General features: G+C 60.7%; 41 protein-coding genes. 19 read left to right on the top strand and 22 right to left on the bottom strand.

Annotation, left to right across the window (positions count from 1 at the left end):
• Positions 1–175 precede the first annotated feature (175 nt).
• The 3 genes from DWA01_RS18025 to hrpB form a co-directional block, all read right to left on the bottom strand.
• The gene (locus DWA01_RS18025) at positions 176–1,648 is read right to left on the bottom strand and encodes an inorganic phosphate transporter (RefSeq protein WP_114287197.1); all 1,473 of its coding nucleotides are present in this window, start codon (positions 1,646–1,648) and stop codon (positions 176–178) included.
• A 133-nt stretch (positions 1,649–1,781) separates the two neighbouring features.
• Complete coding sequence (locus DWA01_RS18020) at positions 1,782–2,306, bottom strand: NUDIX hydrolase (protein WP_235008605.1); 525 nt, start codon at positions 2,304–2,306, stop codon at positions 1,782–1,784.
• Between the two features lie 339 nt (positions 2,307–2,645).
• Entirely contained in the window at positions 2,646–5,138 is a 2,493-nt protein-coding gene (gene hrpB, locus DWA01_RS18015; protein WP_419187020.1) for an ATP-dependent helicase HrpB, read from the bottom strand.
• A 459-nt stretch (positions 5,139–5,597) separates the two neighbouring features.
• On the opposite strand from hrpB, the gene meaB reads away from it, so the two are divergent.
• Positions 5,598–6,611, top strand: a complete 1,014-nt coding sequence (meaB, locus tag DWA01_RS18010; protein ID WP_114287195.1) for a methylmalonyl Co-A mutase-associated GTPase MeaB — start codon at positions 5,598–5,600, stop codon at positions 6,609–6,611.
• 124 nt (positions 6,612–6,735) lie between these two features.
• A complete protein-coding gene (gene rpmB / locus DWA01_RS18005; RefSeq protein WP_114287194.1) occupies positions 6,736–7,023 on the top strand; it encodes a 50S ribosomal protein L28 in 288 nt (95 codons plus the stop codon).
• 163 nt (positions 7,024–7,186) lie between these two features.
• Here rpmB and DWA01_RS18000 read toward each other — a convergent pair whose 3' ends face one another.
• The 3 genes from DWA01_RS18000 to DWA01_RS17990 all read right to left on the bottom strand — a co-directional run bounded on the left by DWA01_RS18000 (position 7,187) and on the right by DWA01_RS17990 (position 9,878).
• Positions 7,187–7,615 carry a RidA family protein gene (locus DWA01_RS18000; protein ID WP_114287193.1) on the bottom strand — a complete coding sequence of 143 codons (429 nt, stop codon included), beginning with the start codon at positions 7,613–7,615 and terminating at the stop codon, positions 7,187–7,189.
• A gap of 136 nt (positions 7,616–7,751) precedes the next feature.
• The gene (locus DWA01_RS17995) at positions 7,752–8,522 is read right to left on the bottom strand and encodes a hypothetical protein (protein ID WP_114287192.1); all 771 of its coding nucleotides are present in this window, start codon (positions 8,520–8,522) and stop codon (positions 7,752–7,754) included.
• Between the two features lie 177 nt (positions 8,523–8,699).
• Positions 8,700–9,878, bottom strand: coding sequence for a winged helix-turn-helix domain-containing protein (locus DWA01_RS17990; RefSeq protein WP_114287191.1), 1,179 nt, complete (start codon positions 9,876–9,878; stop codon positions 8,700–8,702).
• A 301-nt stretch (positions 9,879–10,179) separates the two neighbouring features.
• Between DWA01_RS17990 and DWA01_RS17985 the strand changes: the two genes are divergently transcribed.
• Both DWA01_RS17985 and DWA01_RS17980 read left to right on the top strand, forming a co-directional pair.
• Positions 10,180–10,572 carry a hypothetical protein gene (locus DWA01_RS17985; protein ID WP_114287190.1) on the top strand — a complete coding sequence of 131 codons (393 nt, stop codon included), beginning with the start codon at positions 10,180–10,182 and terminating at the stop codon, positions 10,570–10,572.
• 174 nt (positions 10,573–10,746) lie between these two features.
• A complete protein-coding gene (locus DWA01_RS17980; RefSeq protein WP_114287189.1) occupies positions 10,747–11,286 on the top strand; it encodes a copper chaperone PCu(A)C in 540 nt (179 codons plus the stop codon).
• A 320-nt stretch (positions 11,287–11,606) separates the two neighbouring features.
• On the opposite strand, the gene DWA01_RS17975 is transcribed toward DWA01_RS17980, so the two are convergent.
• Positions 11,607–12,299: an NAD-dependent deacylase gene (locus DWA01_RS17975; protein WP_114287188.1), complete on the bottom strand. Its 693-nt coding sequence runs from the start codon at positions 12,297–12,299 to the stop codon at positions 11,607–11,609.
• A gap of 392 nt (positions 12,300–12,691) precedes the next feature.
• Between DWA01_RS17975 and DWA01_RS17970 the strand changes: the two genes are divergently transcribed.
• Positions 12,692–13,243, top strand: a complete 552-nt coding sequence (locus DWA01_RS17970) for a low molecular weight protein-tyrosine-phosphatase (protein WP_336470015.1) — start codon at positions 12,692–12,694, stop codon at positions 13,241–13,243.
• Positions 13,244–13,601: 358 nt separating this feature from the next.
• On the opposite strand, the gene DWA01_RS23705 is transcribed toward DWA01_RS17970, so the two are convergent.
• Entirely contained in the window at positions 13,602–14,615 is a 1,014-nt protein-coding gene (locus DWA01_RS23705; RefSeq protein ID WP_235008604.1) for a hypothetical protein, read from the bottom strand.
• A gap of 39 nt (positions 14,616–14,654) precedes the next feature.
• The gene (locus DWA01_RS17955; RefSeq protein WP_114287185.1) at positions 14,655–15,701 is read right to left on the bottom strand and encodes a Glu/Leu/Phe/Val family dehydrogenase; all 1,047 of its coding nucleotides are present in this window, start codon (positions 15,699–15,701) and stop codon (positions 14,655–14,657) included.
• 140 nt (positions 15,702–15,841) lie between these two features.
• Here DWA01_RS17955 and DWA01_RS17950 point away from each other — a divergent pair, with 140 nt between their 5' ends.
• The 4 genes from DWA01_RS17950 (at position 15,842) to DWA01_RS17935 (ending at position 19,952) form a co-directional block, all read left to right on the top strand.
• A complete protein-coding gene (locus tag DWA01_RS17950; protein ID WP_114287200.1) occupies positions 15,842–16,297 on the top strand; it encodes an Lrp/AsnC family transcriptional regulator in 456 nt (151 codons plus the stop codon).
• Positions 16,298–16,507: 210 nt separating this feature from the next.
• Complete coding sequence (locus tag DWA01_RS17945) at positions 16,508–17,224, top strand: porin (RefSeq protein ID WP_114287184.1); 717 nt, start codon at positions 16,508–16,510, stop codon at positions 17,222–17,224.
• A gap of 188 nt (positions 17,225–17,412) precedes the next feature.
• Complete coding sequence (gene lepA, locus DWA01_RS17940) at positions 17,413–19,212, top strand: translation elongation factor 4 (protein ID WP_114287183.1); 1,800 nt, start codon at positions 17,413–17,415, stop codon at positions 19,210–19,212.
• Between the two features lie 362 nt (positions 19,213–19,574).
• Positions 19,575–19,952 carry a hypothetical protein gene (locus DWA01_RS17935; RefSeq protein WP_114287182.1) on the top strand — a complete coding sequence of 126 codons (378 nt, stop codon included), beginning with the start codon at positions 19,575–19,577 and terminating at the stop codon, positions 19,950–19,952.
• A 74-nt stretch (positions 19,953–20,026) separates the two neighbouring features.
• Here the strand turns inward: DWA01_RS17935 and DWA01_RS17930 are convergent, their stop codons facing one another.
• Positions 20,027–20,266 (bottom strand): type II toxin-antitoxin system Phd/YefM family antitoxin, encoded by a 240-nt coding sequence (locus DWA01_RS17930; RefSeq protein ID WP_114287181.1) that lies wholly within the window; start codon positions 20,264–20,266, stop codon positions 20,027–20,029.
• Between the two features lie 189 nt (positions 20,267–20,455).
• On the opposite strand from DWA01_RS17930, the gene DWA01_RS17925 reads away from it, so the two are divergent.
• Entirely contained in the window at positions 20,456–20,641 is a 186-nt protein-coding gene (locus tag DWA01_RS17925) for a CTP synthetase (protein ID WP_114287199.1), read from the top strand.
• A 3-nt stretch (positions 20,642–20,644) separates the two neighbouring features.
• Here DWA01_RS17925 and DWA01_RS17920 read toward each other — a convergent pair whose 3' ends face one another.
• On the bottom strand, positions 20,645–21,415 hold the full coding sequence (locus DWA01_RS17920) for an alpha/beta fold hydrolase (protein ID WP_114287180.1): 771 nt from the start codon (positions 21,413–21,415) through the stop codon (positions 20,645–20,647).
• Positions 21,416–21,555: 140 nt separating this feature from the next.
• Complete coding sequence (glyA, locus tag DWA01_RS17915; protein WP_114287179.1) at positions 21,556–22,851, bottom strand: serine hydroxymethyltransferase; 1,296 nt, start codon at positions 22,849–22,851, stop codon at positions 21,556–21,558.
• A 184-nt stretch (positions 22,852–23,035) separates the two neighbouring features.
• On the opposite strand from glyA, the gene DWA01_RS17910 reads away from it, so the two are divergent.
• Complete coding sequence (locus DWA01_RS17910; RefSeq protein ID WP_114287178.1) at positions 23,036–23,803, top strand: NAD kinase; 768 nt, start codon at positions 23,036–23,038, stop codon at positions 23,801–23,803.
• A 13-nt stretch (positions 23,804–23,816) separates the two neighbouring features.
• On the opposite strand, the gene DWA01_RS17905 is transcribed toward DWA01_RS17910, so the two are convergent.
• From DWA01_RS17905 to DWA01_RS17895, 3 genes are all read right to left on the bottom strand, one after another.
• The gene (locus DWA01_RS17905) at positions 23,817–25,226 is read right to left on the bottom strand and encodes a sigma-54-dependent transcriptional regulator (RefSeq protein ID WP_235008603.1); all 1,410 of its coding nucleotides are present in this window, start codon (positions 25,224–25,226) and stop codon (positions 23,817–23,819) included.
• Between the two features lie 475 nt (positions 25,227–25,701).
• Positions 25,702–27,594: a propionyl-CoA synthetase gene (locus DWA01_RS17900; protein ID WP_114287177.1), complete on the bottom strand. Its 1,893-nt coding sequence runs from the start codon at positions 27,592–27,594 to the stop codon at positions 25,702–25,704.
• A gap of 395 nt (positions 27,595–27,989) precedes the next feature.
• Positions 27,990–30,269, bottom strand: a complete 2,280-nt coding sequence (locus DWA01_RS17895; protein WP_114287176.1) for an NADP-dependent malic enzyme — start codon at positions 30,267–30,269, stop codon at positions 27,990–27,992.
• Positions 30,270–30,445: 176 nt separating this feature from the next.
• Between DWA01_RS17895 and DWA01_RS17890 the strand changes: the two genes are divergently transcribed.
• The 6 genes from DWA01_RS17890 (at position 30,446) to DWA01_RS17865 (ending at position 36,066) form a co-directional block, all read left to right on the top strand.
• Positions 30,446–30,835 (top strand): cytidine deaminase, encoded by a 390-nt coding sequence (locus DWA01_RS17890; RefSeq protein ID WP_114287175.1) that lies wholly within the window; start codon positions 30,446–30,448, stop codon positions 30,833–30,835.
• Positions 30,836–30,839: 4 nt separating this feature from the next.
• Positions 30,840–32,150: a thymidine phosphorylase gene (locus DWA01_RS17885; protein WP_114287174.1), complete on the top strand. Its 1,311-nt coding sequence runs from the start codon at positions 30,840–30,842 to the stop codon at positions 32,148–32,150.
• The gene (locus DWA01_RS17880; protein ID WP_114287173.1) at positions 32,147–33,346 is read left to right on the top strand and encodes a phosphopentomutase; all 1,200 of its coding nucleotides are present in this window, start codon (positions 32,147–32,149) and stop codon (positions 33,344–33,346) included. Before DWA01_RS17885 ends, DWA01_RS17880 begins: the two co-directional genes overlap by 4 nt.
• Before the next feature lie 2 nt (positions 33,347–33,348).
• Positions 33,349–34,332: an adenosine deaminase gene (locus DWA01_RS17875; RefSeq protein ID WP_114287172.1), complete on the top strand. Its 984-nt coding sequence runs from the start codon at positions 33,349–33,351 to the stop codon at positions 34,330–34,332.
• Entirely contained in the window at positions 34,329–34,961 is a 633-nt protein-coding gene (gene upp, locus DWA01_RS17870) for a uracil phosphoribosyltransferase (RefSeq protein WP_114287171.1), read from the top strand. The genes DWA01_RS17875 and upp overlap by 4 nt, the downstream gene beginning before the upstream one ends.
• A gap of 118 nt (positions 34,962–35,079) precedes the next feature.
• The gene (locus tag DWA01_RS17865) at positions 35,080–36,066 is read left to right on the top strand and encodes an SPOR domain-containing protein (protein ID WP_235008606.1); all 987 of its coding nucleotides are present in this window, start codon (positions 35,080–35,082) and stop codon (positions 36,064–36,066) included.
• A 44-nt stretch (positions 36,067–36,110) separates the two neighbouring features.
• Here DWA01_RS17865 and DWA01_RS17860 read toward each other — a convergent pair whose 3' ends face one another.
• On the bottom strand, positions 36,111–37,130 hold the full coding sequence (locus DWA01_RS17860; RefSeq protein WP_114287169.1) for a hypothetical protein: 1,020 nt from the start codon (positions 37,128–37,130) through the stop codon (positions 36,111–36,113).
• 100 nt (positions 37,131–37,230) lie between these two features.
• On the opposite strand from DWA01_RS17860, the gene DWA01_RS17855 reads away from it, so the two are divergent.
• Together DWA01_RS17855 and DWA01_RS17850 are read left to right on the top strand one after the other, a co-directional pair.
• Positions 37,231–37,878 carry a sulfotransferase family 2 domain-containing protein gene (locus tag DWA01_RS17855; RefSeq protein ID WP_114287168.1) on the top strand — a complete coding sequence of 216 codons (648 nt, stop codon included), beginning with the start codon at positions 37,231–37,233 and terminating at the stop codon, positions 37,876–37,878.
• A gap of 140 nt (positions 37,879–38,018) precedes the next feature.
• Complete coding sequence (locus DWA01_RS17850; RefSeq protein WP_114287167.1) at positions 38,019–38,564, top strand: Hint domain-containing protein; 546 nt, start codon at positions 38,019–38,021, stop codon at positions 38,562–38,564.
• 60 nt (positions 38,565–38,624) lie between these two features.
• Here DWA01_RS17850 and DWA01_RS17845 read toward each other — a convergent pair whose 3' ends face one another.
• From DWA01_RS17845 to DWA01_RS17820, 6 genes are all read right to left on the bottom strand, one after another.
• Positions 38,625–40,823, bottom strand: a complete 2,199-nt coding sequence (locus DWA01_RS17845; protein ID WP_114287166.1) for a 3-hydroxyacyl-CoA dehydrogenase NAD-binding domain-containing protein — start codon at positions 40,821–40,823, stop codon at positions 38,625–38,627.
• A gap of 12 nt (positions 40,824–40,835) precedes the next feature.
• A complete protein-coding gene (locus DWA01_RS17840; RefSeq protein WP_114287165.1) occupies positions 40,836–42,047 on the bottom strand; it encodes an acetyl-CoA C-acetyltransferase in 1,212 nt (403 codons plus the stop codon).
• Between the two features lie 12 nt (positions 42,048–42,059).
• A complete protein-coding gene (locus DWA01_RS17835) occupies positions 42,060–42,698 on the bottom strand; it encodes a glutathione S-transferase family protein (RefSeq protein ID WP_114287164.1) in 639 nt (212 codons plus the stop codon).
• 70 nt (positions 42,699–42,768) lie between these two features.
• Complete coding sequence (locus DWA01_RS17830) at positions 42,769–42,981, bottom strand: hypothetical protein (protein ID WP_114287163.1); 213 nt, start codon at positions 42,979–42,981, stop codon at positions 42,769–42,771.
• Positions 42,982–43,041: 60 nt separating this feature from the next.
• Positions 43,042–44,817, bottom strand: a complete 1,776-nt coding sequence (locus DWA01_RS17825) for an acyl-CoA dehydrogenase C-terminal domain-containing protein (RefSeq protein WP_114287162.1) — start codon at positions 44,815–44,817, stop codon at positions 43,042–43,044.
• 12 nt (positions 44,818–44,829) lie between these two features.
• The gene (locus DWA01_RS17820) at positions 44,830–45,231 is read right to left on the bottom strand and encodes a MerR family transcriptional regulator (protein WP_114287161.1); all 402 of its coding nucleotides are present in this window, start codon (positions 45,229–45,231) and stop codon (positions 44,830–44,832) included.
• Between the last annotated feature and the right edge of the window lie 26 nt (positions 45,232–45,257).

Here is a 45,257-nt window from a genome sequence, read left to right as displayed (position 1 = left end):
CGGGGGGGGGGGGGGGCCGGGGTTGCGCCGGTGCCGGGCGGGGGTGGTGCGGGCAGTGCTGGTGGGGGCGGAAACCTGACTTGAGGTCGTTCCGCCCTGCAGCCTTCCGGCCTGAGGCCGCTGTGTGCGGCCGGTCAGTCGTCGCGCAGATCAGCCAGTCAGGCCAGCGCGCCGCTTATTCAAACACCGCGTTCAGCGCGAGGAACACCAGGCCCGACATGGTCGCCGCGGCGGGTACTGTAATCACCCAGGCGGCAATGATGGTCAGGAAATGGCTGCGGCGCACCAGCTTGCGGCGGCGGCGTTCTTCCGGTGCGATCTGTGCCTTTGACTTGCCGCTCTTGGCCCGGCGCCGGCGCTCGCTTTCCCATTCCCGGTAAAAGCCGACCCCGAACACCCCCCCCACAGCGATATGGGTGGAGCTGACCGGCAGCCCGAGCCAGGAGGCCACAATCACCGTGATCGCCGCCGAGAGCGCCACACAATAGGCGCGCATCGGGTTCAGCTTGGTGATCTGAGAGCCCACCATGCGGATCAGTTTTGGCCCGAACAGGATCAGACCAAAGGAAATGCCAAAGGCCCCGATCACCATGACCCAGACCGGCAGGCTGACTTTGCCGGCAAATTCACCGACAGAATCCGCATGTACGATCGCCGCCAGCGGCCCCACCGCATTGGCCACATCATTGGCGCCATGGGCAAAGCTCAAGAGCCCCGCGGAAATGATCAGCGGCAGGGTAAACAGCGCTTTCAGCGATTTGTTGCGGTTCTCCATGCCTTCAGACTGACGCCGCACCATCGGGCGCGCCAGCGCCCAGCTGGCCACACCCATCCCCAATCCGATCAGCAGCGCGTCCTGCAGCTCGATGGTGATGATCTTTTTCAGCCCTTTGACTGCAAGATAGGCGGAAAACGCCCCAATCATAATGCCGATCAGCACCGGCACCCAACGGCGCGCAGCGGTGATTTTATCGTCCTGATAGACGATCCGCGCTTTGATGAAAGCGAGGAAAGCAGCGGCAATGAGCCCGCCCAGCACGGGCGAGATCACCCAACTGGCGGCAATTTTGCCCATGGTGGGCCAGTTCACCGCGGCAAACCCCGCCGCTGCAATACCGGCGCCCATGACGCCGCCCACCACCGAATGGGTGGTGGAGACCGGCGCCCCGACCCAGGTCGCCAGATTGACCCAGAGCGCCGAAGAGATCAGCGCCGCCATCATCGCCCAGATAAACACCTGCGTGTCGGCCAGTCCGGCGGGATCGATAATGCCCTTGGAGATGGTCGAAACCACATCGCCGCCCGCCAGCAGCGCGCCGGACGTTTCGCCAATCGCGGCAATAATGATGGCGCTGCCCATGGTCAGCGCCCGCGCGCCCACCGCAGGACCCATATTATTGGCCACGTCATTGGCGCCGATATTCACCGCCATATAGGCGCCCAGACCGGCCGCCGCAAAGATGATAATATTGCCGGAACCGTCGCCGATCAGCAGCGCCGCCGCCAGCGCCGCCACAATGATAAAGGTCAGCGCAATGCTGATGCCCACCATCGGACGCGCCACCATCTGGGTGGCGTATTCCATATTGGTGACACGCCCGAGATCTTTATCAAGGGTGGACCAGTTGCGATCAGAATTGGAAGACATGTTTTTCTCCGCGCCAGGGCCAGGGCCAGACGTGTTTTGAGCTGAACTTATGAAAGTTGCGGGCAGTTAACGACAGCTGGCGCAAAAAACAACGGTTTTAGCGAAAACAACTGGAAAATATGTTGGCCCGTGCTCAGAACGCCCGCAAGATCGCCTTTAATTCAGGCTCCCGCATGTGTTTTTCAGCTTCAGCGAGTGTGAACCAGCGCCGCTTTCGGTGCGCCGCTTCCGGGTAGCTTTCCGCCAGCCGTACCACCGGGATCGCAAAGACCAGCGCTTCGCTGGGCACCGAAAGCCCCTTGCCGAATTTCTTGAGGTAGGCGTAGCGGCCAACAGGCTGCGGCTGCAGCTTTTCTGCCGTTTCCACCCCGGCCTCTTCCCAGGCTTCGGTCAGCGCCGCCCCGGCAGCCGTTTTGCCATCAATCGGCCAGCCTTTAGGCAGGATCCAGCGCCCGCTGCGCCGTGATGTCACCAGCAGCACCTGTTTTTCGCCACCGGCTTCGCGGTAACAAAGTGCCGCCACCTGCAGATGGCGCGGCCGGCGCAACACCAGGGACAACACGTCCTGCCAGGCGCTGCGCCACGCCGTGGCCCAGGCGGTTTTATGCTTTGCAATCATCGCCCGAACCGTCCCCAAAATCCTGTCTTGTTCTTTCATGCCCTGCTCGCGGCGGGTTTGCCAGCCCCGTGTCGCGGACCGCCCGCTGCGTTGAGCCTCTGCAGCTCCGACAACGGGTCTGCAACATGGCTGGCGATACGTCCTGTGCCTGGCTCACACAATATTCTGATACCCAGCCTGGTATCCAGCCCACCACTTGTTTTCAGTCCGGACCCAAAACACGCTTGACTGAGGCGCCGGTGCGCCCGGCACTTCTGGCCAGCAGATGCAGGGAAAAGCAGAGCCGCACCCTTCAGGCCCGCACACCCGTCCTCCTGACGGTTTGATCCCCAAATTCCCGGGGACGCGGGGGTGGGCCGTTGCCCCGGTCGCCAAAACCTAACGCCGGCGCTTGGCGCGCAGGGTCGGATCGGCTGTGGTGGGGTCTTCGGGCCAGGGGTGGCGCGGGTATTGCCCGCGCATGTCTTTGCGCACATCGCCGTAAGAACTGGCCCAGAACCCGGGCAGGTCCATCGTCACCTGTACCGGGCGGCGTGCCGGTGAGAGCAGGGTGACACGCAGCGGCGTGCGCCCGACGCAGGGGTGGCGGGTCAGACCGAACATCTCCTGCAAACGCACTTCAATGCCCGGGTGTTCGCCAGCGTAATCGATCGGCGCCTTATGCCCCATCGGGGTGATGAAATGCGCCGGTGCTTCCCGGTCCAGCAGCTGTGTCTGCGCCCAGTTCAACCGGCCCCGCAGCGCCTCCAGCAGATCAAAACTGCGGATCTGGGATTCGCTGCGGATGCCGGCGAGGTATGGCAGCAGCCAGTCCTCCGCCGCCTCATAAAACACCGCATCCCCCATGTCGGGCAACTCATGGTCGTCGCGCAGCAAGGCCACCCGGGCGCGGAACCGCTCTGCTGCCGCGCTTAACCCCGGGCGCAGCTCGCGAAACCCTGCCAGCACACCCAGCGCCACCGCTTCGCGTGGTGCGTCCTTCCAGATCTGATCCGCCAGCATCACCGCACCCAGCATCTCGCGCCGCCGCGCCACCACCCTTTTGTCGCGCTTTGACCAGGCACAGCTCTCAATCCAGCTGATCTGATCCGCAAACAGCTCCCGCACCTCGGCTTCAGGGATCTCCACCGCCTGGCGGATCTTTGCTTCGCGCGGGTTGCCGTCCAGATCGGTGGCCACGATCAGCCGCGCACCGGCCATCGGATCGGTATCACTCATCACCGCGCCTTTGCCGCCCGACAAGACATAGCGCGCCGCGTCGCCCTTGCGCCGCAAACCAATACGGTCGGGATAGGCCAGCGCTGCCATCATCGCGAGACTCGTCGCGGTGTCCCGGGAGCCGCCCGCACCCGCGCCGCGCCGCAGCCGCTTCGCTTCCGTTTTGATGCGTTCGACAGCGCCACGGCTGGCCTGCCAGGGCCGCCGTTCCGCAAATCTGCGTGCGTCCTCCAGCGCCTCCATCCGCAATGACAGATCCACCGGCGCGCCGCGCAGGAAATCGCGATCGGCCAGGAACGCGGCCAGAAGCGCGGCATCCCCCCCGGCCAGTTGCAGCATATGAGCAAGCCGGGGATGCAGCGGCTGTTTTGACAAGGCGCGGCCATGGCGGCTGATGCGGCCGGCCTGATCCAACGCGCCGAGCGACTGCAACAGGGCGACCGCTTCGCCCCAGGGGGTGGCGCCAGGTTGGGTCAGAAACGGCAGATCCTTCGGTGCGGCCCCCCAGAGCGCCAGTTCCAGCGCCAGGCCGGCAAGGTCCGTCGCTTCGATCTCAGCCGGCGGGAAGGGCAACATGCCGCCCTCTTCGCCGCGGGTCCACATGCGGTAACAGTGTCCCTCCGCCACCCGCCCGGCGCGGCCGCGGCGCTGTTCGGCCTCGGCTTTTGTCACCCGCTCGGTGATCAGGCGGGACATGCCCGATCCCGGGTCAAACCGGGCCCGGCGCGACTGGCCTGCGTCCACCACCACCCGGATGTCCTGAATGGTCAGCGAAGTTTCGGCAATCGCGGTTGCCAGCACCACTTTGCGCCCCGATGCGGCAGGCGCAATCGCGGCGCGCTGGGCTTTGAACTCCATCGCGCCAAACAAAGGCCGTACCACTACGTCTTTGGGCAGGCGCCCGGCAAGTGCAGATTCCGCGCGGCGGATTTCGCCTTCGCCGGGCAGGAATACCAGCACACCGCCATCGGTCTCGGACACAGCCCGCACCACCAGGTCGGCGGCGGCTTCAGCAATGCGCACCCGTTTGTCGAGCGGCCGCTCCAGCCATGTGGTTTCCACCGCAAAGGCGCGCCCCTCGGATGTCACCAGCGGCGCATCCCTCATCAAAGCGGCGACAGGGGCGGCGTCCAGCGTCGCCGACATCACCACAATCATCAGGTCCTCGCGTAATGCGTCGCGGATCTCCAGGCACAGCGCCAGCCCCAGGTCGGCATTGAGCGAACGCTCGTGGAACTCGTCAAAGATCACCGCGCCAATGCCGGGCAGCTCCGCGTCGCCCTGGATCATCCGGGTCAGGATGCCCTCGGTGACCACTTCAATGCGGGTGGCTTTGCTGACTTTCGCCTCGCCCCGGATGCGGTAGCCGACAGTTTCGCCGACCCGCTCGCCGAGGGTGTCGGCCATGCGTTCAGCCGCCGCCCGTGCCGCCAGCCGCCTGGGCTCCAGCATCAGGATGCGCCCCTTCACCAGGCCCGCTTCAAGCATCGCCAAAGGCACCCGGGTGGTTTTGCCGGCGCCTGGCGGTGCCTGCAGCACCGCCAACCCGCCACCTGAGGCGCCACCCGCGCCGCCTGAAAGCGCACGCAGAAATTCCGGGATCACAGCATCGATGGGCAGAGAAAAATCAGTCATAGGCTTCTTATCCGGCATTGACCCGGCGCTGACCAGAGCCCGTTTGTCCATGGCCATCCCCGTGGCCATCCCCGTGGCCATCCTCATCGCCACGCCGATGGACATCCCCGTGACCACCACCAGGCTGACATTGCTGTCGCTCTGCATCTGATCGCCGGCGTTGCTGCATTTGCAGCGCTGGCCCGGCCAGGCCCCGGGCCTGGGCAGGGGCGGGAGCAGGCCAGGCAGGTGGCATTGCGCCGCAAGGGGGCAGGGACTGGGCCGCGGGCACACAGGGCCGGTAAGGGGCGGCAGGGGATCTGTACATGGCCGACACAAAGCTGGCGCAGCGGCGGCACAGGCCCATTACAGGGGCAGGCGGCTGGGAGAGGGGGCATGTCGGCGGCGGAACAGGTGCCTCCGCCTTGCGGGGGCTGGACAGGTCCGGGGCCAACGGGCAAAACAGGTTCTGAAGCATAACCCGCGCAAAGGCCCGGCATGGATATTATTGAACTCGGCGATGATGTGATCTCCGGCACCCGCCGGGCGCTGGCCCGGGCCATCACCCTGGTGGAAAGCCAGCGCGCGGATCACCGGGTACAGGCGGGGCAGCTGCTGGATTATGTGGGCCAGGCCGGACGTCAGGCGCTGCGAATCGGCTTGTCCGGCACCCCGGGGGTCGGCAAATCCACCTTCATCGAATCCTTTGGTCTGATGCTGACCGGACTGGGCTTGCGGGTGGCGGTGCTGGCGGTGGACCCCAGCTCCAGGCGCAGCGGCGGCTCTATCCTTGGCGACAAAACCCGCATGGACCGGCTCAGCCGCGACCCCAATGCCTATATCCGCCCCTCGCCCAGCCAGACAAAGCTTGGCGGTGTGGCGCAGCGCTCGCGCGACGCGGTGGCGCTGTGCGAAGCAGCCGGTTTTGACGTGGTGCTTATTGAGACCGTCGGCGTTGGCCAAAGCGAAACGATGGTGGCCGAGATGTCGGACCTGTTCCTGCTGCTGCTGGCGCCTGCCGGGGGCGACGAGCTGCAGGGCATCAAACGCGGCATCATGGAAATCGCCGACATTATCCTTGTAAACAAGGCCGACGGCGATCTGAAGCCCGCCGCCATGCGCACCTGTGCCGATTATACCGGGGCGCTGCGCCTGCTGCGCAAACGAAAGCGTGACCCCGACGGGTTTCCCCGCGCCATGACGGTCTCAGCACTGGAAGACAGCGGCCTCGACCAGGTCTGGGCGGATATTCAGGCGCTGATCAGCTGGCGGCGCGACCAGGGCTACTGGGACATGCAGCGGGCGGAACAGGCGCGCAGCTGGTTTGTCGAGGAGGTGCGTCAGGGCCTGTTGGCGCAAATTGAAACGCCTGGTCTGTTGCGCGACAGGATGCTGCAACTGGGCGATGAGGTTGCCCGGGGACAGAGCAGCGCCGCCGGTGCCGCCGCAAAGCTGCTGGAACTTGTCAAAACCCCGGATGAATCGCTTGACGCTGGCCCTGGGACGGCCTAGATACCGTCCACGGAATTCGGGGTGCCCTGTGGGGTGTCCTATTGTTATTGACGCTGTTTGAACTCTGATCGCCGGATCCGCCGGGGACATGATGCCAGACCAAAGCAACCAAAGGAGCGAAGCCATGGCGCGCCGCTGCGAATTGACCGGTAAAGGTCCTATGTCTGGCAACAATGTCAGCCACGCAAAAAACAGAACACGCCGTCGGTTTCTGCCGAATCTGAACGATGTGTCCCTGATGTCCGAAGTTCTGGACCGGACCTTCAAACTGCGGATCTCCGCGGCTGCCCTGCGCACCGTTGATCACCGCGGTGGCCTGGACGCGTTCATGGCGAAAGCCAAAGACGCTGAACTGTCCGACACAGCTCTGAAGATCAAAAAAGACATCGCTAAAGCACAAGCTGCAGCTTAAGTCTCTGATCGACGAATTCAAACGGCCCTGCGATAGCAATATCGCGGGGTCGTTTGCGTTTGAGCGGGGCTGTGTGCGTTAAGACGGGGTCGTTTGCGTTTGGGCGGGGCCGTTCGCAGCCAGGCCAGAGCCGCGCGCGTGACAGGCCGGGCTCTGCGAAGGCTCAGCCCGGTGAGCCTGGAACCCGCACCGTGCCACGGTCCGCAATCACCGCATCGGCTTCGATTTCAATCAGCCATTCGGGATTCACAAACCGCTCCACTGCCATGATGGTGTCGACCGGCCGCACATCGCGGAAATAGTCTTTGCGCACCTCTATGGCGGCTTTCCAGTCGTCAATATTGGTCAGGATTATCCGGGTGCGGACTACGTCCTCCAGCCCAGAGCCTGCCTGTTCCAGCGCCAGCCGGATAATTTCCAGGCATTGCCGGGTCTGCACCGCCACATCGCCGATACCGACGGTCTTGCCAGCGGCATCCACCGGCGCAGTGCCCCCTATGGAAATAAAGCGCCCGACCCGCACTGCACGGCTGAAGCCGACAACGGCTTCCATCGGATTGCCATTGGAAATTAATTCACGCTGCCAACTCATGCTGCCCCTCCTGGTCTGGTGACCCAAAGGGGCAAGCATAGCACAGATGCCGCTGGCTGCGCGCGGCAGGGCGGGCCTGCGTCTGAGACCTGCGCCCGCTGAGATGTACCGGGCGCAGGCGGGTCGGGAGACCTGTTCAGCGCTGGAAAATCTCGTCGCGCTGAAATTCCCGGGTCTGACGCCCGCCATCGGTAAAGTGCATCGTAATGCGCACCGTCTCGATCGATCCTTGCGGGAAGGTCAGATAGGGCGGGTTTGGTTTTGCATTGCTGGCGAAACAGGGGGTGAAGGCCTGGGTCTTCGTCTCGCCGCCATTGACCGAATATTGCAAGCGGCTGAAACCACAGGTGTAGGGCGCCACGGTGGAAAAATTAAGCATGTCGTAGGGCCAGCTTTTGGTGACCACAACCCAGGGCGTGCCGTCTTTTTTCAGCACGGCCCGATCCTGGGCCATCCGGGTCGGCGATGCAGTCGGGGTTGCGGCAGCGGCCGTTGCGCTCGTGGCGCTGGTGCCAGGCGATGCCGCTGTTACCCCGGAGGTTTTGGCGTTGTTTGCTTCCCAGGCCGCGCGGGACGGATAGGCCCCCAGGTGCCCCATTTGTTCCGGGTTTTCCCGCTGGGCTTTTTCATACATAGCCCTCGCCAAAGCATATTCGTCGCTGATGTCCACACCCGGGTATTGTTGCCGGTACTGCTCTTCAACCCGTCTTTGCGCTGCGCGGTCGACAGCGTCGTGAAGCGGGTTCGCGAGATCGGTACCCATCAGCAACGGGGCCGCCGACATCGCCGCCGCCACACAGCCGGCCTGGGTCAGTGCCAACAACAATAGCGAAGGCACACGCAAGCGTCGGGAGGCAATCGGGGTTTTGAAAGCGGCGGTCAGCCGCGTGGAAATAAAACGGGTCATAATCGTTCCTGTAACAGTAATGTTATCCGGCCAGGATTGCACAGCTGAAACAAAAAACAATCGGTTTATTTTGTGGCTCAAATAAATGTCACATATCGGGCGCAGTCGTAGAATAAGACGCTGATAAAGGCCAATTCAGCCTCCGCAGCGCCAACAGACTCTGCCGGACAGCGCCGGTCACGCCGGGACCAGGTCGCTGCATTCCCAGTGCACATCATCAACCCCAAGAAAGAGCGCCATGCGCTGCAACTCCGCGTCAAGCCTGGCGCGGCGACCGGCTCCCCAGGCCACGCCGGGTTCGGCCCAGAGTTTGCGCACTTTCAGCTGCCCTTCTGCCCGCTCCGCTTTCAGGTCAATGCGGCCGACAAAACGGTCCCCCTCCAGCAGCGGGCAAACATAATACCCCCATTGCCGTTTGGCGGCGGGCACGAACATTTCGACCCGGTAGTCAATGCCGAACAACCGTTTCAATCGCACCCGGTCGCGGATCAGCGGGTCAAACGGGTTGATGATGCGCAACCGGCCGGGCGGCGCGGGCGCTGCCGCGAGCCGGGTCTCAATATCGCCCGGCGCCAGCGCTGCGGCCCAACTGCCATCCGCCGCCTCCACCTCCACCGGCACTAGATCCGGCGCCGTCCCGATCCAGCGCCGCGCCTCCTGCGCGCTCATCGCCTCCCAGAAACGCTGCACCTCACCACAGCTGGCAAAGCCCAGCCGCTGCAGCGCGTTCCGGCACAGCCAGTCCACCTGGTCCTGATCGGCGACCTCTTGTTCCCGCAAGCCCGCCGGAAACACCCGTTCGCCCAGATTGTAGAATTTGGTGAAGTTCACCCGGTGACAGGTGGCCAGCTCGCCGCTGTACCACATGTAATCCAGCGCCAGTTTATGCGGCGGACGTGCCCACATCTCGCGGGTGCCCTCCAGTTTGGTGTCAAAGTCGCGGGTGCAAAGCGGGCCTTCGTCGCGGATGCGTGATTTAATCCGGTCCCGCCCGGCGGCGTCCAGCATGGATTTGTACCAGCCCGCGTTATCAATCCGTTGTTTTTTGCGGCGAAATTGCCGCTGCCACATCGGCAGGTATGCCATCGGGATCACCGAGGCATCATGGGTGAAATGTTCGAAAATGCCATCCGCGCCGCCCATCACCGCCTGCAGCATGTGCGGGCGGTAGTTTTGATTGCGGCTCCAGAGGATGTGGTGATGCGCCCGTTCCAGCACCCGGATCGTGTCCAGCTGCACAAAGCCCAGCTGGCGGATCATCGCCATCACATCCAGCGCGCCGGTGGGGTTGAGGCCGAGACCCTGCGCGGCAATGAAAAGCCGGCGTGCGGCGCGGTTGTCAATTTTTAGGGCCATTCTCGGGTTCCTGTTCTGTTCCTGCCAGACTACAGCGCCCTTAGGGCCGGGACGCAAGAAAAAACACACGGGTGTGATGCGGCAGCCCGGCACTGGCAGGACCATCCGCTTCGGGCCAGCCGCCAGTTTGGGGCCGTATGGCGGCGGCGTCGGGGAGTCTGACCGATGCGTGCCGACCCGGTCCGGGATAGTCCCGGTCAGAGCAGGAGGCACCGTGACAGTGGCGGCGCCGGCGGCGGCAAAGCCAGGGCGCGACAGTTTCGCACTTTTCTAATGCGCGCTGTCGCGTTAAATATTGTCCATGCGTTTTGCCTGGCATCATATCCTCCAGCTGGTGCTGGCCCTGGTCCTGCTCTTCACCAGCGCCAGCATGGCCGCGGCCCGGGATCAGATCCGCGCCGCTGTCGGGCAGATGCAGCTTTGCACCGGTCATGCGGTGGTCACCGTGTTGATGGATCACAATGGCCAGCCTTTGGGACCACCACATATTTGTCCGGACTGTGTCCTGGCAGCGGCACCGGGCCAGCCAGGCCCGCAGGGTCTGCCGGAATTGGCGCTGGCGCTGCCGGTGACCGAGTTTGCCGGACCGGAGTTTCAGCCGCGCCAGCGAAGGCTGGTGTTTGAAGGCGTTGAGCTCTGCGCCGCGAACCTGGCCCACCGGCGCGGCCAGCCCCGTGCACCGCCGCGCGCCTGATGTTGCAGCGCCTGCATTTGCCGCCGCAGTTTTTGCGGCGCTGACATGGCGCGTCTTACCTCCTGTTTTGTGGTTTCAGGGGCGGCGGGGCTCACGTGCTTTGCCCGTTACCGGCCCACCCCCCACCACCAAACAGTCATCCGCTGATATTCCGACCTGTTAAGGAGAGACCTCATGTCTTTCAGATCTTTTTCTCTGGCGGCCGCTGCCGCCACCACCCTTGCCGTCAGTTTTGCAACCACACTGCCCGCCCTCGCCGCAGACCTCACCATAAGCGACGCCTATGCCCGCTCCGCCGGCGCGTTCGCCAAAACCGGTGCGGCCTATTTTCAGGTGTCGAACCAGTCCGGCACTGCGGACCGGCTGATTGAGGTGCGCAGCGATGTGGCCAAACTGGCCCAGCTGCACAGCGTACTAAATCTTGAGAACGGCGTGGTTGGCATGCGTCACCTGAAGGAGGGGCTGGTGGTTCCGGCAGGCGGCTCTGCGGTGCTGAAACGTGGTGGCACCCACGTGATGTTCATGGGGCTGGCCTCGGGTTTTGAACAGGGTCAGGTGATTTCAGTGACGCTGGTGTTTGAAAACGCCGGTGAGATTGACGTGGACATTGCCGTCGATCTGCTGCGCAAACCCGGTGAGGCTGGCATGAATATGGACGGTATGAATATGAATGGCATGGAGATGGGCACAACAAGTGCGTCTGACCCGGGCTGAGAAGTGAATGCGGTGAACGGCTCAGACTGATCCGCAAACCGGCCCCGGTCCGGGCGCCCGGACTGATTGCCATTATGAGACTTCATCAGCCGCCTGTAGCGAACGCCGTGCCCGGGCGTTGAGAGGGCGGCAACCCTCACAGACCGGGCCGCGGGCACGGCGTCTGAAAAATCGCATAGCTGCCAGGCCAGAGGCGGCAAGGGCATGCGCCCGGGCGCGCAGAAAAGTAAAGGGAGGGGTGCCCGGCGTATTCGACCGGGCGCACAGAACAGCAAAAAGGGGGGGCGCCCGGGGTATTCACCCCGGGCGCCCCGCGCCGCTCAGCGGCGCAAAACCTCTTCAACCCAGGCCGGCACCACCTCGCCCGCCGGCCCGTAGCGCCCGTCGCGGAAATCACCGCGCACGGCGGTGGGCTCAATGTTCAGCTCCAGGGTGGCGGCGCCACACATCCGCGCCTGCTGTGCAAACCCCGCCGCCGGCCAGACCTGGCCCGAAGTGCCGATCGCCACAAACAGATCCGCCTGCTGTAGCGCCGCCTCAATGCGCGCCATCTGAGAAGGCATCTCCCCGAACCAGACGATATCGGGACGGGTGGCGCGGGCCTGGCAGCGCGCGCAGCGATCAGACACAGACATCCGCTCTGGTGCCGGCCAGCCGTGACCGCAGTCGTGGCATTTCGCAAGGTTCAGCGCCCCGTGCATATGGATCACATTTTGTGACCCGGCGCGTTCATGCAGATCGTCCACGTTCTGGGTGACCAGCAACACATCGTGCCCGGGTGCCTGCTCCAGCGCCGCCAGCGCCTGATGCGCCGCATTGGGCCGCGCCGCCGCGCAGTCCGCCCGGCGTCTGTTGTAAAACCGCAGCACCAGATCCGGATCCCGCATAAAGCCTTCAGGTGTGGCCACATCCTCTATCCGGTGCTGCGCCCAAAGCCCATCTTCACTGCGAAACGTCTCAAGCCCGCTTTCCGCAGAAACGCCGGCACCGGTCAGAATGATGATCTTGTTCATAGAGCTTCTCCGCGCTGGTTTGTGTCCCAGAATAACAGGGCGCCGCGATTTGGCGAGCCCCGGCGCCCGCCGCAGGCAGGTCTGTTTCGCGCAGCCGGGTCGGTGCGACCGCATCGGTGGTTTTGGATCAGTACTTTCAGCCCGGTGCTTTTGGCTCAGCGTTTTCAGCCCAGCGTTTTCGTTCCGGTGCCTCCGGGACTGTGCCTCCGGGACTGTGCCGTCGGACCGGTGCTTGCGGCCCGCGTTTTGGCGCCCTGCTGTTAAAGCCATATTTGCCTGCCCATACTTTCTGGCGCATATTCCGGGCCAATACTTCGGGCCCGTACTATGCGGCCAATAACTCAGGCCCATACGTATCCGCCCTTTGTGCCCAGCCGCAGGAGATCATGCACATGCCCAGGATCACAATCCAGCCGTCTGAAACCAACAGCCAGCACCGGATGCCGCAGTTGCAGGACCCGCCGCGCATCCTGTTTGTCTGCCTCGGAAATATCTGTCGCTCGCCCACGGCGGAAGGCGTGTTTGTCCGGCTGGCGCAGGAGGCGGGGCTGGTGGTGGTCGTGGACAGTTGCGGCACGTCCGACTGGCATGTGGGACAGGCGCCCTACGCGCCGATGCAGGCGGCGGCAAAGGCGCGGGGCTATGACCTTTCCACGCTGAAAGCCCGTCAGATCCGACTGCAGGATTTTGATGAATTCGACCTGGTGCTGGCGATGGATGCGGACAACCTGGCCGGGGTGCAGGCGCTGCGGCCGGCCAATGCGCGCGCCCGGTTGCAATTGCTGTTGGGCTACGCGGCGGAGGCCGGCGTGGAGCAGGTGCCAGACCCCTATTATTCGCGCGACTTTGATCAGACCATCGATCTGGTGGAACAGGCCGCACAGGGGCTGATCCGGGCACTGATAGCAAGGCGTGACAGTCAGCTGATGAAAGGCGGGCAGTGAGATACGGGTAGAGAAGCTCGGGTGCTCAAGAAAACCAGGGATTAAAGGCTCGGTGGCTGAAGGCCGCACCCATATTCCGGTGTGCTGAGCACCGGCCAGCTGAGGGCCGGGCGCCGCTCTGCCAGCCAGGCGCGGGCTAACCGCCGGCGCGACCATCAAGCGGAGTGACAAACGCCATGCCGCCCGAAGTCACCCCGCCCGAAATCATCGGGCCTGCAGACACCTGTCCAGCAATCATCCTGTCCGAAATCGTCTGGACCAAACCCATCTGGCCCAAAACCGTCAGACAGCGCCGCGTAGCAGGCGGCCAGGTCGGGATCATCATGCCAGCATATTTATGCCCGGGCCGCCGGGCGGATCAGGAACAATACAGCGCCGCGCTTTCCCCGAATGCCAAATATTTTTGCCAAAACGTCTCGTCACGACGGCGGGCCGACTGGCGCATGACCTGGGCTTTTTGCGGGTCTTTGAAAAATCCAGCCGCCAGTTTTTGCTCGCGCCCATTCAGGGTCAGGTCGGCAACCTGCTGAATACAGCCGCAAAGATTGCGATTGCCGCCCTGTTGCTCTGAGGCGTTGCAGGCCCGTTCAAGCGCGCCGGCACTGGCGGTGTTGGCAAAACTGAGCGCGAGGCCGGTGCTCAGCAACAGGCTGGCGGCGAGCGGCCGGATCATGCGGCGGACAGCCTCCAGGTAAGCGGGCCAGATAGCAGGCCAGATAACAGGCCGGAGAACAGGCGATGGAGCGCGACGATGACCGCGCCGGAAAACGGGCAGTCGCACCAGGCGGGCAATGGCCCGGGCCAGCGCGCCTGGTGGCTTAATGCCGGGAAAAGGAAAGGTAGGGCGCTGTTGCATGCCGCGCGGATTTAACCGGCAGGTGGCTGGCGAGGGGAACAGGCGTGCGCCCATCAAGGTGTGCGGCGAGGCACCCGGCGCGGCGCTCCTGGCGGCGTGCAGCGGGGTGAGAGGCGCAGTCCCGTCAGAAGTGCACCGGGAGAGGTGTCGAGAAGCGCTTTGCGAAGCGCGCTGAGAGATGCGTAAAGGGATGCACAAAGGGATGCACAGGGAGGTGCGCAGGGAGGTGCACAGGGAAATGTACTGAGAGATGAGCCGTGGCAGGCGTTGAAACAGGCCGCGCACCATGCGCGGGCCTGCATCTGTTGTTGCAATGCGGAATGTGGTTGGCTGGCCGTTGTCGGCGCGGCGTAAAACATCCTCCGCAACCCGGAGGAGGCGTGTGCTGCTTACGGTATCCTCTGTCGCCGGAACGCCCGCTGCGGTGCCGCAGCCGCTTGCTGTGAATGTTGGTTTTGCTGCTCTGTCTGCCATCTGCCTCTCCTTCGTGTCTGCGCACGTTACGGAGCCAATCATGCCCTTTTTCGGGGCATGATTCAATTGCGTCGGCGCAGATCAGGCCGCCGGGCGGAGCATTGCCGTTTCAATGGTGCTGTCGGCAATCCGCGCCGGGCTGATGTCTCCGGCGATGGCCCGGCTCAGAGTGCGCTCCATGGTCTCCTCCAGCGCTGCCAGTCGGGCTGCGACCCAGGGGCCACTGTCCTGCACCCGCAGGATTTCCGTTGCCACATTGATGATGCCACCGCCATTGGCGACATAATCAGGCGCATAGAGAATACCGCGCGCCTGCAGCGCATCGGCGTCCGCCAGTCCGGCCAGTTGGTTGTTGGCAGCGCCGGCCACCAGGCCGACACGCAGCCGGCTGATGCTGCGCCGGTTGAGCACGCCGCCAATGGCACAGGGGGCAAACACTTCGGCGCTGACCCCATAGATGGCGTCCGGCAATACGCCCACAGCACCAAAACGATGCACCGCAGCCGCGACCAGATCGTGATCCGGATCACAAACGGTCAACAGGGCGCCGGCCCGGTGCAGCAATTCGCACAGATGCATGCCCACATGGCCCAGCCCCTGTACGGCCACACGGCGGCGGGTCAGATCATCGCTGCCAAAACGGTGTTTGCAGCCGATGCGCAAAGCGTTGAACACGCCGCGCGCCGTGACCGGGGACGGGTCGCCGCTGGCAAAATCGCCCTCCGCCAGCCCGGCGACATAGCTTGTTTCACGGGCCAGTTCGCGCATATCGGCCGGGCTCATGCCCATGTCCTCTGCGGTCCAGTAGCGCCCTTCCAGCGCCTCAACGGCGCGGCCCATGGCGTGCAACAGCGCCGGGGTCTTGTCGCGCAGCGGGTCACCAATGATCACCGCTTTGCCGCCCCCCAGCGGCAGGTCTGCGGCGGCATTTTTGAAACTCATGCCGCGGGACAGGCGCAGCACATCCGCCAGCGCTTCATCGTCCGTGCCATAGGGCCGCATGCGCAGCCCTCCCGCCGCCGGTCCACGCAAGGTGGAATGCAGCGCGATAAACCCGGTCAGCCCCGCCTCCGGATCACGGACGCGGTAAACTTCTTCATGGCCGGCTGTCTGAATACTGGTCAGCATGGGCTCTCTCCCTCGTTACAAAATAATGTCCCGGAAAGAGTAGCGCCGCCAGAGGGCGAAATTATCGCTTTTTTATATGGCCAAAGGTATAGTCAAGGCAGATCAATACTCATTTCGGGATAGGAATTGGTAAAAATATGCTGGACGCGTTTGACCGCAAGATTCTGGTGGCGCTGCAGCGCGACGGCAAACAACGGCTGGCGGACCTTTCGGCCCGGGTCGGGCTGTCGCCGACACCCTGCGCCCGCCGCGTGGCCCGGATGGAGGCTGAGGGCGTTATCACCGGCTATTCCGCCCGGGTGGATCAGGAACGGCTCGGGCTGCCGATCAATATTTTCATCTTTGTCGAACTGGACCGCCAGAGCCGCGACGCGGTGAAATCATTCGAAAAATCGCTGGCCCGGTTTGACGAAGTGATGGAGTGTTACCTGATGACCGGCAGCCGCGACATTCTGATCCGCGCGGTGGCGGCGGATCTTGCCGCCTTTGACCGTTTTTTGGAAGAGGGGCTGATGCAGGTCCCCGGCATCCGCACCATGCGCTCAAGTTTTGCCCTGCGCACCATGATCCGCCGCGACGCCCTGCCAGAAGGCTAGCGGGGGGTGAGGGTTAAGGGCGCCGCCATTGGTGTCTTGAATATGTAAATGTTGGGGCTTGCGCTGGGTAGCTGCTGCGGAACAGTCACTACACGTAAAAAGAGTACAGCAATACCACCTTGCCACTTTAAATCGGTGCGAGGGAAGGGTATCGCCGTTATATCAGGGAGTTCACCTGTAAAACGCAATCTGACATAAAGCATTATAAATATGAAAAAAATTATTGTTATTGCCGCTTCTTCCATTGTTGCGCTGAGTGCGGTTTCAGCGTCAGCCCAGCAAATCACCGGTGGCGAAGCCAGCATCACTTATTCTGCGTTCTCTGACAATACTGACTTGTCAGCCACGTCTCTGGACGCCTCGCTCGAGTTTGGTATCAGTCGCGAACTTGGCCTTCAACTTGATATGGGCAGTCGCAGCTTCAACACCGCAGATGAGACCGCACAAAACTACGTGCTGCACGGGATCTACAACACCAGCGAGTCCGTGTCTCTGGGTGTTTTTTACGGCATTGATCGTTTGGACGGCGAAAACGCTGACATCTATGGGCTCGAAATGGGCGCAGAAATGGGCGCGCTTGATCTGGAAGCCTATTGGGCCAGGGGCGATCTTGACAGTGATACCGGTGATGGTTTTGGTATAGCCGGCCGCACCAAACTGGCGAATGGAACGACACTCGGCTTGCGCTACGAATCAGTCGATTTCGGTGGCGTGCTGGAATTGTCCAACTTCGCGGTTGAAGCAGATTATGCTATCTCCGATACAGTTTCCCTGAACGCCAGCTATGGCACCGCTGAATGGGTCGCTGGCGGCACTACGATCCTTGACGAGCCGTTTTTCGCCATCGGTGCAACTTTCACCTTCGGGGCTGAGCGCGGCACCACCTTCGGAAAACGCAGCGTGTTCTCCATTCTTCCCGGCGCCTGATGACTTTGCCACGGGCGTGACGACAACGCCCGTGGCCCCCTCAAAATTCCCGGATTGTGCGACCTTTATTCGCGAGCGTTCCTAATTTTTCTGCACCACCAGATATTGTCATCAGATTCGCGCGACCTGCGGCGCGAAAGCTGCAACTCTGCTTGACCAAAGCGCGATTTCCGCGCATATCCCGTTGCATGATAAAGCTCTCAAATATCCGCAATTTCTCCATCGTTGCCCATATCGACCACGGCAAGTCCACCTTAGCGGACCGGCTCATTCAGTTGACCGGCACCGTGGCCGAACGCGACATGCAGGCGCAGATCCTCGACTCGATGGATATTGAGCGCGAACGTGGCATCACCATCAAGGCCAACTCGGTGCGTATTGAGTACCCGGCCAAAGACGGTGAGACCTATATTCTCAACCTGATCGACACCCCCGGCCACGTCGATTTCGCCTATGAGGTCTCCCGCTCCATGCGTGCGGTTGAAGGCTCTCTGTTGGTGGTGGACGCCACCCAGGGCGTGGAAGCGCAGACGCTGGCCAATGTCTATTACGCCATTGAGGCGGACCACGAGATCGTGCCGGTGCTCAACAAGATCGACCTGCCGGCCTCGGAACCCGAACGCATCTGCGAACAGATCGAAGATGTCATCGGCATTGACGCCTCTGAAGCGGTGCATATCTCGGCCAAGACCGGGCTGGGTGTGCCCGATGTGCTCGAGGCCATCGTCACCCGTCTGCCCGCGCCCACCGGCGATCCCGACGCGCCGCTCAAAGCGATGCTGGTGGACAGCTGGTATGATTCCTATCTTGGTGTTGTGGTCATGGTGCGCATCATGGACGGCACCGTGCGCCGCGGCGACCGCATTAAAATGATGCAGACCGGCGCCACCTATGGCATCGACAAACTGGCGGTGCTCAAACCGCAGATGACCGACATTGACGTGCTGGGCCCGGGTGAAATCGGCGTCATCACCGCCAGCATCAAACAGGTGCGCGACACCCGTGTCGGCGATACGATTACCACCGAGAAACGCGGCGCTACCGTGCCGCTGCCCGGCTTTAAACCCGCCCAGCCCGTGGTATTCTGCGGTCTGTTCCCGGTCGACGCTGCCGAATTTGAAGACCTGCGCGCTGCGATTGATAAACTGGCGCTGAATGACGCCTCCTTCAGCTTTGAAATGGAAACCTCCGCCGCGCTTGGTTTTGGCTTCCGCTGTGGTTTCCTCGGTCTGTTGCACCTCGAGGTGATCCGCGACCGGCTGGAGCGCGAATATGACATCGATCTGATCACCACCGCGCCATCAGTGATCTATCACATCCACATGCGCTCCGGCGAAATGATCGAGCTGCACAACCCCGCCGACATGCCCGACCTGACCTATGTCGACCACCTGGAAGAGCCCCGCATCAAAGCCACTATTCTGGTGCCCGACGAATATCTCGGTGATGTGCTGAAACTGTGCCAGGACCGTCGTGGCATTCAGATGGACCTGACCTATGCCGGCGCCCGCGCCATGGTGGTCTATGACCTGCCGCTCAATGAGGTGGTGTTTGACTTTTATGACCGGCTGAAATCGGTGACCAAAGGTTATGCCAGCTTTGACTATCAGATGATGGGCTACCGCGAAGACGCGCTGGTGAAAATGCAGGTGCTGGTAAATGAAGAGCCGGTCGATGCGCTTTCCACCATGGTGCACCGCGACCGCGCCGAAGCCCGTGGCCGCATGATGTGCGAAAAGCTCAAAGAGCTGATCCCGCGCCACATGTTCAAGATTCCGATCCAGGCCGCGATTGGTGGCCGGGTGATCGCGCGCGAAACGCTGTCCGCCATGCGCAAAGACGTGACCGCGAAATGTTACGGCGGCGACATGACCCGTAAGAAAAAACTGCTGGAGAAGCAGAAAAAGGGCAAGAAGAAGATGCGCCAGTTCGGCAAGGTCGAGATCCCGCAAAGCGCCTTTATCTCGGCGCTGAAGATGGATGATTAAAACGGGGAAAACGCTCCGGTGGAGCGCTCCCGCGTTTTAAGGGCGGGGCCCGAGCGCTAACCCCGCGCGCCTCGCCAACAGTATCGCACCAGCCAGAAACGCCCCACGGGGCGTTTTTTCACATCCCCATGCCGGCTCATCTTCCTGATTAACCCGCCTCCGGACTTCCCAACCCCCGCCACCCCAACTTCCTGAATGATCCGGGCAAAGCCCGTATCATATGCTCTCCCCGTGGGCGGCGTGGGCGGGCATTTCTCTCTGTTTACCCTGTCCCGCCCTGGCCTTTTGAGCTGACCGGTTGATATATTGCCCGGCCCATTATCGCTGGTTATGTTTTCACTTTATTTTTCAGGAGGTCGATTATGAAGATTTTATTCCTTGCTGCCTCTCTTGCTCTCGCGGCCTGTGATCCGATGAGCGGAATTGCGACAGACAGCGCGCCAATGGCAGACACAATGTCGGAAACCTCGACAGTCCTTCCCGAGATTATGGGCAAAACACTGTCCAATGAAGCTGGCTACGTCGTGATAATGTCAGACGGCTCTTTGACGGGCGAATTTAACGGCAAGGCCCTGACCGGCAGCTGGACAGAGGAAGACGGTTACTTCTGTCGCAAGGTGCAATTGGGCGGAGAAGCTCTGCCCGACGATTGTCAGACCTTTACGCGTGTCGACGGCGGTATTCTGCTCGGGCGTGAAAAAGGCCAGGGCTCTACAGCCCTCTATGAAGTCTCCGGCTGAGAATGTGATCTGAAAACCACCGGGGCAGCGGTTGATCCGTTGCTACGGTTTTCTCAATTGTCCGATCCGTCTGCTCACCCCCGTTTCGCCGCCATGAACCGCTCCCAGTCACGTGCGCGGCGCGCCTTTTCCCGCGCCACCGTCGTGCCGTCCAGCGCCTCCAGCCGTTTCAGGTCGTCCATGCTCACCAATGCGGCCACTGCCACCCCGTGACGGTGCAATTCCAGCCGGCTGTGCCCGAGCCAGACCGCCGCCAGCGCCGGGTGGAAATGGCGCCTCAAATCGGTGACGCTGATCTGTTTCACTGTTTTCATGATCCGTTCCCGCTTTTGCACAACCCACCTGCTGAAATGTGCAAAATTCACATTAGTGCGGTGGGATGAACGCCCGCTGACCGGTGCGGGCGCAGGTTTAACGCAGGTAATCTGATCCTGATCAAAGACCGGGGCGGGCAGGGTGGAATAATCTCACCCCAAATGCATCAATTCTCAAAGGATATCCGCATGTTCCGTCTTGGTTTTACCCTGTTCCCGATCATCACCACCACCACCGCCGGCATCGGTGTTCTGGTGGCGCTGGTCACGGGAAACGACACGCTCAACCCGATTCTGATCGCGGCGGGAGTGGGTTTTATTGCAGGCCTGCCAATCACTTACTGGACGACCAAGCTGATTTCTGAGCTGGATTAACTTTTAATCCACCAGCACCGTTTGCAACACCGCTTCAAATTCGCGGGGTTTTTCCGCGTGTAACCAATGGCCTGCGCCGGGGATTTTTGCGAACTTGGCAGCGGGAAAAAGTGCTTTGATATCAGCCCGCTGCTCCCATTTCACATACCTGCTGTCGCCGCCCGAGATGAAATAGCTGGGCCCGTCAAAGCGGCCCTCGGGGTAGGGCCAGCCGACAACCTGCGCCATTTCTGCGCCCAGAACATCCAGGTTCAGCAGCCATTTTTTGCCTTTAACATCATAGGATTGCAGCAGGAACGCCCGCACCGAATCTTCGGGAATCAGCGTCGCCAGCGCCCGGTCCGCATCGCCGCGTTTTTCCACCTGGCTGACATCCAGAGACTTCATTGCATCCACCAGTCCGACCTGAGTGTGCCCATAAGCAACCGGTGAAATATCGGCTATTATCAGTCGCTTAACCAGGCCAGGCCGGTGCAAAGCCAGCATCATCGACGCCTTGCCCCCCATCGAATGCCCCAGCACATGCATCGGTCCGCCCGTGGCCTCAATCACCCGCGCCAGGTCCGCCGCCATATCGTCGTAACTGTTTGACAGGGAACGGAAACTTGTGCCGTGATTGCGCATATCGACCGAAATGACCTGACGGTCCTGCGCCATGCGCCGCGCCACCACCCCCCAGTTCCGCGCCGAGCCAAACAGCCCGTGCACGATTAAAAGAGACGTTTTATCAGTGGCTTCGCCGGTGATGACGGTGTTCAGGATCTCTGTGTTCATGCCCCTGTCTACCCTGTTGGCGCGGTGCTGAAAACCCATCATAGGGTGGGCATATTATGCGCGCCGTACAACAGGCGGCAAATAAAAACGGCACCCGGATTTCTCCGGATGCCGTTAAATTTCAGATGTTTAGCGCCTGATTACAGGTTGGGGTACATCGGGAAGCGGGCAGTAAGCGCTTTGACCTCAGTCGCGACTTTCGCCTCAACCGCGCCATTGCCCTCTTCGCCATTGGCGGCCAGCCCGTCAACAACTTCAACAATCCAGTCGGCGATTTGACGGAATTCCGCCTCACCAAAGCCGCGCGAGGTGCCCGCAGGGCTGCCCAGACGCACACCGGAGGTGACCATCGGTTTTTCCGGGTCAAACGGGATGCCGTTTTTGTTGCAGGTGATTTTGGCCCGGCCCAGGGCTTTTTCAGTGGCGTTGCCCTTCACTCCTTTGGGACGCAGGTCAACCAGCATCACATGGGTGTCGGTGCCGCCGGTGACGATGTCCAGGCCGCCCTTCATCAACTGGTCAGCCAGCGCAACCGCATTGGCACGAACGGCTTTCTGATAGATTTTGAACTCGGGGCGCAGCGCTTCACCAAAGGCCACCGCCTTGGCGGCGATCACATGCATCAACGGGCCGCCCTGAATGCCGGGGAAGATCGCGGAATTCACTTTCTTGGCAATGGCTTCGTCATTGGTCAGGATCATGCCGCCGCGCGGGCCACGCAGGGTTTTATGGGTGGTTGTGGTCACCACATGCGCGTGCGGGAAGGGGCTGGGGTGTTCGCCCGCGGCCACCAGGCCAGCGAAATGCGCCATGTCCACATGCAGGATCGCGCCAACGGAATCGGCGATTTCGCGGAATTTTGCGAAATCAATCACCCGTGGAATGGCGGAGCCACCGGCGATGATCATCTGGGGTTTATGTTCCTGTGCGAGCGCTGCAACCTCATCATAGTCGATCAGATTGTCTTCTTTGCGCACACCGTATTGCACAGCATTGAACCACTTGCCGGACTGGTTTGGTTTCGCGCCATGGGTCAGGTGACCACCGGAGGCAAGGTTCATGCCCAGAATGGTGTCGCCGGGTTTGATCAGCGCCTGAAACACGCCCTGGTTGGCCTGAGAGCCGGAGTTGGGCTGCACATTGACGAACTCACAACCAAACAGCTGTTTTGCGCGGTCAATGGCGAGGTTTTCGGCAACGTCTACATATTCGCAGCCGCCATAATAGCGCCGGCCCGGGTAGCCTTCGGCGTATTTGTTGGTCAGTACCGTGCCCTGGGCTTCCATCACTGCTGCGGAAACGATGTTCTCGCTGGCGATCAATTCGATCTCGTCGCGCTGGCGTCCCAGCTCACTGGTGACTGAGGCGAACAATTCGGGGTCGCGGCTGGCAAGGCTTTCGGTGAAGAAACCAGTGTCGCTTGTGGTAACGGTCATTTGTGCATTCTCCCTGCAGGGCGTTATCTCTGGCGGTATTTAGGCAAATAACCGCAACGGAAAAAGGCTTGTTTCCGACATAATGATTATGAAAAGCGTGCTATTGTGCGATTCACTGGCCTTGTGTTTCTGATCCGGGCGCGCGATGTCTTTTGGGAAACATTTGTCGCGCAGGAGACCGGCGATGCCCAACCCCGCCAAAATCGGCTTCATGGCCAGCCCCGCATCCAATGCTCAGGATGCATTGGAAAGGTTGTCGGCGCGTTATGGCAACGTGCGCAGCGACGAGGCGGATGTCATTGTCGCTCTTGGCGGCGACGGGTTTATGCTGCAGACGCTGCACGGCACCATGCATCTGGACATACCAGTATACGGCATGAACCGGGGCACCGTCGGCTTTCTGATGAATTCATATGACGAAGAAGACCTGGATGTGCGGCTGCAAAACGCCGAGGAAGCGCTGATTCATCCTCTTGCTATGGTCACAATCGACACCCAGGGGCGTCGGCAGAAAATGCTGGCCATCAACGAAGTCTCGCTATTGCGTGCGGGGCCACAGGCGGCAAAATTACGCATTTCGGTGGACGGGCGTGTGCGGATGGATGAACTCGTCTGTGATGGCGCTCTGCTGTCCACCCCGGCCGGATCTACCGCTTATAATTATTCTGCCCACGGGCCCATCCTGCCGATCGGATCAGACGTTCTGGCGCTGACGGCGATGTCGGCCTTCCGGCCCCGGCGCTGGCGTGGTGCCTTGCTTCCGAGCGCGGCAAAAGTGCGCTTTGACGTGTTGGAACCAGACAAACGCCCGGTGATGGCAGAAGCGGACAGCCGCTCTGTGCCCGATGTCCTGTCGGTCGAAATCAGGTCAGAGCCGACGGTGTCACACCGGATCCTGTTTGACCCGGGGCATGGGCTGGAAGAACGGCTTATCCGGGAGCAATTTGTATAACCGGCACGACGTGTCAGGCGTTGCGGCGTTTTCTGGCCGGATGCCCCCATGCTTCCAGCTTGCGATAGAGCGTCGATGGCGAAACATCCAATACCCGCGCTGCGGCGGGAACGGAGCCTTCTTCGCGCGCAATCGTCTGCTCAATCACCCGGCGCTCAATATCCGCGAGACTGCGCCCGATCAGCCTGTCAACCGCCTGACTGGTGCCGAAATTCGCACCATCCATTAACGCTGACAGCTGGGAGGGCCGCCTCAGTGAGGTCAGGATTTCGCGCGGAAGATCAGCAGGCGCAACGTCGGGTCCCGCGCTCAGGACAACAATATTCCACAGCACATTCTGCAATTCACGCACGTTTCCCGGCCAGCTGTGGTTGCGGAACAGTGTTTCCGTTTCTGGCGTCAGGTGCAGCATTGGCCGGTTCTCCCGCTGCGACAGCTGCGACAGCATACAGTTGGCGATCATGATAACATCTTCGCCCCGGTCCCGCAGCGGTGGCATGTGGACCGGTACCACGTGTAATCGGTAATACAGATCAGCGCGAAGCCGGCCGGCGCGGACTTCTTCCATCGGATCGCGAGATGTTGCACAGATAATGCGGGTGTTGATCTTGCGCGGCCCTGCGGCCCCAAGCGGGTGAATTTGTGAGGATTGCAGGAAACGCAGAAACCGGGACTGCAATGCGAGATCCATTTCGCAGACCTCGTCCAGAAACAGCGTGCCGCCATCGGCTTCTGCGGCGGCACCAATCTTGTCATTCACCGCGCCGGGAAAGGCGCCGCAGACATGGCCAAACACTTCAGTTTCAAGAAACCCGGACGGGATGGCGCCGCAATTGATCGGCACAAACGGCTTTTCGGCGCGGTTTGAATGCTGGTGAACCGCCTCGGCGCAAATTTCCTTGCCGGTGCCGCTTTCACCGGTAATGAACACGGTCGCCATTGATCCGGCAACAGATCGTATGGTGGTGTAAACTCTTGTCATTGCGTCGCTGTTGCCGGTGAAACCGCACAGGGGCTCATTCAGCTGCGCCGTGGTCCGCTTCTCACTGTGGGCATTCATGACAACATTTAAGAGCTGCTGGTCTTCAATCGGCTTCAGGATAAAGTCAAACGCCCCTGCACGCATGGCGTCGACCGCTTTGTCGACGGTGCCATTCGCCGTGAGGACAATGACTTTAGTGTCTGGTTGCTGCGCCAGAATTTCTTCTAATAAATTCAGACCATTGCCATCTGGCAGGATGAGATCCAACAAAACAACACCTGGTTTGTATTGTTGGAACAGCTGCAAGGCGCGCGCGATTGTTTCACAGGCGACCGTTTGGTGCCCCGCATCCTGAAGGATTTCGGAGTAGACCTTTTGCAAGGCAGACGTGTCTTCGATGATTAATACAGGATCAGAGTTCATGGTGCTCGGTACCAACATCAGTTTACATTTACTATTAGGGTAACTAGCTGGCATGCATGGACAAATTATGCGCCCACCAGCGTCTTAAGTCTTCCGGCCCGGACCAGTGCCTCAGGATCTAATTCCTGGGGCAAATAGTTCAGCTTGTGAGGAGCCGGTCGTTCTCGCATTAAACAAAAAGAGCGTACCAGTTTGATGTAACTTCATTGACCCTACCGCTGAGGCATCCGTGACGCAACCCATTGTGTGCGCCTGCGGGTAACAGCAGATGCGCTCAGCGGTTCACCGTTCCAGGGTGCGCCTGATATTTCAACTTGTGCTGTGGTCGTGACCAGTTCAGGCCTGTCGCCACCCCGGGGGGGGCAGGCGGGGTGCAGACAGGGTGTAAGACTGCTGCTTGCATCACGCTGAGTGAGTGTTGAATGCTGGTGCCCCCGCCACCCTGCCCGGGCTTCGCAGCGGAGCCGGGTGTTTGACGTATTTATGTGATATGTCAGTCGCTTGCGTAGCCGATCGTTTTCAAACATCTGCCAATATGATCCAGCACTGCCGGGTCGTCGATCGTGGCGGGCATTTTGAACTTTTCGCTGTCAGCAATTTTGGCCATGGTTGCACGCAGGATTTTACCTGATCGGGTTTTTGGCAGATGCTCCACAACCACCGCCAGTTTGAACGCTGCGACAGGCCCGATCTGGTCGCGGACCTGTCTGATGGTTTCTTTGACAATATCAGCGTGGACACGCGCGCAACCCGCGTTCAGACAGAGCAGCCCAAGCGGCAGTTGACCTTTTAACGGGTCTGCAACACCGATCACGGCGCATTCGGCTACGTCCGGGTGCGCGGCCAGAACTTCTTCGATAGCCCCGGTGGAGAGACGGTGCCCGGCAACATTAATGACATCATCGGTGCGCGCCATGATGTAGAGATAACCGTCCTCATCTTTCATGCCCGCATCACCGGTTTCATAATAGCCCGGGAAGTGGTCGAGATAGCTTTTGTTGAAACGGTCTTCTGCGTTCCAGAGACCTGGCAATGTGCCGGGCGGCAAGGGAAGTTTGACCGCGATCGCGCCCATATCCCCGTTGGCGACCTCATGCCCAGCCTCATCCAGGATCCGCACATCATAGCCGGGCATGGCAACGGAGGGGGAGCCGGGTTTTACCGGCAGGGCTTCAATGCCCATCGGGTTGGCCGCAATTGCCCAACCGGTTTCAGTTTGCCACCAATGATCGATCACCGGCTTGCCCAGCACATTTTGCGCCCATTGAATGGTATCGGGATCCGCGCGTTCACCGGCGAGAAACAAGGCCTGGAACCCGCTCAAATCATATTTTTTGACCAGTGCGCCTTTGGGGTCTTCCCGTTTGATAGCGCGAAACGCGGTCGGGGCGGTGAACAGGACTTTGACCTTGTGCTCTTCGATGACGCGCCAGAACGCGCCGGGGTCCGGGGTGCCGATGGGTTTGCCCTCATACACCACAGTGGTGTTGCCGTGGATCAGTGGCCCATAACAAATATAGGAATGACCCACGACCCAGCCCACATCAGACGCGGCCCAGAAAACGTCTCCTGGTTTAACATCGTAGATGTTTGACATCGTCCAGTTCAGCGCCACCAGATGCCCTCCGGTGTGCCGGATCACACCTTTGGGCTGGCCCGTGGTGCCCGATGTGTAAAGAATATAAGCAGGATGATTGCCTGCAACCGGGACACATTCTGCGGGCTCTATGCCGTGCTGAAACCCGTGCCAGTTGACATCGCGGCCTTCAATCAGTTTTGCGACCGCCTGGTCCCGCTGAAAGATGACGCAGAAATCCGGCTTGTGCTCTGCAGTAGCGATGGCGGCATCCAACAGCGGTTTGTATTGCACCACCCGGCTGGGTTCGATGCCACAGGAGGCGGCAATTATGGCTTTGGGTTTTGAGTCATCAATGCGCACGGCCAGCTCATTGGATGCAAACCCGCCAAAGACCACTGAATGTACTGCGCCGAGCCGCGCGCAAGCCAGCATGGCTTCAAGCGCCTCGGGGATCATCGGCATGTAAATGATAACCCGGTCGCCTTTTTCCACGCCCTTGGCGCGCAATGCACCGGCAAGTGAGGCGACGCGGCTGCGCAGTTCGGCATAGGAAATGGAGCGTTTGCTTTGAGTTACCGGGCTGTCGTAAATAATCGCGGCCTGATCGCCGCGTCCGGCTTCAACATGACGGTCCACAGCGTTGTAACAGGTGTTGACCATGCCATCGGAAAACCACTCATAATTCGGCGCATTGTCATCAAACAACGCTTTGCCAGGCGCCTTGTCCCAACTGATGGATTTGGCCGCCTCCATCCAAAATGCTTCCGGGTCATCTTTCCAGCCCTGGTAAATCTCAGCGTATCCCATTCGGAATCCTCCCCTATGCCGTGGTATTTTTTTAAGTCCGGCTGGTGTATCACAAGAAATCTTGTCGCTCCTGAGTCACCTTGCCACTGTTGGCGATAACAATCCCAGCAAAAACCTGGTCGCGAATTCCGGTTTTCTCCTGACGCCTTTGTGCGCAGCAATCAAACGGCTGTCTGCTCCGGGATTGGTCACATGCCACGGATATCGGGGGGATGGGCTCTGCGCGCCCAGGTGGGTGCATTGGGCAGCCTGAAAGCGGGCTGAGAGTCAGTCAGGCGCAAGACGTGTTGGTCCTGCGCCAGGGCCGGAAAATGTCAGCTCAAAACTGCAAAAATGACGGATGAAAACGCCCGGCTCCGAATAGAAGGAGCCGGGCTGAAATGTCGCGTGCCTGGTCAGCTGTAATGTGCGACCGGGGTGCCGGCGATGGCGGACATGTTCAGAAGTCCGCGTGCCGTGATTGAAGAGGTCACAATATGCGCCCGGTTGCCCATGCCCATCAGGATGGGTCCGACTTCCAGGCCGCCGCCTTTCATTTTCAGGATGTTACGCACTGCAGAGGCGGCGTCTGAGTTGGCAAAAACCAGGACATTGGCCGCGCCTTCAAACCGGCTGTCCGGAAAAATCCGGTGGCGCAGGTCGGAATCAAGCGCTGCGTCCACGTGCATTTCGCCTTCGTATTCAAAATCGACGGCCCGGGCATCCAGTATACGCAAGGCTTCGCGCATCCGGTGACCGGTGTCACAGTCCAGATTGCCAAACTGCGAGTGAGAGCACAGCGCCACTTTTGGTGTCACCCCGAACCGGCGGACGTGGCGCGCGGCGCCAATGGCCGTTTCGGCGATTTGTTCTGGTGTAGGCTGTTGATTCACATGGGTATCGGCGATGTACAGCGGGCCGTCTTCGAGGATCATCAGGCTGAGCGCGGCAACCGGGCGCAGCTTGGGGGAACCAAGGATTTCGTTCACATATTTCAGGTGCCACAGGTATTGCCCGAAGGTGCCGCAGATCAGGCTGTCGGCGTCGCCGCGGTGCACCATGATCGCGCCAATCGCGGTCGTATTGGTGCGCATGATGGCTTTGGCCAGATCCGGTGTTACGCCGTCGCGCGCCATCAGCTGGTGATAGGCCATCCAGTAGTCCCGGTAGCGGGGATCATTTTCCGGGTTCACAATGCGGAAATCTTCGCCGGGGCGAATGGACAGGCCGGCGCGTTCTGCGCGCATGGCAATCACATCCGGACGGCCAATCAGAATGGGCCTGTCAGTGGTGTCTTCAATCATCGCGTTTGCCGCGCGCAACACCCGCTCATCTTCGCCCTCGGCAAATACGATAGAACGCTCTGCTGTGGCGGCGGCTTCAAAAACAGGACGCATGATCAAAGCAGACTTGAACACGGAGCGGTCCAGTTCGGCTTTGTATTCTTCGATTGAGGCCAGCGGCCGTTTGGCAACGCCGCTTTTCATCGCCGCCTTTGCAACGGCAGTGGCCACCACCCCCATCAGGCGCGGGTCAAACGGTTTGGGAATCAGATAGTCTTCGCCAAAGGTCATCTGCTCACCGCGATAGGCGGCGGCGGCTTCGGCGCTGGTTGTTTCGCGTGCCAACGCGGCGATGCCGGCAATGCAGGCCAGTTTCATCTCATCATTGATCTCTGTCGCGGCCACATCCAGCGCGCCGCGGAAAATGAAGGGAAAACACAGGACGTTGTTGACCTGGTTGGGGAAATCAGATCGGCCGGTGGCGATGATGGCGTCCGGCGCAACTGCGCGCGCGTCCTCGGGCATGATTTCAGGGTTGGGATTGGCCAGCGCGAAGATGATCGGGCGGCGGGTCATTTTGGCGACCATTTCTGCGCTCAGCACACCGGGGCCGGAGAGGCCGAGGAACATGTCGGCGCCTTCAATAACATCGGCCAGGTCGCGCGGACCGCCAGGCTGGGCAAACGCTGCCTTTTGCGGCGTCATTTCTTCTTCGCGCCCCTCATAGACCAGCCCGCTGAGGTCGCAGAGGAATACGTTTTCGCGTTTTACGCCGAGTTTCAGCAACATGTTCAGACAGGCGATGCCAGCAGCGCCACCACCGGTGGACACCAGTTTGATGTCTTCGAATTTTTTGCCGGACACGTGCAGCGCATTGGTTGCTGCGGCCCCGACCACAATCGCGGTGCCGTGCTGATCATCATGGAACACGGGAATGTTCATACGCTTGCGGCAAATTTCCTCGACGATGAAACACTCGGGCGCTTTGATGTCTTCCAGGTTGATGGCGCCAAAGGTTGGTTCCATTGCACAGACAATGTCCGCGAGCTTTTCCGGATCGCTTTCGTTCAGTTCAATGTCAAAACAGTCGATGTTGGCGAATTTCTTGAACAGAACCGCCTTGCCTTCCATCACTGGTTTGGAGGCTATGGCACCGATGTTGCCAAGGCCCAGCACCGCCGTGCCATTGGTGACGACCGCCACCAGATTGCCGCGGATGGTGTATTTGCTGGCGGTTTCGGGATCGGCTTTGATGTCAAGACAGGCTTCGGCGACGCCGGGGGAATAGGCCCGGCTGAGGTCCCGGCCATTGGCGAGCGGTTTGGTGGCACGGATTTCAAGTTTTCCCGGCTTGGGGAATTCGTGGTAATCCAGCGCCGCCTGGCGCAGAGAATCTTTGCGTTTTTCGGTCACGTCGCTGCCTCTGAATAAAGATTGTTTAACTTTAAACTATCTGCCCGAAATGCCTCTGGGTCAAGGCTGCGGCCGGGGAAAGCGAGCGTTGGGAGGCGATTTCGCGGTTGCGCCTCTTGCATCCTTTTGACATCAGCCTCAGTGTGGACCAAACAGTCAAAAAATGAGGTGTGGTCATGTCGCTTTTACAAGCTGCCACTGAGGTGCGTGAACGGGCCTATGCGCCCTATTCAAAATTTAAAGTCGGGGCGGCGCTGCGGTCAAAATCGGGCGCGGTCTTTGTCGGGTGCAATGTGGAAAATGCCGCCTACCCGGAAGGCACCTGCGCCGAGGCCGGGGCGATCGCGGCGATGGTGGCCGCCGGAGAGAGCGAGATCACCGAAGTTGTCGTCATCGCCGATTGCCCGATGCCAATCAGCCCCTGCGGCGGCTGCCGTCAGAAGCTGGCCGAGTTCGCGCGCCACGATGTGCCGGTGACCATGGCCACCATTGCCGGTGAGCGCCGGGAAATGGCGGTTGGGGATCTGTTACCCGGCGCCTTTGCCCCAGAACATATGGAAAGCTGAACCGATGGACGCGCGCGCAATCATCACCCGCCTGCGGAACAAAGAGGCCCTCGACAGCAATGAACTGACCTGGTTTGCCAATGGTCTGGCATCGGGCGCGGTCACGGATGCGCAGGCCGGGGCCTTTGCCATGGCCGCTTTGCTGAACGGGATGAGCGATCCGGACCGGGTGGCGCTGACGCTGGCCATGCGGGACAGCGGCGACGTTATGCAGTGGGATCTGCCGGGGCCGGCGATTGATAAACATTCCACTGGCGGCGTCGGAGATTCAGTCTCGCTGTTGCTGGCACCGGCGCTGGCGGCGATGGGCGCCTATGTGCCGATGGTGTCAGGGCGCGGGCTGGGGCACACCGGCGGCACGCTCGACAAGCTCGACGCCATCCCTGGCTTTGTATCCGAGGTGTCAGAGCCCCGGTTCCGGGAGATTGTTGAAACGGTCGGCTGCGCCATCGTATCGGCCACCGGCGCAATCGCGCCTGCAGACAAACGGCTTTACGCGGTGCGCGATGTGACCGGGACGGTGGCAAGCGTTGATCTGATCACCGCGTCTATTCTCTCCAAAAAACTGGCCGCAGGTCTGGACGCGCTGGTCCTGGATGTCAAAGTCGGGTCCGGGGCATTCATGAAAACCGTCGATGAAGCACGTGAACTGGCGCAGTCGCTGGTGAGCACGGCGAACAGCGCCGGCTGTCGCACGGCGGCGTTCCTGACCGAGATGGATCAGCCTTTGTGCCCGTCGCTGGGCAACGCGCTTGAAATCGTCGAGGTGATGAAGGCGCTGACGTCGGGCAATGTGGACAGCCGCATCTGCAAGCTCACGGCCAAACTCGGCGGTGAACTGCTGGTGCTCGCCGGCCAGGCCGATGATGCAAAGGCCGCGAGTGACCAGGTGTTGTCGGTGCTGCAGGACGGGGCTGCCGCGGAACGGTTTGGCCGCATGGTGGCCGCGCTGGGCGCCCCCGCTGATTTTGTGGAACGTTGGCGCGACCGGCTGCCAGCTGCGCCGGAACAGCGCGACGTGCTGGCCTCAAGTGACGGGTATGTCATGGCTATTGACGGAGAAAAGCTGGGGCTGGCCGTGGTCAATCTTGGCGGTGGACGTTTGCGGGGTGGTGACGTGATTGACCCCTCCGTTGGCATTTCTGCCATGGTCGAGTTGGGGGACCCGCTGGCGCGCGGAGATCTGATTTGCCGGGTTCACGCCGCCAGTCCTGAGGCCGCCGATATTGCCGAGGCTGCGGTTCGCTCTGGCGTTACCCTGGGCACTGGTCCGGTTGACGTGCCGGATCTTGTGCTCGGGAGTGTGCGACCATGAGCCGGGCTTTTGTTGTCGTGATGGACAGTGTCGGATGTGGTGCTGCGCCGGATGCTGATCAGTTTTTCAACAGCAAATTGCCCGACACCGGCGCCAATACGCTTTTGCACATCGCGCAGACCTGTGCGGCGACGCGGGAAAGCGGTCCGCTGAAACTGCCAAATCTGGACGCGCTGGGCCTTGGCGCCGCGATCCACCTGTCCTGTGGCGAAGATGCGCCCGGGTTAGGGGGCGAGCCCCGGGGGCTTTGGGGCGCGGCGACTGAGATCTCAAAAGGCAAAGACACCCCGTCGGGCCACTGGGAACTTGCCGGCGTGCCGGTGCCCTGGGACTGGCATTACTTTGAAGATACAGTGCCGAGCTTTCCAGCCACTCTGGCGCATTTTGTTGCGCAGGCGGCCGGTGTTGACGGCATATTGGGCAACAAACATGCGCCGGGCACCGCGATCATTGATGAGCTGGGCGACGAGCACATCCAGTCGGGCTGGCCGATCTGTTATACCTCTGCCGACAGCGTGTTTCAGATTGCAGCGCATGAAGAGCATTTCGGGCTGGAGCGGCTCTTGCGCCTGTGCCGGGACGTGGCGCCGGTTCTGCATGATATGAAAGTCGGCCGGGTGATTGCGCGCCCGTTTACCGGTGATGTCCAAAACGGTTTTACCCGCACCGTGAACCGTCATGATTATGCCATTGCCCTGCCGTCGCCAACAATGTGTGACTGGGCGAAATCCGCAGGCCGCAAAGTCTATGCCATCGGCAAGATCGGCGATATTTTTTCGATGCAGGGCATTGATGAAGTGCGCAAAGGTCCGGATGAGGTGCTGATGGAGCATCTGGTGGATCTGATGGATGAGGCCGAAGACGGGTCGCTGACATTCGCCAATTTTGTTGAGTTTGACAGTCTCTATGGCCACCGGCGCGATGTTGAGGGCTATGCCGCGGCGCTGGAGTGGTTTGACAGCCAGCTGCCCCGTGTCTTTGCCAAAGCGCGTCCCGGTGACATGATCCTGTTTACGGCGGACCATGGCAATGACCCCAGCTGGTCTGGCACCGACCACACCCGGGAGCGGGTGCCGGTTCTGGTGCACGGGCTTGGCGCAGGTCAGGCAGGCCTGCTGCAATTTACCGATGTTGCCGCCACAGTTGCGGCGCATCTCGACATTACGGCCAGCGGGTCGGGAAGGAGCTTTTTGTAATCATGCGAGATTTACCCAAAGTTGAGTTGCATCTGCATCTGGAAGGCGCGGCGCCGCCCAAATTTATCCGTGGTCTGGCCAAGGAAAAAAACGTCAACCTGGACGGCGTTTTTGATGCAAACGGCCATTACGCGCATACGGATTTCATCGATTTCCTGCGAGTCTATGAGGCCGCGACAGAAGTGTTGCAGAGCCCAATGGATTTTTACCGTCTGACCCGCGCCATCCTGAGTGAATGTGCGGAAAACGGTGTGGTCTATGCCGAAACGTTCATGTCGCCGGATTTTTGCGGTGGCCGGGATCTGGGGGCGTGGAAGGAATATCTGCACGCGATTCAGGAAGCGGCGGCTGAGGCCGAAGCGCAGGACGGTATTATCCTGAAGGGCATCGTGACCTGCATCCGTCATTTTGGTCCCGATAAGGCGCGCGAAACCGCTAAATGTGCGGCCGAAACTGCCGGGGATTTTGTCACCGGCTATGGCATTGGCGGCGATGAAAGCGCCGGCAGTCTGCGCGATTTTGCCTGGTCCTTTGACATGGCACGCGAAGCCGGGTTGCGCATCACAGCGCATGCCGGTGAATGGGGCGGGCCGGAAAGCGTGCGCGAAGCGATTGACGATCTGCGCGCCGAACGTGTCGGCCACGGCGTGCGCGCCATTGAGGACCTGGGTCTGGTTGATGAGTTGGCTGCGCGTGGCACGGTGCTTGAAGTTTGCCCCGGCTCCAACGTTTCGCTGGGTGTTTATCCCGACTGGTCATCCCATCCGATCGCCAAGCTCAGGGCGCGCGGTGTCAAGGTCACGGTGTCCACCGATGATCCACCGTTTTTCCACACCAGCATGGTGAATGAATATGAACAGCTCAACCGCGCGTTTGGTTGGGATCAGGCGGATTTCGCCGCACTCAACAAGACCGCCATTGAGGCGGCTTTCTGCGACGAGGCGACCCGCACCAAAGTGAAAAAGAGATTGGAGACAGCCGCATGAGCGCCCATCTGACCGTAGTTGATCACCCGCTGGTTCAGCACAAGCTGACCATTATGCGTGACAAGAAAACCTCGACCGGCGAGTTCCGTCAGTTGTTGCGCGAAATTTCGCAACTGCTGGCCTATGAGGTCACCCGCGAACTTGAGATGACCACCAAGGTGATCCAAACCCCGATGCAGGAAATGGAAGCACCAACTCTTGCAGGCAAGAAACTGGCGCTGATTTCGATCCTGCGGGCGGGCAACGGCTTGCTGGATGGTGTGCTTGAGCTGATCCCTTCGGCGCGTGTTGGATTTGTCGGTCTGTATCGTGATGAAGAGACCTTGCAGCCAGTTGAGTATTATTTCAAAGTGCCCGAAGCGATGGAAAACCGGGTGGTGATCGCGGTTGATCCTATGCTGGCCACCGGCAACAGTTCGGTTGCAGCGGTGGATATGCTGAAGAAAGCGGGCGCAACGAATATCCGCTTTCTTTGCCTGCTGGCCGCCCCTGAGGGTATCGCGCGGATGAAAGAAGCGCACCCGGATGTACCGATCGTGACCGCCTCTGTGGACGAGAAGCTGAACGAGAAAGGCTATATTGTGCCAGGTCTGGGCGATGCGGGCGATCGCATGTTTGGCACAAAATAAGGCGCCATTGCGGCGAAACCCATTTACATAACGTGATTGTTGCGGCATCCTTACACAATATATTGTGTAGAGGCACATTATGCAGGCAATGCGATGGATACCGGTCACTTTCTTGACCGTGCTGTTATCATTCGGCGTTGCGCAGGCGGAGAAACTGCGCGACGCGGAACAACCAGCAGAATTCCCCCCGTCCGGATATACGGGCACCCAATATGTTGACAGCCGGGGCTGCGTCTATGTGCGTGCCGGGTTCGCAGGTGCTGTGAACTGGGTGCCGCGGGTCAGGCGCAACAAAGACCTGTTGTGCGGGTTCAAGCCAAGTCTGAGCGCGTCTGAACTGGCGGCAAGTGCCACAGCCGGCGCCGCACCTGTGGGCGCTGCGATTACGGCAGCGCCTGTGCTGACACCTTCAATACCTGTGCTTCGCATTGAGCGGCCGGCTGAACCGGTTCGGACTGTGCGCAACGTACCGCGCCCGGCGCCGTCTGTGGCGGCCCGCCCGGTGAGCGCGCTGCCGGCTGTCGCGCCCGTGCGCGCCCCGGCGATCTATACCGCGCCGCCAGCCGTCAGACCTGCAAGCCCGGTGATGGCTGTGGCCATAGCGCCACCGCTGCCGGTGGTGAAAATTACTGTGCCGTCCGGATATCGCCAGGCCTTCATCGATGGACGTCTGAACCCACAACGGGGCGGGCAGACCGCGCGGGGTGAAGCGCAGATGAATCAGGTCTGGACCCAGACCGTGCCGCGTCGCCTGATCGGGAGCGGCGCGCCGGTGGCCCAGGTTGTGCGCGCGGCGCAGGTGCCGACACTTATCTCGAGCAAATCGGCGCCAGTGGCCTCAGCTTCGGAAAAGGCTGCTCCGGTAACCAGCGGCGGCGGATACCGCTTCGTGCAGGTCGCAACATTTGGCGATGCGCGCAATGCGACCAATACCGTACGCCGGCTTCAGGCGCTTGGCTTGCCGGTCAGCCGCGCAAAGGTCTCGCGCAAGGGCCAGTCTTTGCAAATCGTATTTGCCGGGCCGATCTCCACCCAGGCCGATTTGAACCGGGCGCTGATCCAGGTGCGTGCCGCCGGTTTCAGCGACGCGTTTTTCCGCCGCTGAACCTGTGCCGGCCGCAGGGCCTGCTTCCGCGTGATCACCGGGGCTTACTCGCCGCAGATCCCCTGCAATGCAACCCATTCACTGTCGCGCATCACCGGGCGCGCTGCGGCGGCGGGCACCGGGTCAGCCTCGATCAGCGGCAATGTTGCTTCGCCGGTGATGTCGATGGCATAGGCATAAGGTGTCGAAGACACGCCGGCCTCTTTGAAGGCCGCAAGCAGCGCCAGGTTTTCAACCGGCGACTGATAACGGCTCAACAGCGTCTCAGAATAAGTGTCCAGCGCCGGGTCAGGAATTTTCCCGGTGGTCAGCAGGCGGAACGCGCTGATCAGCCCGGTGCTGTTTAACATATCGACCAGCGGATCACTGGCGCTGGCGCGCAGGTCTTCTGCCAGAATATACCCGGCCAGAACATCGGGGCTGTCGACATCTTCGATCATGGTCCGGTTGATCAGCATGGTGCCGTCCGGCAGGTGCAGCGAGGCCGGCACGCTGTTGGCGATGACCAGGATCTGGCCGCTGCGCCCGCCGCGCAAGCGGTTCTGCAGTGTCGCCAGCGCGGCGGTGCTGCCTTCGCCCTGACAGGGTTTTCCCGATACGCGACGGATGTTGTTCAGCAGACCAGTGCTGATGCTGCTGCGGGTGACATCGGGCACAACAGAAGCGGTGTAGCGGATCATTGCGCCCGGCAGCCAGAACAGCGACAGGCCGGCGACAAGGGCAAAACTGCCCCACAGTATCGCCCCGCGCAGGCGGCCGGGATGGGGCCGGCTGCGCTCAATCGCGGCGTGGATACGCTCGATGGCTTCGATCATGGTTTCGTCGCTAATTTCCAGCGTTTCATCGCATTGATCGCCGGGCCGGTAGAGCGCCGGGCGTGCGGGGCCGGGATTGATCCGTTCAAGTGCAGGCAGGGACCAGTGGCTGAGCGCCATTTCCTTCATATCCGAGATCACCAGTGTCGCATCGCCCAGAAACAAAAGCACATTTATGCGCTGCTGCTGGTCATCTGGTCGCCATAGCCCGGTGGCCTCAAGCCGCTCAAATTCTTTTAACGCCGTCATATGCGGGTCTGCTTTGCTGTTGGTTTCACAGGCAGACTAGCGCAGGGTTGGGGCGGGAACAATGATTGGCAAACAGCAGCGGAGAAACTAGGTTCGATTTATGATAATTTCCCGCGGCCGCCGCTATATTTTTGTCCATATTCCCAAAACCGGCGGCACCGCACTTGCCACCGCGCTGGAAGCGCGCGCGATGGCGGATGATATCTTGATCGGGGACACGCCCAAGGCGCTGCGCAGGAAGAAGCGGGTCAAAAACATAACCACCGCAGGGCGGTTGTGGAAACATTCGCGCCTCGCCGATGCGGAGGGGCTGATTTCCCGCCAGGAGATGCAGGATCTGTTCACTTTCACCCTGGTGCGCAATCCCTGGGACCGGCTGGTCAGTTATTACCATTGGTTGCGCGATCAAAGTTTTGCGCATCCGGCGGTGATCCTGGCACAGCGTGTCGGGTTCTCACAGTTTCTCAACGATGAGGCGACGCGACAGGCGACCCGGCAGGCCCCCTATGGCGCCTATATGTGCGACGGGTCGGGGCAGGAGTACTGTGATCTTTTTATCCGGCTGGAACATCTGGGTGAGGATCTTGCCGCTCTGAAATCCCACCTGGGGTTCGATTTTGACATGCTGCGGGTGAATACCTCCATCCGGGAAGCGGATTACCGGGCCAGCTACAGCGATGCAGATGCCGCATTGGTGTCGCAGCTGGCGGCAGAGGACATCGCCCGGTTTAACTACGGGTTCGGCTGAAAAAGTGCCGCCGCATCGGCGGTATCGGCGCGGGCTGAGGTGTGTTGTGCCTTAATGTCGCCATATTCTGACCCTGGGAGGGACGAGAATCTCTGCTTCATTCTTGCTTAACACTTTCAGGCAGAACGCAGGGAACGTCGATGAACATCAACAATGATATGACTTCGCCAACACCACCCGCAGTTATGGGAGGTTTGGTTCAGGGCACGCGGGTCGCGGGCAAAAATGGCTGGCAGGCGGTTGAAACAATTGCAACTGGTGATGTGGTGCTGACAGCGGACAAGGGCATGCAGATTGTCACGGCGGTGCAGCGGCGATTTCTGAGCATGGATGACAGCAGCGTTGGGCGGCATTGGCTGCTGCACATCCCGGCGGGCGCATTGGGCAATCAGCAAGACATGCGCGTATTGCCGGATCAGATGCTGCACTCAGAGGCTGAGACTGAGACTGAGACTGAGGCCGGGACCGAGACTGAAACTGCGAGTGGGGCTGAGGCTGGAGCGGGGCGCCTGTCAAGTTTTACCGCGGCGACGCTGGAGGGGACATCGGGGATTTACCGGATGCCAGTGACGGGCGGTCTGGAGGTCATCACCTTGTGTTTCGCACAACCGCATCCGGTCTATTCTGCCCTGGGTGTTTGTTTTATCTGTCCGGCGCACCGTGGTCAGGTGTCCGAGGCAGCCTGAACAACGCGCTTATCGCATTGAAAAGGGGCCACGATCTGCAGCCCCTTTTGTGGTCGCGTCTCAGGTGCTTTTACCCGCGTCACCGAAACGTCCGTAAAAGCTTTCGCCTTTTGCCGCCAGATCACGCAGCAGCGCCGGGGCGGTGAACCGCGTGCCGTAATCCGCCGTCAGCTGATCACAGAGATCCACCGCTTTGGCGGCGCCGATCATATCAAGCCAGCTGAGCGGGCCGCCGGACCAGGGCGCAAACCCCCAGCCGAGGATCGCGCCAACGTCCCCTTCGCGGATGTCCATCAACACGCCGTCTTCCAGCGCGCGTACCGCTTCCAACACCTGGGCGAACAGCAGCCGGTGCTGCACTTCACTCAGTTCTGGCTGGCTGTCTGCCTCGGCGTATCTGTCGCCAAACCCGTCCCAGAGCGCCGTGCGTTTGCCTTTGGCATCATAATCATAGAACCCGGCACTGGATTTGCGCCCCAAACGGCCTTCATCGACCATCCAGAACAGCACATCGTCCACCGCACCGTCGGGATAAGCATCCCCCATCGCGACGCGTGTCGCTTTGGCGATTTTCACCCCGAGATCGATGGAGGTTTCATCCACCAGCTGCAGCGGACCAAGTGGCATGCCGACCAGTTTGGCTGCATTTTCAATCAGCGGCAGCGACACGCCTTCGGCGGCCATGCGGATGCCTTCGTTGATATAGGGGATGATGCAGCGGTTGGCGTAGAAGAAGCGCGCGTCATTCACAACGATCGGCGTTTTGCGGATCTGGCGCACGTAATCAAGCGCTTTGGCTACGGCACGGTCACCGGTTTCGCGGCCTTTGATGATCTCGACCAGCAGCATCTTGTCCACCGGGCTGAAGAAGTGGATGCCGATGAACTGCTCCGGACGGCTGGAGGCCTTGGCCAGCTCGCTGATTGGCAGGGTCGAGGTGTTGGTGGCAAAGATGCAGTCTTCCCCCACCACCGCTTCAACCCGGGCGGTGACTTCGGCTTTGATAGCCGGGTCTTCAAACACCGCTTCGATGATCAGGTCACAGCCTTTGAGTGCGTCATAATCGGTGGTGGCGGTGATGCGCGCCAGCACCTGTTCTTTCTTATCAGCGGTGACTTTCTTGCGGCTGATGCCTTTGTCGAGGATGCTTTCGGCATAGGCTTTGCCCTTATCCGCCGCCTCTTGTTGCTGGTCGATCAGCACCACCTCAATACCGGCGTTGGCCGAAACATAAGCGATGCCGGCGCCCATCATGCCCGCGCCCATGATGCCGACTTTGGAGACTTTCTGGTCCGGCACATCTTTGGGCCGCACCGCGCCTTTTTCCAATGCGCCTTTGTTGATGAACAGGGAGCGGATCATCGCAGAGGAGGACGGGTTCATCAGTACTGAAGTGAACCAGCGGGCCTCAATTTTCAGCGCGGTGTCAAACGGCACCAGAGCGCCTTCATAGACGGCCGAGAGCATCGCTTTGGCTGCCGGGTAGACGCCGTATGTCTGGCCGTTGACCATGGCGGAGGCACCAACAAAGGTCATGAAACCAGCCGGGTGGTAAGGCGCGCCGCCGGGCATTTTATATCCTTTGGCATCCCAGGGTTTCAGGATGTCGGTATCTTTGGCATTCAGCACCCAGGCCTTGGCAGCGGCAGTCGGATCCTCGACCACCTCATCAATGACACCGGCACGTTTCGCAGACGCAGGGTCCATCATTTTGCCCTGCAACAACAGCGGCGCAGCGGCCATGGCACCCAGCTTGCGCACCAGACGCGTGGTGCCACCAGCACCGGGGAAAATGCCGACTTTGATTTCGGGCAGGCCGATTTTGGCCTTTTTATTATCAGCGGCGAAAATGCGGTGGGTACATAGCGGGATTTCAAGCCCGATACCAAGTGCCGTGCCGGGCAGGGCGGAGGCGATCGGTTTGCCGCCCTTGTTGGTTTTGGCATCCATGCCGGCGCGCTCAATTTTGCGCATCACCGCGTGCATCGCCATGACACCGTCAAACACGCCTTTGGCCGGGTTGTCGCCGGCGTCTTCTTTCATCTTGGCAATGACGTTGAGATCCATGCCACCGGCAAAATCGGGTTTGGCCGAGGTGATGACGATGCCTTTGACTGCGTCATCTGCCAGCCCCTGATCCACCATGTCAGACAGGTCAGAAAAGGCCTGCTGGGACATCACGTTCATGGATTTGCACAGAACATCCCAGGAGATAACCGCAACGCCGTCTGCATCGACGGAATATGTAAAATCGCTCATGATAATCTCCGCTTACAGGCGTTCAATGATGGTGGCGGCACCCATGCCGGATGCGATGCAAAGCGTGGCGAGCCCGACGCCTTTGCCGGTGCGTTCCAGCTCGTCCAGCAGGGTGCCGATGATGATCGCCCCGGTGGCGCCCAACGGGTGGCCCATGGCGATGGAACCGCCGTTGACGTTGACCTTGTCCGCATCCACGTCAAAGGCCTGCATGAAACGCAGCACCACGGCGGCGAAGGCTTCGTTGACCTCAAACAGGTCGATGTCGCTGATGCTCATGCCGCTGTCGCGCAGGATTTTTTCGGTGACGGGCACCGGGCCGGTCAGCATGATGGTGGGTTCGGTGCCGATTTTGGCGGTGGCACGGATGCGGGCGCGCGGTTTCAGCCCGTACTTTTCGCCGAACTCTTTGTTGCCGATCAGAACTGCGGCGGCACCGTCCACGATGCCTGACGAGTTGCCGGCGTGGTGAATGTGGTTGATCGCTTCCAGATGCGGATATTTCATCAGCGCGATTTTATCAAAGCCAGGCATCACCAGACCCATGTCGGCAAAGGACGCTTTGAGCCGGGCGAGGTCGTCCGTGCTGGTGCCGGGGCGCATGTATTCGTCCTGGTCCAGGATGTGCAGCCCGTTCTGGTCGGTGACCGGCACCACGGATTTGTCGAAATGGCCCGCCTCCCAGGCAGCGGCGGCGCGGCGCTGGGATTCCACCGCCAGAGAGTCAGCATCTGCGCGGCTGAAGCCGTACTGGGTGGCGATCAGATCGGCTGAAATGCCCTGGGGCACAAAATAGGTGTCCATAGCGACAGACGGATCCACCGCGATGGCCGCCCCGTCAGAGCCCATCGCGACCCGGCCCATCATTTCGACCCCTCCGGCAACATAGGCCATGCCGGCCCCACCGCGGACCTGGTTGGCCGCAAGGTTCACCGCTTCCATGCCCGAGGCACAGAACCGGTTGATGGCGAGGCCGGGCACTTGCTGATCGAAATCAGAGGCCAGCACGGCGGTGCGCGCAAGACAGCCGCCCTGTTCGCCGACCTGGGTGACGTTGCCCCAGATCACGTCTTCAATGGCGCGGGTGTCGAGGTCGTTGCGCTCTTTCACCGCGTTCAGCATTTGGGCTGACAGGCGCACGGAGGTCACTTCATGCAGGCTGCCGTCTTTGCGGCCTTTGCCGCGAGGGCTGCGCAGAGCGTCATAGATATAGGCTTCGGTCATAATGTCCTCCTGTCACGCCCGGTCCGCTGGGGAACCGGGCATCAAGTCATAAGGGTGTTTCCAGCCGGGCTGCGCGGATATGCGGTCCAGCCAGGCGTCGATATTGGGGAAGTCTTTGCGCTCAAAGCCAAAGGGCTCGGGGTAATAGAGGTAGGCGCAACAGGTCAGGTCGGCGTTGCTCAGCGCATCGCCAACAATCCAGTCGCGGCCCTCAAGATGGGCATTCAGCACTTTGTAGGCGCCGTGCAGCCGCCCCTGGGTGAATTTGATCACCTCAAGCGGGCGTTTGTCTTGTGGCATAAAATTCATCAGGAAGCGGGTCATGCCGGCCGGCGAGGAGAGTTTGTGATTGTCCCACAAGATCCAGCGCAGGATCTCGCGCCGCTCATTGTTGTTGCGACCGCCAAACTTGCCGGATTTCTCAGCAACATAGTCCTGGATGACACCGGACTGGGTCAGCCGCAGATCGCCGTCGATCAGCACCGGGGCTTCGCCCATCTCGTTGATCGTGCCGCGGTAGTCCGGGCTGCGGGTGGCCCCGTTGAAAAAGTCGATATAGACCGGTTCCCAGTCGAGCCCCGACAGTTCCAGCGCCAGGGCCGCCTTGTAGCTGTGGCCGCTTTCACCAAAGCAATGTAATTTGATCGTCATAGTCGGGCTCCTGGTCTGGCTTTGTGTCCGGGTTTGGGTCTGGACAACAGGTATAGCATTCTGGCGTATTTCAGCGTTTGCGCTGGTCGAGGTCATTGTTGAACAGGCGTAAACGTGCGCTCAGGTTCTCAGCATTGGTAACACTGTCAAAATGCTCAAACAGAAAAGACAGCGCTTCGCCTTCATCAAGCCCCGCCTCGCTGGAGAAGCGTTTCAGACGCCGGTAGCCGTCTTCGGTCATGGCGACAGGGAAGCGCCGGGTCAGTCTGAAACGTTTGGGCATCGATCGGATCCTCGGTGGGATGGAGGTCCCGGCCCGCAGACGGGGCCGGGGAGGTCTGCTTCAGAACGCGTCGGCCGCAAGCCCCATCACTGTGTCTGCGCCGCTTTCGATACGGGCCAGATGCAGCGAAGTGGCGGGCAGGCGGCGGGACATATAATAGCGCCCGGTGATCAGTTTGTTGTTATGGAAATCGGGATCATCGGTGCCGGATGCAAGAGCTTCCAGCGACGCTTTGCCCATACGCGCCCACATCAGCCCGAGGCAGACATGGCCAAACAGGTGCATGAAGTCATTGGAGCCGGCCAACGCGTGGTTGGGGTTCTTCATGCCGTGCTGCATGAAATACATGACGGCGGCCTGGAGTTCTTTTGACGCATTTTTCAGCGGGTTGGTGAAGTCGTCCATGCCTTCGGTGCCGGCATTGTCCTTGCAGAAGGTTTTGACCAGCTCAAGGAAAGCCATGACATGTTTGCCGCCGTCCTGGGCCAGTTTGCGACCCACCAGATCCAGCGCCTGCACCCCGTTGGCGCCCTCATAGATCATCGCGATACGGGCATCGCGGGTGAACTGGGACATGCCGGTTTCTTCGATATAACCGTGGCCGCCAAACACCTGCTGGGCCTGTACAGTCATGTCATAGCCCTGATCGGTCAAAAAGCCTTTGATCACCGGTGTCATCAGGGACACCAGACCGTGCGCGGCCTCATCCCCGGCGCTGCGGTGCTGGTCGATCAGCTGCGCGCCCCAGAGCAGGAAGGCACGACCGCCTTCAGTAAAGCTTTTCTGATCCATCAGACTGCGGCGGATGTCGGGGTGCACGATCAGCGGATCGGCGGGGCCGTCCGGGTTCTTTACCCCGGTGACATCACGGCCCTGCAGGCGTTCCCTGGCATAGGCGGCAGCGTTCTGATAGGCGGCTTCGGCCTGGCCCAGCCCCTGGGCGCCCACCGCCAGCCGCGCTTCATTCATCATGGTGAACATGGCGCGCATGCCTTTGTGTTCGCTGCCAAGCAGGTACCCGGTGGCCTCGTCAAAATCCATCACACAGGTGGAATTGCCGTGAATGCCCATTTTCTCCTCAAGCTTACCGACGGAGACACCATTGCGCCTGCCCAGGCTGCCGTCTTCATTGACGAGGAATTTGGGCACGATGAACAGGGATACACCTTTGATGCCTTCAGGACCGCCGGGGATCTTGGCCAGCACCAGGTGAATGACATTGTCTGCCATGTCGTGGTCACCTGCTGAGATGAATATTTTCTGACCGGAGATTTTATAGGATCCGTCGCCCTGGGGCAGGGCTTTGGAGCGCATCAGACCCAGATCGGTGCCGCAATGGGGCTCGGTCAGGTTCATCGTGCCGGTCCAGTCGCAGTTGACCATTTTGGGCAGGTAGGTGGATTTTTGCGCCTCGGTGCCATGGGCGTGGATGGCGGAATAGGCGCCATGGGTCAGGCCCTGATACATGGTAAAGGCCTGGTTTGAGGCCGAGAACATCTCGCCCACCGCGGTGGCAATGACATAGGGCATGCCCTGGCCGCCATATTCAGGGTCGCAATCCAGGCTGGGCCAGCCGTTTTCGCGCATCTGGGCAAAGGCGTCTTTGAACCCGTCCGGGGTGGTGACAATGCCATTTTCCAACCGACAGCCCTGCTGATCGCCGACCGCATTCAATGGCGCGAGAACTTCAGATGAAATCTTGCCGGCCGCGCCCAGGATCGCGCCGGTGAAATCGCGGTCCAGGTCCCCGAAGCCGGGGATGTCCGCCGCTGAAATATTCAGCACGTCGTGCAGCACATATTGCAGGTCTTTGGTCGGCGCCGTGTAGATTGGCATTGGGCTTTCTCCCTAGTTCGTGTCGGTTTTGTCCCGGGCAAACTCAGCCAGTTTGGCTTCGCCCCAGTCCAGTTGCTGTTTCAGCTCGTCAATGGCGAGGCTCAGCTCGTCGCGCTGAGATTCCATTTCTTTCAACCGTTCCTGACCCTTTTCAAAGGTGCGGCGCAGCTGGATGTTCTGCTGATCCCCCATGTCGTAGAGGTCCAGAAGCTGGCGGATGTCTTCCAGCGAAAAGCCAAAGCGTTTGCCGCGCAGGATCAGCTTCAGCCGGCCGCGGTCCCGTTTGGTGAACAGGCGTTTCTGTCCCTCGCGGATCGGAAACAGCAGTTCTTTCGCCTCATAAAAACGAAGCGTCCTGGGGGTTACATCAAACGTGTCGCACATCTCGCGAATGGTCATTACCGGGTCAGTCATCGGGGTGGGCTCTCCTGGGTTGGGCC

The sequence above is a fragment of the Candidatus Halocynthiibacter alkanivorans genome (assembly GCF_003333265.1).
GTDB classification, from domain to species: domain Bacteria; phylum Pseudomonadota; class Alphaproteobacteria; order Rhodobacterales; family Rhodobacteraceae; genus Halocyntiibacter_A; species Halocyntiibacter_A alkanivorans.
Note: the sequence above shows the minus strand (reverse complement) of the source record. Positions and strands in the feature narration are given on the sequence as shown.

Coding starts and splice junctions, on each gene's coding strand:
- DWA01_RS18025 (WP_114287197.1), bottom strand. CDS start 1,648: ATGTCTTCCAATTCTGATCGCAACTGGTCCACCCTTGATAAAGATCTC.
- DWA01_RS18020 (WP_235008605.1), bottom strand. CDS start 2,306: ATGAAAGAACAAGACAGGATTTTGGGGACGGTTCGGGCGATGATTGCA.
- hrpB (WP_419187020.1), bottom strand. CDS start 5,138: ATGCCGGATAAGAAGCCTATGACTGATTTTTCTCTGCCCATCGATGCT.
- meaB (WP_114287195.1), top strand. CDS start 5,598: ATGGATATTATTGAACTCGGCGATGATGTGATCTCCGGCACCCGCCGG.
- rpmB (WP_114287194.1), top strand. CDS start 6,736: ATGGCGCGCCGCTGCGAATTGACCGGTAAAGGTCCTATGTCTGGCAAC.
- DWA01_RS18000 (WP_114287193.1), bottom strand. CDS start 7,615: ATGAGTTGGCAGCGTGAATTAATTTCCAATGGCAATCCGATGGAAGCC.
- DWA01_RS17995 (WP_114287192.1), bottom strand. CDS start 8,522: ATGACCCGTTTTATTTCCACGCGGCTGACCGCCGCTTTCAAAACCCCG.
- DWA01_RS17990 (WP_114287191.1), bottom strand. CDS start 9,878: ATGGCCCTAAAAATTGACAACCGCGCCGCACGCCGGCTTTTCATTGCC.
- DWA01_RS17985 (WP_114287190.1), top strand. CDS start 10,180: ATGCGTTTTGCCTGGCATCATATCCTCCAGCTGGTGCTGGCCCTGGTC.
- DWA01_RS17980 (WP_114287189.1), top strand. CDS start 10,747: ATGTCTTTCAGATCTTTTTCTCTGGCGGCCGCTGCCGCCACCACCCTT.
- DWA01_RS17975 (WP_114287188.1), bottom strand. CDS start 12,299: ATGAACAAGATCATCATTCTGACCGGTGCCGGCGTTTCTGCGGAAAGC.
- DWA01_RS17970 (WP_336470015.1), top strand. CDS start 12,692: ATGCCCAGGATCACAATCCAGCCGTCTGAAACCAACAGCCAGCACCGG.
- DWA01_RS23705 (WP_235008604.1), bottom strand. CDS start 14,615: ATGATTGGCTCCGTAACGTGCGCAGACACGAAGGAGAGGCAGATGGCA.
- DWA01_RS17955 (WP_114287185.1), bottom strand. CDS start 15,701: ATGCTGACCAGTATTCAGACAGCCGGCCATGAAGAAGTTTACCGCGTC.
- DWA01_RS17945 (WP_114287184.1), top strand. CDS start 16,508: ATGAAAAAAATTATTGTTATTGCCGCTTCTTCCATTGTTGCGCTGAGT.
- lepA (WP_114287183.1), top strand. CDS start 17,413: ATGATAAAGCTCTCAAATATCCGCAATTTCTCCATCGTTGCCCATATC.
- DWA01_RS17935 (WP_114287182.1), top strand. CDS start 19,575: ATGAAGATTTTATTCCTTGCTGCCTCTCTTGCTCTCGCGGCCTGTGAT.
- DWA01_RS17930 (WP_114287181.1), bottom strand. CDS start 20,266: ATGAAAACAGTGAAACAGATCAGCGTCACCGATTTGAGGCGCCATTTC.
- DWA01_RS17925 (WP_114287199.1), top strand. CDS start 20,456: ATGTTCCGTCTTGGTTTTACCCTGTTCCCGATCATCACCACCACCACC.
- DWA01_RS17920 (WP_114287180.1), bottom strand. CDS start 21,415: ATGAACACAGAGATCCTGAACACCGTCATCACCGGCGAAGCCACTGAT.
- glyA (WP_114287179.1), bottom strand. CDS start 22,851: ATGACCGTTACCACAAGCGACACTGGTTTCTTCACCGAAAGCCTTGCC.
- DWA01_RS17910 (WP_114287178.1), top strand. CDS start 23,036: ATGCCCAACCCCGCCAAAATCGGCTTCATGGCCAGCCCCGCATCCAAT.
- DWA01_RS17905 (WP_235008603.1), bottom strand. CDS start 25,226: ATGTTGGTACCGAGCACCATGAACTCTGATCCTGTATTAATCATCGAA.
- DWA01_RS17900 (WP_114287177.1), bottom strand. CDS start 27,594: ATGGGATACGCTGAGATTTACCAGGGCTGGAAAGATGACCCGGAAGCA.
- DWA01_RS17890 (WP_114287175.1), top strand. CDS start 30,446: ATGTCGCTTTTACAAGCTGCCACTGAGGTGCGTGAACGGGCCTATGCG.
- DWA01_RS17885 (WP_114287174.1), top strand. CDS start 30,840: ATGGACGCGCGCGCAATCATCACCCGCCTGCGGAACAAAGAGGCCCTC.
- DWA01_RS17880 (WP_114287173.1), top strand. CDS start 32,147: ATGAGCCGGGCTTTTGTTGTCGTGATGGACAGTGTCGGATGTGGTGCT.
- DWA01_RS17875 (WP_114287172.1), top strand. CDS start 33,349: ATGCGAGATTTACCCAAAGTTGAGTTGCATCTGCATCTGGAAGGCGCG.
- upp (WP_114287171.1), top strand. CDS start 34,329: ATGAGCGCCCATCTGACCGTAGTTGATCACCCGCTGGTTCAGCACAAG.
- DWA01_RS17860 (WP_114287169.1), bottom strand. CDS start 37,130: ATGACGGCGTTAAAAGAATTTGAGCGGCTTGAGGCCACCGGGCTATGG.
- DWA01_RS17855 (WP_114287168.1), top strand. CDS start 37,231: ATGATAATTTCCCGCGGCCGCCGCTATATTTTTGTCCATATTCCCAAA.
- DWA01_RS17850 (WP_114287167.1), top strand. CDS start 38,019: ATGAACATCAACAATGATATGACTTCGCCAACACCACCCGCAGTTATG.
- DWA01_RS17845 (WP_114287166.1), bottom strand. CDS start 40,823: ATGAGCGATTTTACATATTCCGTCGATGCAGACGGCGTTGCGGTTATC.
- DWA01_RS17840 (WP_114287165.1), bottom strand. CDS start 42,047: ATGACCGAAGCCTATATCTATGACGCTCTGCGCAGCCCTCGCGGCAAA.
- DWA01_RS17835 (WP_114287164.1), bottom strand. CDS start 42,698: ATGACGATCAAATTACATTGCTTTGGTGAAAGCGGCCACAGCTACAAG.
- DWA01_RS17830 (WP_114287163.1), bottom strand. CDS start 42,981: ATGCCCAAACGTTTCAGACTGACCCGGCGCTTCCCTGTCGCCATGACC.
- DWA01_RS17825 (WP_114287162.1), bottom strand. CDS start 44,817: ATGCCAATCTACACGGCGCCGACCAAAGACCTGCAATATGTGCTGCAC.
- DWA01_RS17820 (WP_114287161.1), bottom strand. CDS start 45,231: ATGACTGACCCGGTAATGACCATTCGCGAGATGTGCGACACGTTTGAT.